Here is a 49,028-nt window from a genome sequence, read left to right on the forward strand (position 1 = left end):
ACGTGTGCCATCTCTATCTGGCGCGGATTGTGTCTTTTCTAACTGGCAGGAACACCGTTGGGATGCTCTCATCCCGGTTGCTGCCAGCGGCGGCGCGCCCAGCCGATCGCCGCATCGCGCAGAACCGCCGGATGGACGTTGCCAAGGCTCGACCGGGTGAAGATGCGGCGGGCGCGCTTCAGGTCGGTGATGCCATAACGTCCGTGGCGCAGGCCGGAGCGTGCGATCTGCCACCACAATCTGTCCGCTTCCGACGGGGCCACCGACGGTGCCAGCGGCCCGAACACTTGCACGATGACCGCAAGCATGCCGCTGACTTCCCCCAGCGTCTCTGCGTCTGGCACCGGCAGCCGTGCGGCGGCATGGCGGCTCATCAACGCGCCGGCACGGGGCGCCGTATCGCCCATGGCGTCGGCATAGCGTATCGCCAGCACCTCGCCCGCGGCGGCGATCATGCGATCGCGGGTGTGTTTCGACACGCCGCCGGCGTGATGGCGGTAGCGGATCAGAGGCGCGTCGATCCGCGCGATCCGGCCGAAGGATCTGATGCGGTGATACAGGTCGAAATCTTCCGCGAACCGCACGGCGTCGCGCTCGAACGGGTCGAGCGCACGGGCGGCGTCGCCGCGGATCATCACGCTCGACCACACCAGCGGGTTGCACCAGCTCAGTCGCCAGTCGATCGTGTCGGGGTCGGTAAGTCCGGCGTGCGAGGCGACCGCGGGCAGCCCCCCTTCCCCGAACGGTTCCGCGGCCGACGCGACAAGGACGGTGTCGCGATGCGTGTCCAGAAAGGCAAGCTGTCGGGCAAGGCGGTCGGGGCGGCAGAGGTCGTCCTGGTCCAGCCCCGCGATGTAGCGCCCACGCGCGTGCCCCAACGCGATCGTGCGTGCGACCGCAGGGCCGCCGTTCGCGGGCGCAGCGACGATCCGCAGCCGCGGTTCGGGGATCGAGCGCAGGACGGCGAGCGTGTCGTCCGTAGAGGCATCGTCGACGACGACGATCTCGAAATCGCGGAGCGTCTGCGCGGTCAGGCTCGCAATCGTCTCGGTGATCAGGCGTGCGCCGTTATAGGCCGCGATAATGACGCTGACCTGCGGATCGTTCATTGCGCGACGCCCGCGGCCCTCGCCCCGCCCAGCCCCGCCTCATCAGTCGCCCGCGCGAGCAGTTGATCGACGATGATGCGGCCGACATCGTTCTGCCACAGCCACAGGCCGTTGGCCTGGCCGCGAAAGCTGCGTTCGCCGCCCAGTTGGCCCGAAGGGACATAGCCGGCCGCCAGCCCGATCCCGAACGCGCCCGGCACCGGCGCCCCGGCTGTATCGACCAGCCGGCAGCGATCGTCCACCATCGCGCCATGGGTCGGCCCGTCGCTACGCAGGCGGATCGCGCGCCCGCCTTCGTCGAGCAGCGGCAGGGCGTTGGGACGATAGCCGAAGGCGGCGACCACGCAGTCGGCGTCGTCCAGGATGCGCAACGCCGCGTCGTCGTCGGCCATGCGGTGCAGACGCAGGCGGGGATCGCCGCGGCGGCCGTTGATGCCCAGCGAATGGATCACCAGCTCCCGCGCCTCCAGCCGAAAGCCGGCGAGCCGATAGACGAATCCGGACACCGGGCAGATATCGTCGGCGGTGAAATCGTCATAGCCGTCGGCGCGCGCCGCCTCTGCCGAGGGGTAGAACGGTCGGAGCGGACGACGGTGCAGAACGGTGATCGAGCCGGCGTCGAGCGCCAGCGAGGGCTGCGCCTTCAACAGGCGCGCGGCACAGGAAATGGCGCTGGTCGATCCGCCGACGATCGCGATCCGGAGGGGACGTCCGCGATCGCCGAGCAGGTGCCGCAGTGCCTCCACGCCCTCCTCGCGCAGCAAGGTGTCGGACTGGATCAGCCGGCTGCCGCAGCGTTCGACCAGCGTGTGGCCGGCGACCTTTTCCTCCACCAGGCGGATCGCGGGCTGGTACCCGCCCGTGGCGACGACGATCGAACGGGCGGACAGCTCGACCGAGCTGCCGTCCGCGCGTTCGCGCGCCCGCACATGCCACAGGCCGTCCGCTCCATGGCGGGCGGAGACGACCTCGTGCCCGGTCAGCACCGCGCCGCCCAGCGCGCACAGTCGCTCGGACAGGACCGAGCCGAGCCGGTCGAGGTACGCACCCACCTTGGGCAGCGGTACGCCCAGCCCCCCGATATGCGCGCGGATCGCCTGCTCCTCCGGCTCGCCGGCGAGCGACAGGCCGGGGGGCAGCGCGGCGTCGGCGGTGAGGAAGGTTTCGGCGCTGCTGTCCGAGGTGATGCCATAGCGGCCGAGCAACCCCGCGCCGACGCGATCGCCGCGATCGACGATCGTCGTGCCGAGCGCTCCCATCTGCTCCAAGCGTCCCGCCTTTGCCGCTGCACACAGCAGCGCGGTGCCAGCCGGCCCTCCGCCGATAATGACCGCGGCCAGTTCGCGATCCGCGGGTACCGCGGCGGCCGCCCGGATGGGCCGCGGCATGGCGTCGCACACCTGGCCGAATGTCTGCGCGACGCGGTCGACGTCGGCGATCGTCATCGCGTCCGTGACCGGCAGGACAACCGCACGCGCGGCGATATAGTGCGTCACCGGCAGATCGTCGATCAGGCAGGTCTCGCGGAAGTGTGGCTGCTCGGCCAGATGCGGGCTGAAATAGGCGCCGGCACCGATTCCGCGCTCGGCGAGGCGCGCGACGATCGCGTCGCGATGCGGCGCCAGCGTGGGCGGCAGCAGCACCGGAAAGAACTGCATCGCCTGGCGATGCCCCGCGGGGCGTTGCAATGTGAAGCGGCCGAGCCGCTCGCGATAGCGCGCCGCCAGCGTTTCGCGATGCGCGGAAACGGCATCGATCTCGTCAAGCTTGGCGAGCGCCAGCAGCGCGGGAACCTCGGCCAGCTTGGCGTTCAGGCCCGGCAGCGTCGCGGAACGCGCGCCGTCGAATCCGAAGTTGGCCATCGAGCGCAACGCCGCGATCGTCGCCGCATCGCGGCAATAGACGACACCGCCTTCCGATGTCGCGAACGTCTTGGTCGCGTGCATCGAGAAGACCACCGGAAACGGCGCGTCGGTGCCGAAGGCCCGCCCCTCGGCATCCTGCGAGCCGAGCGACGCGGCGGCGTCCACCACCACCGCCAGATCGTGGCGACGCGCCAGCCAGGCGTAATGATCGAGATCGATGCTGTTCCCGAACGTGGCGTAGGGCACGATCGCACCGATGCGCCGTCCGTAGCGTTCGATCAGGCGGCCGATCGCGGCAGTATCCAGCGCCCAGTCGTCGGGATCGCAGTCCGCCAGCAACGGCGTGGCGCCGCACCACAGCGCCGCCTGCGCCGTCGCGGCAAAGGTAAAGGACGGCATGATCACCAGCGACCGCGCCGGGTCGCGGCCGTGGAGCGCGTGCCGCAGCGCCAGCATCAGCCCCAGGGTCGCATTCGCCACCGCCAGACATGCGCCGCGCCCGCCGAACAATCGCTCGGTCATCTCCTGCTCGAATTGCTGCACCACTGGCCCGTTGTTGCTGAACGTGCCCGACGCCTCGACCGCTTCCAGTTGCGCGATCATCCGGCTGAGCCGTGCGGGACGCGGGGCGATAAGGGGCAGGTCCATCGAAAGTCCATTTGGTGGCGCGATGACGCGCGTTATGAGGCGTGGGACTTAAGACTTCGTGCCCGTATCGGCCGGGTTTTACTCATGGCGGGGATTGGGATGATCGAGCGATTGGTGACGATCATGGCGCGGTTGCGCGGACCGGGCGGATGCGAATGGGACCGTGCGCAGTCGTTCGCGACGATTGCGCCCTATACGATCGAGGAAGCCTATGAGGTGGCCGACGCGATCGAGCGTGGCGATCTGGCGGACCTGAAGGACGAGTTGGGCGATCTGCTGCTGCAGGTGGTGTTCCACAGCCGGATCGCCGAGGAAGCCGGCGCCTTCGCCCTGCCCAATGTGGTCGACGCCATCAGCGACAAGATGGAGCGACGCCATCCGCATATCTTCGGCGACGAGGTCGAGGGCGGCCACCACCGATGGGAAGAGGTGAAGGCCGCCGAGCGATCGGCGCGCGGGGCACGGAGCGCGCTGGACGGGGTCGCGCTGGGCCTGCCTGCGCTGGCGCGCGCCGAGAAGCTGCAGAAGCGGGCGGGACGTGTCGGTTTCGACTGGCCCGACGCCGACGGGCCGCGCGCCAAGATCGACGAGGAACTGGCGGAGGTCGCCGGCGCCGCGAACGATGCCGCGCGCAAGGAGGAAATCGGCGACCTGCTGTTCGCGGTGGTCAACTGGGCGCGGCATCTGGGCGTCGACCCCGAAGCGGCATTGCGCGCGGCCAATGGCAAGTTCGAACGCCGCTTCGGCCAGATGGAGGAGATGGGCGGCGCGGCGTTCGCGGGCATGGACCTTGACGCCAAGGAACAGTTGTGGCGCGCCGCCAAGGCCGCCGAGCACGGCTGACGGCGGGCGATCTCAGCGCGTGGCGAACCGTTCGTAATCGCTGGGCGCCATCCGCACCTCATAGGTGACGCTGGCGCCTTCCACGTCCTGTGCCAGCACCTCGCCATGCGCGTGGAGCCATGCGGCCCCCGCCCCGTCCCCGGCGTCGAGCGTCACAGAATAGCGTTGATGACCGGCGGTCAGCCGTTCGGCGACGTGGCGGATCAACGCATCGACGCCCTCCCCCGTCAGCGCGGACAGCGGGATGACGTCGTCGCGGCGCGCTGCCTCGACCAGCAGTTCCTCGCGCGCGTCGCCGCTCAGCAGGTCGAGCTTGTTCCACGCCTCGATCCGCGGAGTGGTTTCCGCGACGCCGACGTCGGTCAGCACCCCCTCCACATCCGCCTTCTGCGCGGCGGTGTCGGGATGCGCGACGTCACGGACGTGGATCAGCAGATCCGCGGACACCACCTCCTCCAGCGTCGCCTTAAAGGCGGCGACCAGCTGCGTCGGCAGTTCGGAAACGAACCCCACCGTGTCGGACAGGATCGCCTTGTCGATGCCGGGCAGCGCGATCTGGCGCAACGTCGGGTCGAGCGTCGCGAACAGCAGGTCTTCCGCCATCACATGGCTGCCGGTCAGGCGGTTGAACAGTGTCGACTTGCCGGCATTGGTGTAGCCGACCAGCGCGATCACCGGCCAGGGCGCGCGCTGCCGCCGCTCGCGATGCAGACCGCGCGTGCGGGTCACCTGCTCCAGCTCGCGCCGCAGCCGCGCCATCCGGTCGCGGATCAGCCGGCGGTCGGCCTCGATTTGCGTTTCGCCCGGTCCGCCCAGGAAGCCGAAGCCGCCGCGCTGGCGTTCCAGGTGCGTCCAGCTGCGCACCAACCGCCCCGATTGATAGTCGAGATGCGCCAGTTCGACCTGCAACCGCCCCTCCGCGGTCGCGGCCCGCTCCCCGAAGATTTCAAGGATCAGGCCGGTGCGGTCGATCACCTTGGCCTCCAGCGCGGTTTCGAGGTTGCGCTGCTGGATCGGCGACAGGCTGCCGTCGACGACGATCAGGCCGGCGTCCTCCATTCGCGCGCGCGTTGCCAGCTCTTCGATCTGGCCGGAGCCGATCAGCGTGGCGGCACGCGGGGTACGGACGCGGAACGATAGGCGGTCGACGACGACGACCCCGATCGCCTCGGCAAGGCCCGCGGTCTCCTCCAGCCTGGCGTCGGCGTCGCGCGACGAACCGCCCAGATCCGGGTAGACCACGATCGCGCGCGCGCCGCGGCTGAACTCGTCGCGGTCGCGCTCGAAACCGGTGCTCAAGACGTCATCCCCGCCGCTCAATCCTCATCCGCGACGCCGGCTTCCTCGGCCAGGTTCAACGGACGCGACGGCTGGATGGTGGAAACGGCGTGCTTGTAGACCAGCTGCGCCATGCCGTCGCGTTGGAGGAGCATGCAGAACAGATCAAAGCCGGCGATCGCGCCCTGCAACATCACGCCGTTGACCAGGAACATCGTCACCGGATCTTCCGACTTGCGCACCGCCGACAGGAAAATGTCCTGCAACTGCGGCTGCTTCTTCGGCTGTTCGGTCAGCTGGCCGACGATGCCGGCGACGTCGACCGGACCGGCCGGCATGATGGTGGAGATCGCATGCTTGTAGATCAGCTGCGACTGGCCGTCGCGCCGCAGCAGGACCGAGAAATTGTCGAACCAGGTGACGATCCCCTGGAGCTTCACGCCCTTGACCAGGAACATGGTCACCGGGGTCTTGGACTTGCGCAGCGCATTCAGGAACAGGTCCTGGAGCGAGGTCTGCTTGTCGGCCATGGAATGATATCCTTGTTTTTGGCGGGAGGTTCCCCGCGTGGCGCGCCGTTGCCGGCGTCGGGTACGTCGTCGTTGCGACCGGCCGAAAATAGGGACCGCCGTGTCCTGCGTCCAGACGTGGCGCGTGCGTTATTCCTCGCGCGTGTCGGTGATGCCCAACAGCTTCAGCTTGCGGTGCAAGGCCGAGCGTTCCATCCCGATGAAGCTGGCCGTCCGGCTGATGTTGCCGGAAAAGCGGCGGATCTGGACGCGCAGATATTCCCGCTCGAACGTCTCGCGGGCCTCGCGCAGCGGGGCGCCCATGATCGCGCTGGTCCCGGCGCCGCCATCCTGCCCGCCCAGCACCTCACCGGGAAGCAGGTCCAGGTCGATCCGCCCGATACGGTCGCCGGGGGCCAGGATGATCGTCCGTTCGACCACGTTGCGCAGTTCCCGCACATTGCCCGGCCAGTCGTAGGACTGGAGCGCGACCAGCGCATCCGTGGCGATCTCCGGCACAGGCACGCGGCGTTCGGCCGCGTAATGCGCCACGAAATGCTCGACCAGCGGGGGGATGTCCTCACGCCGTTCGGCCAGCGGGGGGATCGAGACGGGAACGACGTTAAGGCGGTAATAAAGGTCTTCGCGAAAGCGCCCCTCCGCAATCTCGATCGACAGGTCGCGCGCGGTGGCCGATACGACGCGCACGTCGACCTTCACCACGCGCGTGCCGCCGACGCGGGTAAAGCTCTGGTCGGTCAGCACGCGGAGGATGCGCGCCTGCGTCGCGGCGGGCATGTCGGCGATCTCGTCCAGGAACAGCGTGCCGCCATGCGCCTGTTCCAGCAGGCCGGTGCGTACCAGGTCGCCGCCCTCCTCCATCCCGAACAGGTCTTCCTCGACGCGCTCGGGGCTCATCCCCGCGGTGCTGGCGATAACGAAATTGGCGTGCGCGCGCTGGCTCCAGCCGTGCAGAAGCCGCGCCGCAACCTCCTTGCCGACGCCCGCCGGCCCCATGATGAGCACGCGGCTGCCGGTGCCGGCAACGCGCTTCAGCGTGGCGCGGACGGCGTTGATCGCGGTGGAACTTCCGGTCAGGTCGGTGCCCCGCCCGGCTGCCGCGCGCAACGACGCCACTTCGGCGCGCAGACGCTCGGTCTCGGTCGCGCGCTCGACCATCAACAGCAGGCGTTCGGCCTGGAACGGCTTTTCGATGAAGTCGGCCGCGCCCTTGCGGATCGCGGCGACGGCGGTGTCCAGCGTCCCGTGACCGGAAATGACCAGCACCGGGATCGACGGATCGCGCCGCTTGATCTCCTCCAGGAGGTCCAGTCCGTCGAGCCGCGACCCCTGCAACCAGACGTCCAGCAGTACCAGGCTGGGGCGTCGCGCGGCGATCGCCTCCAGCGCGGAATCGCTGTCGCCCGCAGTGCGCGTGCCATAGCCCTCGTCCTCCAGCACGCCGGCGACCAGTTCGCGAATGTCGAGTTCGTCGTCGACGACCAGGATGTCGATCGGCATGGCGTCAGATCCGGTTTCTGGTGAGGGCGGCGATCGTGCGATCGTCGTCCTGGGAAGGCGATGCGTCGTTCGTCGCCAGCGCGTGAAGCTGCGCCGTATCGAACGACAGCGTGACAATGGTGCCGCCCTCGGGGCGGTCGGTGAAGGTCATCGTGCCGAAATGCTCCTCGACGATTTTCTTGACGATCGCCAGCCCCAGCCCGGTGCCGCGCGCGCGCGTGGTCATATAGGGTTCGACGATCCGGTCGCGCTCGACCGGCAGGCCGACGCCGCTGTCGGCGACGGTGATGACGGTGCGTTCGCCGGTCTCGGCCAGCGTCATCGTCACGATGCTTTCGCCGCGATCCGCCGCCTCGACCGCCTCCACCGCATTCTTGACGATATTGGTCAGCGCCTGGCCGATCTGGCGGCGATCGCACACCAGCGTCGGGCCCGGATCGCGATGGTCCAGCGTGAAGCGGATGCCGGGGTGCGCCACTTCATGCAGGAACATCGTCTGGCGCGCGATGTCGACCAGCGATTCCTCGCGGAACACCGGCTTGGGCATCCGCGCGAACGACGAAAATTCGTCGACCATCCGCCTGAGGTCGCCGACCTGCCGGACGATCGTGTCGGTCAGCCGTGCGAAGGTGGTGTCGCCCGCCTCGATCTTGCTGCCATACCGGCGTTGCAGCCGCTCGGCGGCCAGCTGGATCGGGGTCAGCGGGTTCTTGATCTCATGCGCGATGCGGCGCGCAACGTCCGCCCAGGCGGCGCGGCGCTGGTCGGTCAGCTGCTGCGTGATATCGTCGAAGGTGATGATCGGCCCGCCGCCGTCTCGCGCGATGCGCAGCGCGAAGGTGCGCGGTTCGCCCTGCACATTGAGCTGCACGGTAGCCTCGCGCGCACCCTTGTCGAGCAGCGGGGCGAGGTCCGGCGCGACCTCGGCCAGCGGGCGTCCCACGGGCGACGCCTCCAGCCCCAGCAGCAGCTGTGCCGAGCTGTTGATGAGACGGATTGTCCGGTCGTTGCCGTCGACCGAGATGACCCCCGCCGAAATCCCCGACATCACCGCCTCGATCAGCGCGCGGCGGTTGTCGAGCTGGGCATAGGCGGTGACGAGCGCGTTGTTCTGCGTTTCCAGCCGCGCGGTCATGCTGTTGAACGCGGTGGTGAGCGTCCCCAGCTCGTCGCGATCGAGCGTATCGGGCGCGCGGGCCGACAGGTCGCCGTCCTCCACCCGTCGCGCGGCGTCGACCAGTTCGCCGACCGGGCGCACCAGCCGGTCCGCAACCGCCAGCGCGATCCACACCGCGAAGGCAACGATCAGCAGCGAGACGATCAACAGCGCGGCGTTGAACTGCAACTGGAGCGAGCGCGCCTTGGCCAACAGCTGGCGATAGTTTCGCAGCGCCGCCTCCGCGCGGGTCGTCTGCGTCGTCATCTCCTTGGGATCGGTGACGCGCGCGGCGTACAGGTAGACGTCGGCCGTGCCGGGAAGGCGCGTGAATACCTGGATCCGGTCGCCGGTGATGACGACGTCGCTGCGTCGTTGATCCTTTTGCAGCCGTGCGATCGCCTGCGGCGTGATCTGGCGCGCGATGTCGATCTCGTAAGGATTGACGACCGCCAGCGTCTGCAGCCCGCCGCGCGGATTGAGCGCGAACAGCGCCCCTTCGGACAGGCTGCGGTAATAGACCTGTCGCCCGAAGAAATTGGGGAAGGCCGCGCCGTCGATCGGCTCCTCGCGAAGGAACGCGGACAGATCGTCCGCCATGGTGATCGTCGCTTCCTCCCACCGCTGGAGGATCTGGTCATAGGAGGCGCGCGTCAGCGAGGCGGCATTCTCGAACATCCCGCGCGAGCGGTCGGAATACCAGAATTGCACGCCATATTGGAACAGCAGCGACGCGAAGATCGTCACCAGCAGCGCCGGCACCGCCGCCACGATCGAGAACAGCAGGACGAGGCGGACATGGAGCACCCCCTCCCCGCCGACCGGCGATCGTGCCGCGCGGCTGCGCGCGATCCGGCGACCGAGCAGCATCAGCAGCGCGATCCCCGCCACCAGGTTCGCAACCAGCAGCAGCGCCACGATCGGGGGGGCGAGAAGGCCATCGGCCCCGCCCTCTCCCTTGACCACGAAATAGCTGCCGATCGCCACAGCGATGGCGGCACCCAGTACCGTCAGTTCCACGACAGGCGTGACGACCGGCCAGCCGCCGGGGCGCAGCGTCGGACGCAACGAGGAAGGGGGCGCGGCTCCCGCGGTCATCATGTCATCGTTACAACATCCCTGTTGCATCGAGAACACATATTTGTGCGCTTCATCCGTCGGAAGCGGCACATGATCCCGTTGCGACCTCGATGCCGAGCATGTCCAGTCGCTTGCGCAGCGTGTTGCGGTTCAGCCCCATCGCGCGGGCCGCGCGCAGCTGATTGCCGCCGTGCCGTGCCAGCATCGCCTCGATCAACGGGCGCTCCACTTCGGCAATGACACGGGCGTACAGCGAGCCGTCATCGAGCGCGCGGGGCTCCTGGCGAGCCAGCCGCTCGATCATCGCATGGACGGCAGCGTCGATCCCCGCGTCGGGCACCGCATCCGCGTTAGGCGTGGCGGAACCGATCGTCGCGCGTACCTCGGCGGCGCCGATATGGTCGTCGCGCGACAGCGCGGCGAGCCGCCGCATCAGGTTTTCCAGCTCCCGCACGTTGCCGGGCCAGTCATAGGCCTCCAGCGCCGCGACCGCGGCGGCGTCGAGCGTCTTGCGCGGCAGCCCCGCTTCGGCGGCGCGATCCAGGAAGTGCCGCGCCAGTTCGGCGATGTCGCCGCGCCGTTCGCGCAACGCGGGCAGCGCGATGGGCACGACGTTGAGCCGGTAGTACAGGTCCTCGCGGAACTGGCCGGTGACGACTGCCTGTTGCAGATCGCGGTTGGTCGCCGCGACGATGCGCACGTCGGCGCGGATCGTCCGCGCGCCGCCGACCGTGGTGAACTCGCCCGATTGCAACACGCGCAGCAGCCGGGTCTGCGCCTCGAGCGGCATGTCGCCGATCTCGTCCAGGAACAACGTGCCGCCTGCCGCCTGTTCGAAGCGGCCGGCGCTGCGCTGCGCTGCGCCGGTGAAGGCGCCGCGTTCGTGCCCGAACAGCTCGGCTTCGATCAGCTCGCGCGGAATCGCGGCCATGTTGATCGGCACGAACGGCGCGGCCCGGCGCGCGCCCAGATCGTGGATCGCGCGTGCGACCAGTTCCTTGCCCGTCCCCGATTCGCCCGACACCAGCACGGTCAGGTCGTTCGACACCACGCGCGCGATGACGCGATAGACGTCCTGCATCGCCGGCGAACGGCCGATCAGCGGCAGCGACGCATCCTCCGACGGCGTCGCCTCGCCCGCATTGGCCGCCCGGCGGGCCAGCGCCGCGGCGACGGTGCGGGTCAGCGTGTCGAGGTCGAACGGCTTTGGCAGATAGTCATAGGCGCCCGCCTCGTTCGCGCGCACCGCGGTGGTCAGCGTGTTGCGCGCCGACAGGACGATGACCGGCATGTCGGGATGGTCGGCGACGATCCGCGTGGCATGATCGATGCCGTCCCCATCTGGCAGCACGACGTCGGTCAGCAGCACGTCGGGCGGGTGCGAGCGCATCTCGCGCGCCAGCTCCCCCAGGGTGGCGACCGCGCGCACCTGATGCCCGGCGCGTTTCAGGGCATGGGCCACGACGGTACGGATGGCATCGTCGTCATCGACCAGCAGGATGCGGCCAGCGGTCACGCGCTGGCCCGGCGCAGGAGCAGGCGGAACACCGTCTGGTGGGGTTGCCCCTCGCGGGAATATTGAACGATTCCACCCATATCGCGGATCAACTTGTCGACCAGTGCCAAGCCGAGCCCCTTCCCTTCGGGTCGGCTCGACACGAACGGATCGAACAGATGCTCGGCGATATCATCTGGGGCGCCGGGGCCGGTATCGATCACGCAGATCTCGATCGGCAGCGCGACTCGCGCGCCGCCCTTGCCGGTCGGCACGGTGATGCCATGGCGATAGGCGGTCGCCAGCGTGATCCGCCGCTCGCCGCGATCGCCGAGCGCCGCTGCCGCATTCTTGAGCAGGTTGAGGATGATCTGAAGCAGCGCGTCGCGGTTGCCCAGCGCCTGCGGCAGCGAGGGGTCGAAGCGTTCCTCGATCGTGATCCCCCGGGCGAAGCCGGCCAGCGCGACGTCGCGGGCATGCGCCAGCAGCGGATAGATGTTGAGCGGCGCGGTCTCGCGCGGGCGGGTGTCGGTGAAATCCTCCATATGGTCGATCAGCGCGGCGATGCGATCGACCTCCGAGATTATCAGCCGCGTCAGGTCGTCCGCCGCCGCCCCGTCCGCGATCAACTGCGCCGCGCCGCGGATGCTGGACAGCGGGTTCTTGATCTCATGCGCGAGCATCGCGGCGGCCCCCACCGCGGAGCGCGCCGCAGCGGCGCGTTCGGAGGAGATGCCAAGACGGCGCGACGCCGCGGCGTTGTGGAGCGTGATCGTTCGCCAGCCGGGATGCTCCACGATCGCCGTCTCGATCACGTCGACGCGAATGCGTACCCCGCGGAACGTCTCCAGATCAGCGTCGAACGCGGCGAAGGCGTGGCCTTCGCGACGGGTCGCGGCCTCCGGCAACTTCAGGATGGCATCGACCGGCTGGCCGAGCATCGCGCGCTCGGACAGGTTCAGCAGCGTCTCGCATTCGGCATTGGCGCGCGCGATGCGATCGTCCGGATCGACGACCAGCACGGCGACGGGCAGCGCGGCGAGCAACTCCGCCTCGTCCGGGCCGCGCTGTGCCAGCATCATGCGGCGTCCCGCATCCGGTGCGGCGCGTAGAATTCCGCGAGCATCGCCTTGACGCGATCGGCATCGGGTTCCTGGTTCACCCTGTTGCGGAACTCGGCGGAGCCGGGAATCCCCTTGGTGTACCAGCCGATATGCTTGCGCGCCATGTTGACACCCGTGAACGTGCCATAATGGCTGAGCATCATGTCGTAATGCTCGATGATGACGCGATATTGTTCCTCGATCGATGGATCGGCCATCCGCTGCCCGGTGGCCAGCCAGTGCATCACCTGCGCCAGCAGCCACGGGCGGCCATAGGCGCCGCGCCCGATCATGATGCCGTCCGCGCCCGACTGCGCCAGCGCTGCCTCGGCATCCTCGATCCCGCAAATGTCGCCATTGGCGATCACCGGGATCGACACCGCATCCTTGACCCGTCGGATGAAGCCCCAATCGGCCGACCCCTTGTACATCTGGTTCCGGGTACGGCCGTGGACGGTGACCATCTGCACACCAAGATCTTCAGCGATTCTCGCCAGTTCCGGGGCGTTGAGGCTGTCATGGCACCATCCCATGCGCATCTTGAGCGTCACGGGGGCGTCGACGGCGGCGATGACGGCGCGGATGATCGCGGTGGCGAGCGTGAGGTCGCGCATCAAGGCGGAGCCGGCATCGCCGTTGGTCACCTTGCGCACCGGGCAGCCCATGTTGATGTCGATGATCGCGGCGCCCTTGTCGCGGGCGAGCTTCGCCGCTTCCCCCATCTCGTGCGGGGTGCAGCCGACCAGCTGCATCGATACCGGCTCCTCCGAGAGATGCCACGCAGCCTTTTGAAGAGACTGGCGAGTTTCGCGGATCGCGGCCTGGCTCGCGATCATCTCGGTGACGTTCAGGCCCGAGCCGTAGCGGCGGACGAGCGTGCGGAACGGCTGGTCGGTGACGCCGGTCATCGGCGCCAGCACGACCGGCTGGTCGATCGTCACGGGGCCGATCTGGATGGGAGAGAGCGCGGTCATCGAGGGGGAGCTGCCTTAAAAACAGGCAGGTAGGGGAAGCGAGCGGGTCTGGCAAGGCGCGTGCGGAACCGCTAGGCGGCGCAGGGATGACCCAAGTCGCCCTTATCGTCGCCGCCGGATCGGGCACGCGCAGCGGCAGTGCCGTGCCCAAACAGTTCGCCGATGTGGCGGGCCGCGCGATGATCGCGTGGAGTTACGACGCGCTGTCGACGCATCCGGCGATCGAAAAGGTGCTGGTGGTGATCGCCCCCGAGCACGAAACGCTGCTGAAAAACGCCGTTCCGGACGCCGAATGGGTGGCAGGCGGTGCGGTGCGTCGCGAGTCGGTCGCCGCCGGGCTGGCGAAATTGCACGGTACGGAGCGAGTCGTGATCCACGATGCGGCCCGCCCGTTCCTGTCGCATGCGGTCATCGACCGCGTTCTGGGCGCGCTGAATAGCGCGGAAGCGGCTATTCCGGTGCTGCCCGTCGCGGATACGTTGGTCGATGCGCACGGCGGCGTCGTGCCGCGCGACGGATTGCACCGTGTCCAGACCCCGCAGGGGTTCCGGGTCGAGACGCTGGCACGTGCCCATGCGCAATGGACCGGCGGCGAGGCGACCGACGATGCGCAGATGGTCCGCGCACTGGGGCATGACGTGACGCTGGTGGAGGGCGATGCGATGCTGGAGAAGATCACCTACCCCGCCGATTTCGCCACCGCGGCGGCGCGCATCGGCACCGAGACGCGCAGCGCGAGCGGCTTCGACGTCCACCGGCTGGAGGATGGCGAGCCATTGTGGCTGGGCGGCGTGCGCATCCCGCACCACCAGGGATTGTCGGGGCACAGCGACGCCGACGTCGCGCTGCATGCGATCACCGATGCGGTGCTGGGCACGATCGCGGCCGGCGACATCGGCACGCATTTCCCGCCCAGCGACCCGCAATGGCGCGGCGCCGAATCCGGCCAGTTCCTGCGCCACGCGCGCGCACTGGTGGAGGCGAAGGGCGGACGGATTACCTTCGTCGACCTGACCTTGATGTGCGAGGCGCCCAAGATCGGCCCGCACCGCGCCGCGATGCAGGCGCGGATCGCGGAACTTCTGGGCCTGACAACCGATCGGGTCAGCGTGAAGGCGACGACGACCGAGCGACTGGGCTTCACCGGCCGCGGCGAGGGGATCGCCGCGCAGGCGGTGGCGACCGTGACGCTGCCAGCGGGACAGGCGGCATGAAGATGCTGTCCGCCATCGCCGCGGCGCTGTCGCTGGTGGCCAGCCCGGCGGTCGCGCAGACCCGTTGCCTGAGCGCCGCGGATGCGGAATCGATCGCGCTGGTCGCGCTGCCCGAGATCATCCGCGACGCCGGTCGCGTCTGTTCCGCCCTGCCGGCGTCCAGCCTGCTGCGGCGGACTGGCGGCGCGTTTCTGGCGAAATACGATGCCGAGGCGGATCGCGCCTGGCCCGCGGCGCGCACCGCCATCGCCAAGCTGAGCGATCCGGCGGTGGAGATGCTGCTGATGAGCGATTATGCCCGAACGATGCTGACGTCCGTCTTCGCACCGCAGATCACGGGCCGTATCCAGCCGTCCGATTGCGGGACGCTGGACCGGCTGGTAACCTTGCTGGAGCCGTTGCCGGCGCGCAATACCGCCGGGATCGTCGTGGCGACATTGCAGTATCTGAAGGCCGAGAAGGCCAAGGGGCGGCAGAAGAGCATCCCCGACCTGCCGGTATGCCCGGCCCCGGAGGCGAAGTGACCGACACCACCCTTCCCGTCGCGCTGGTTGATGCCGCGCGCCGCGTCATCGACGCGAACCGTGCCGCAGGGCGCCGCATCGCGGTGGCGGAAAGTTGCACCGGTGGGCTGGTCGCGGCCGCGCTGACCGAAATCCCCGGCTCCTCCGAGGTGCTGGAAGCCGGCTTCGTCACCTATTCCAACGATGCCAAGCAACATCTGTTGGGGGTCAGCGGCGACGTGCTGGACACGTTCGGCGCGGTATCGATCGCGGTGGCGTGGAGCATGGCGCAAGGCGCGCTGGCGAAAAGCGACGCGGACGTCGCGGTCGCGATCACCGGCGTCGCCGGGCCGGGCGGCGGAAGCGAGAAAAAGCCGGTCGGAACGGTCGTGTTCGCACGGGCGGAGCGCGACGCCGATCCGTCCGACGTGGTCGCCGACAAGCGGATGTTCGGCGATCTGGGGCGCGGCGGCGTGCGGTTGCAGGCCGCGCTATGTGCGCTTGACCTGTTGATGCCCGACACGCCCCCGACCGACGCGGAGAAATAGCCGGCGGGGACGGAGCGCGCCCCCGACCGGTCGCGACCATTTCCATGGGCAAGGGTCGCGAACGCTACCGCCGGTCGTTGCCGTAGAGGGCGGCGGCGCGCTCCTCGAACGCGCCGATCATGCGGCGCAGCGCGGCGCCGAACACCTGACCGGCGAGCATTTCGAACATGCGGTTCTTGAACGCGAAATCGACCGAGAAATCGACCAGGCAGCCCCCTTCCCCATCGGGACAGAAGCGCCAGTCGTTGCGCAAGTACTTGAGCGGCCCGTCGACATATTCGACATGGATCGTCTCCGGCCGCTGCTTGCCGACCTTCGACGTGAAGGTTTCGCGCAAGCCCTTGAACCCGACGATCATGTCGGCGACCGTGGCGCTTTCGTCATCCTGCCGCACGCGCATCGCGGTGACCCACGGCAGGAATTCGGGGTAGCGGCGCACGTCCGCGACCAGATCGAACATCTGTTCGGGGGTGTACGGCAGGCGGCGTGTCTCAGCGTGCTTGGGCAAGCTTCGCCTCGCGCGCGGCCTTCATCTTCGCGAAATCGTCCCCGGCGTGATAGCTCGACCGTGTCAGCGGCGAGGAGGCGACCAGCAGGAACCCCTTCGCCCGCGCAATCGCGGCATAGGCATCGAACGCGGCCGGGGTGACGAAATCGGCAACCTTCGCATGACGCGGCGTGGGTTGCAGATACTGGCCCATCGTCAGGAAATCGATGTCGGCGGAGCGCATGTCGTCCATCACCTGGTGCACCTCCAGCCGCTCCTCGCCCAGCCCCAGCATGATGCCGGACTTGGTGAAGATCGACGGATCGAGCTTCTTCACGCTCTCCAGCAGGCGGATCGAGGCGTAATAGCGCGCGCCGGGGCGGATCGTGGGGTACAGCCGCGGCACCGTTTCCAGATTGTGATTATATACGTCCGGGCGGGCGGCGACGATGGCCTCCACCGCGGCTTCGTGCTTATTGCGGAAATCGGGCGTGAGGATTTCGATCGTGGTCGTCGGATTGGTCCGGCGGATCGCCTCGATCACCTTCACGAACTGCTTTGCCCCGCCGTCGGGCAGGTCATCGCGGTCAACGGAGGTCACGACGATATGCTCAAGCCCCATCTGCGCCGCCGCATCGGCGACGTTCTGCGGCTCCATGGGATCGACCGCGCGGGGCATCCCGGTCTTCACGTTGCAGAACGCGCAGGCGCGCGTGCACGTGTCGCCCAGGATCATCACCGTCGCGTGCTTCTTGGTCCAGCATTCGCCGATATTCGGGCAGGCCGCTTCCTCGCACACGGTTGTCAGGCTTTTGGCGCGCATCAGCGCGCGGGTCGCGGCGAACCCTTCGCTGGTCGGCGCCTTCACGCGGATCCAGTCGGGCTTGCGGGTGCGCTGGGGAGCCTTGATCGGTGTCAGGTCGTTCATGCGGCGCAGATAGCGATTCCGACGCCAACAGACAACGAAAGGGTTTTTGACGGATGAGCAAGTTCCACGATCTGATCGACGGCTATTACAAGTTCCGCGGCACCGAATGGCTGGAGGAACGCGACCGGTGGAAGGAACTGGCCGAGGGCCAGTCGCCGCGCGTGATGGTGATCGCCTGTTCCGACAGCCGGGTGGAGCCGGCGACGATCTTCGGCAGCCGTCCGGGCGAGATCTTCGTGGTGCGCAACGTCGCCAACCTGGTCCCGCCGTTCGAGACCGGCGGCGGGCTGCACGGCGTGTCGGCGGCGCTGGAATTCGCGGTCACCGTGCTGAAGGTCGACGAGATCCTGGTGCTGGGCCATGGCGCGTGCGGCGGCGTCAAGGCAGCGCTGTCGGGTGACCTGAAGGATGCGGCGCCGGGCGAAGGCGGGTTCGTCGCCTCGTGGATCAAGCTGCTGGACGATGCGCGCGCCAAGGTGATCGCCGAGCACGGCAAGACCCCGGAGGGCCAGACCGCGCTGGAGCAGGAGGGCGTGCGCACCTCGCTCAGGAACCTGATGACCTTCCCGTTCGTGAAGGAGCGGGTCGAGGCCGGGACGCTGGAGCTGCACGGCGCGGTCTTTGCGATCGCCGACGGCAAGCTGCGCGTGCTGCAGGACAGCGGCGCGTTCGAGCCGGCGTAACGCGCATCACCCTCACCCCTCCCTCTCCCGCCGGGAGAGGGAGGGAGGCGCGAAGCGCCGGAAGGGTGAGGGATCTACTCGCCCTTCGGCACTTCCGCGGTGGAGCGCAGGTTCAGTTCGCGCAGCTGCTTGGCGCTGACGAAGCTGGGCGCGCCCATCATCAGGTCTTCGGCCTTCTGCGTCATCGGGAAGACGATGACCTCGCGGATGTTCGGCTGATCGGCGAGCAGCATGACGATGCGGTCGACGCCCGGTGCCGAGCCGCCGTGCGGGGGCGCGCCGAACTTGAAGGCGTTGATCATGCCGGCGAAGTTCGTGTCGACGTCGGCCTGCGAATAGCCGGCGATCTCGAACGCCTTGTACATGATGTCAGGGCGGTGGTTGCGGATCGCGCCCGACGACAGTTCTACGCCGTTGCAGACGATATCGTACTGATAGGCGAGGATATCGAGCGGATCCTTGGTCTCCAGCGCCTCCAGTTCGCCCTGCGGCATCGAGAAGGGGTTGTGGCTGAAATCGACCTTCTTCGCGTCCTCGTCATATTCGAACATCGGGAAGTCGACGATCCAGCAGAATTCGAACCGCGACTGGTCGATCAGCCCGAGCTGTTCGGCGACGCGGGTGCGCGCCAGCCCGGCCAGTTTCGTCGCTTGCGCGACGGGGCCGGCGGCGAAGAACAGCCCGTCGTCGGGGCCGAGGCCGAGCGCGTCGGCCATCGCGGACATCTTGTCCTCGCCATGGTTCTTGGCGATCGGGCCGCCCCATTCGCCGCCCTTGCGCGTGGCATAGCCGAGGCCCGCGAACCCTTCCGACTGCGCCCAGGCGTTCATGTCGTCGAAGAACTTGCGGCTCTTGTCGGCGGTGCCCGGCGCGGGGATGGCGCGCACGACGTCGCCCGCCTCCACGATCGAGGCGAAGCGGCCGAAGCCGGAACCGGCGAACTGCGCGCTGACGTCGCTGATGAGGATCGGGTTGCGCAGGTCGGGCTTGTCGTTGCCGTATTTCAGCATCGATTCGCGGTACGGGATGCGCTTGAACGGCAGCGGGCTGACGGTGCGGCCCTTCCCCTGCCAGTCGGCGAATTCCTCGAACACGCCGTGCAGCACCGGCTCGATCGCGGCGAAGACGTCGTCCTGCGTGACGAAGCTCATCTCGAAATCGAGCTGGTAGAATTCGCCGGGCGAGCGGTCGGCGCGCGCATCCTCGTCGCGGAAACAGGGTGCGATCTGAAAATAGCGGTCGAAGCCGGCGACCATCAGCAGCTGCTTGAACATCTGCGGCGCCTGCGGCAGCGCGTAGAACTTCCCCGGATGGACGCGGCTGGGCACCAGATAGTCGCGCGCGCCCTCCGGCGAGGACGCGGTCAGGATCGGGGTCTGAAATTCGGTGAAGCCCTGGTCGATCATCCGGCGGCGCAGCGAGGCGATGACCGCCGAGCGCAGCATGATGTTGGCGTGCAGCTTTTCCCGGCGCAGGTCGAGGAAGCGGTTCCTGAGGCGGATCTCCTCGGGATATTCGGCATCGCCGAACACCGGCATCGGCAGTTCCGCCGCGGCGCTCTGCACCGTCGCGGCGCGGGCATAGACCTCGATCGCGCCGGTCGGCAGGTTGGGGTTCACGGTCGCTTCCGAGCGCAGCTTCACCGTGCCGTCGATCGTCACGACCGATTCGACGCGCAAGCCATCGAGCAGCGCCAGCGCGGGCGAATCGCTGTCCGCGACGATCTGGGTAATCCCGTAATGGTCGCGCAGGTCGACGAACAGCACGCCGCCGTGATCGCGCTTGCGATGGACCCAGCCCGACAGGCGGACGCTGGCGCCCGCATCGGAGGCGGTGAGCGCGGCGCAATGATGGGTGCGATAGGCGTGCATGGGTTTTCTCTGAGTGTACGTCACCCCAGCGAAAGCTGGGGTCTCCGGCGGCAAGCGCCCGCTCGCGGCATGAGACCCCAGCCTGCGCTGGGGTGACGGAATTGGGATACAGCGCGCCCCTCCCCCGTCCGAACCCTCTTTGTCAACCCGCGCGCACGGGTATATGGGCGTCGTCCTTATGCATGTTCATCCCCTCATCACCGACAGCGCGACGCTCGCCAACCTTTGCGCCCGCCTTTCCGACGCCCCGTTCGTGACGGTCGACACCGAGTTCATGCGCGAGAGCACCTATTATCCCGAGCTGTGCCTGATCCAGATCGCGGATACCGAGGAGGCGGCGGCGATCGACCCGATGGCGCCAGGGCTGGACCTGTCGCCGCTGCTGGCGCTGCTGACCGGCAATGAGGACGTGCTGAAGGTGTTCCACGCCGGCGGGCAGGACATCGAGATCATCTACAACCTGACCGGCAAGACCCCGCACCCGCTGTTCGATACGCAGGTGGCGGCGATGGCGCTGGGTCAGGGCGAGCAGATCGGCTATTCCAACCTGGTCGACAGCTGGCTGGGCATCCAGGTCGACAAGGGCGCGCGCTTCACCGACTGGGCGCGCCGCCCGCTGGACGCGCGGCAGATCGAGTATGCCATCGGCGACGTCACGCATCTGTCGGCGATCTTCCCCAAGATGCTGGAGCGGCTGAAGAAGACCGGGCGCGGCGCGTGGCTGGACCAGGAGATGGAGCGGCTGGCCGATCCGGCCAATTACGCCAACGACCCCGACCTGGCGTGGAAGCGCGTGCGCGTCGCCAGCCGCAAGCCCGACGTGCTGGGCCGGCTGAAGGCGATCGCGCGCTGGCGCGAACTGGAGGCGCAGGCCAAGGATCTGCCGCGCGGCCGCATCGTCAAGGACGAGACGATCGCCGACCTGGCCGGCCATCCGCCGCGCAAGCAGGCCGATCTGGCGAAGGTGCGCGGGCTGTCGCAGACCTGGGCGTCGAACGATATCGGTGCGCGGCTGATCGCGGCGATCGAGGGCGCGCGCCCGCTGTCCGACGACGAACTGCCGCCGCGCGACGACCGCAAGCCGGGCCTCGGGCGCGAGGGGGCGCTGGTCGCCGACCTGCTGAAGCTGCTGCTGAAGATCCGCGCGCGCGACATCGACGTCGCGCCGCGGCTGCTGGCGCGTGGCGAGGAGCTGGAGGCGCTGGCCGCCGGGCAGCGCAAGGGCCTGCAGATCCTGGAGGGCTGGCGCTACGACCAGTTCGGGCATGACGCGCTGGAACTGGTCGAGGGCCGGCTGGGCTTCGCGGTGCAGGGCGGCAAGCTGAAGATGACGCGGACCGAGGGGGTGGCGGCATGATGCGCGCGGTTATCGCGGTGGCGGCGCTGCCGGCGCTGGCCGCCTGTGCGCAGCAGCAGGGCGGCGGCCCCGCCTCGACCTCACCCGCGCCCGGCAGCGCGGTGGCCGAGGTGCCGGGTGCGAAATGCGACGCCAACCCGGCACAGGCGCTGATCGGGCAGCGGGCGGACGCGGTGGCCGATAAGGCGAAGCGCCTGTCCGGTGCGCGATCGGTGCGGCGCTATGTTACCGGCGCGATCCTGACGATGGATTTTCGAGCCGACCGGCTGAACGTCGAAACCGATGCCGGTGGGGTGATCGTCAAGCTGACCTGCGGGTAAGCGGGGCGGGAATACGCCCCGGCACCATGCCGGGGCGGTTCCTGTATTCGCCGCGCCGCTATGGCCGCTATGCCAGGCTGGGTTCGTGCCCCATCAGCGCCGACAGCGCACGGTGGCGTTTCTGGACGGCCTCTCCGTACAGCGCGGCATCGTCATCGGCGAGGCGCAGTCGCAGCCGTGATCCGTCGAGCGCCAGCGACGAGCGTTCCAGCGGGCCGGCGATACCGCCGCTGAGCCGCTGGCCGAGCCGCATCGCCAGCCCCCAGCGCATCGCACGGCGCAGGTCGGCCTCCCCCGCCAGTCCGGGAAGCGGCGCCGGGCTGGTGAGGTCGCCGCCCAGGCTGGTCCACAGCGCCTGCCCCAGCATCCCGCGTCCGCGCCCGTCGATCCCCACCCAATTGCCGTGGATCGCGATTTCCAGCCCGCGTTCGGCGCGGAATTCGGGGTTGGCGCGCCAGCCCACGTCGGCCAGCTGGCACGCGGCGATGCGGATGCGCGCGTCGGCGGCGCTGTCGTCACCGAACAGCGGGGCGATCCACTGCGCGAGCAGGTCGCCGTGTTCGGGAAAGCGCCCGCTGCGGCGGCCTTCGTCCCGCGCGGCGACGATCAGCGGATCCTGCGCCCGCACGTCGTCGGGCAGCGCGGCGTAGAGCAACCCCTCGCGCAGGCCGTAGGCGGACACCACCGTCCCGCTGCTGCGCAACTGGTCGAGCAAGGCCGACAGCAGTCCGGCGGCATCGAGCAGGGTCGGGATGCGGCCCGACGACAGGCCCGGGATCGCCTTCAGCCGCGCCTTGCCGACATGCGCCAGCGTGCGCCGCAGCCGTGCGATGGTGGCGGGGGGCATAGCATATTGGTGGATGACGGGCAGCGGGTAGCGGGTCGCCTCCATGTCGAGCCGCGCGAGCGCGCGCCACGACCCGCCGACCAGATAGAGCGGCAGGCCCTTCCCTGCGCCGATCCAGCCATGCTGCGCCAGCAGTTTCTGGACATGGCCGGCGAGCTTGCCCTTTTCGCGCAGCGGCCCGATCCGCAGGACGCCGAGCGGGAAGGACGTGCGCTGCAACAGCTCGCCGTTTTTCACCCGCACCAGTTCCAGGCTGCCGCCGCCCAGGTCGCCGACGATCCCGTCGGCGTCGGGAATGCCCGACAGCACGCCCATACCCGCGGCGCGGGCCTCCTCCTCGCCCGGCAGGATCTCGACGGTGAGGCCGGCGGCTTCGGCGATCGCGATCAGTGCCGCGCCGTTGCTGGCGTCGCGCACCGCCGCGGTGGCGACGGTGCGGATGCTGCCGACCGCCATTTCGCGGGCGAGCGCGGCGAAGCGGTGCAGCGCGGTGGCGGCCATCGCCATCGCCTGTTCGTCGATCTTACCCGATGCCGCCAGGCTGCGGCCAAGGCCAGCCAGCACCTTTTCGTTGAACAGCGTCGCGGGCAGCCGCGGCGGCCCTTGATAGACGACGAGGCGGATCGAATTCGATCCGATATCGATGATCGCGGTACGCGGCTCCTCGTCCGCGCCGGTGATGGCGGACATGATGCGGCGCGGCGACAGCGGCAGCGACATTCCCGGCAGCCTACGACCGGCGGCGCAGCGAAAGCGTCGGCACCTCGACCCCCGCCTCCAGCGCGGCGCCGCGGCCGGACAGCGACGGGTTGACCATGAAATAGCGGTGCAGGTTGAACCCCTTGGCATCGGCGGGCGGCTGGATCCGCACATAGCTGCCGTCGGATTGCAGATCCCAGCTCTGTTCGTTGTCGATGAGATTGGCGACCATCACCTGATCGAGGATCTGGTCGTGCACCGTCTCATTCTCGATCGGCAGCATATATTCGACGCGGCGGTCGAAGTTGCGCGGCATCCAGTCGGCCGAGGAGATGTAGACCAGCGCACCGTCGTTGGGCAGCGCCGCGCCGTTGCCGAACACCGCGATGCGGCTGTGCTCCAGGAAGCGGCCGACGACCGAGGTGACGCGGATATTGTCCGACATGCCCGGCACGCGCGGTTTCAGGCAGCAGATGCCGCGCACGATCAGCTCGATCTCCACCCCCGCGCCACTCGCCTCGTACAGTTTCTCGATGATCGTGGGATCGACCAGCGAGTTCATCTTGGCCCAGATGGCGGCGGGGCGACCGGCGCGGGCATTGGCGATCTCGGCGTCGATACAGGCCATCAGCTTCTTGCGCAGCGAGCGCGGGCTGAGGACGACCGTCTCCATGTCCTCCGGCTCGACATAGCCGGTGATGTAGTTGAACATCCGCGCCGCATCGCGCCCGATCGCGGGATCGGCGGTGAAGAAGCTGAGGTCGGTGTAGATGCGCGCGGTGACCGGGTGGTAGTTGCCGGTGCCGAAGTGGCAGTAGCTGCGGAACACCCCGCCCTCGCGCCGGACGACCATCGCGACCTTCGCATGGGTTTTCCAGTCGATGAAGCCGTACACCACCTGTACACCGGCACGCTCCAGCGCGCTGGCCCATTGCAGGTTCTGTTCCTCGTCGAAACGCGCCTTCAGTTCCACGACGGCGGTCACCGCCTTGCCGTTTTCCGCCGCGGCGATCAGCGCGTTGATGACCGCCGACTGCTTGCCCGCGCGATACAGGGTCTGCTTGATCGCGACGACGTCGGGATCGTTCGCAGCCTGTTTCAGGAAGGCCAGCACGACGTCGAACGTCTCATACGGATGGTGGACGACGATGTCCTTGGCGCGGATCGCGGCGAAACAGTCGCCGCCGAATTCGCGGATACGCTCCGGGAAACGCGGGGTGAAGGGCACGAACTTCAGGTCCGGGCGATCCTCATCCGCGAGCAGCGCCAGATCGCCGATGCCGAGCAGCGAGCCGGTTTCGGTGACGATCGCGTCGGAACCGCCCAGTTCGTCGCGCAGCACCGCGGCCAGCGGCTCGGGCATCCCGGTTTCCAGCTCCATCCGGATCACCCGCCCGCGCCGGCGCCGCTTGATGGCGTTGGCGAAATAACGGACCAGGTCCTCCGCTTCCTCCTCGATTTCGATATCGCTGTCGCGCAGGACGCGGAACTCGGCGGCGCCCAGCACGTCGTACCCGGGGAACAGCGTGCCGGAGAACCGCTTGAGCACCGATTCCACCGCAATGTAGCACGCCCCCTCCCCCGGCAGCCGGACGAAGCGCGGCATCGCGGCGGGGAGCATCACCAGTTCGCGGATCGGTTCCTTGTCCGAGCGGCGGACCAGATCGAACATCACCGCCATCCCCTTGTTCGGGAGGAACGGGAACGGATGCGCCGGGTCGAGCGCCTGGGGCGTGATGACGGGAAACAGCTGTTCGCGGAAATGCGTTTCGAGCCATGCCAGCTGCTCGGCATCCAGCGCGCTGTCGAGCGAGCGGTGGCCGGGGACGCGGATCCCGGCCTCCGCCATCTCGGCGCGGATGTCGCGCCACACCGATTGCTGGCTGGCCATCAGCGCATCCGCTTCGGCGACGATCGCGGACAGCTGCTGCGCCGGGGTGAGGCCGTCGGCGGAACGTGCGTCGACGTCCTGGATCTGCTGCCCCTTCAACCCTGCGACGCGCACCATGAAGAATTCGTCGAGGTTCCCGCCGGAGATCGCCAGGAAGCGCAGCCGTTCCAGCAGCGGGTGCGCGCGGTTGCACGCTTCGTCCAGGACGCGGCGGTTGAACGCCAGCCACGACAGTTCGCGGTTGAAATAGCGACCGCCGTCGCGATCGCGGAACGGATCGTCCAGCGCGTCGTCGGCATCGAGGCGCGCCATCTTGGGCGTTCGGGTCATGTCGTCTCGTCGCTCCGGTCGGTGAAGGCGGGCACCGCGTGCAGGGTTTCACGCGCCAGCGGGATGGACAAGCGCCGGCGGCCCGCCAGCGCCGCGCTGTCCAGCCTATCCATCGCGTCGATGACAGAAGCGTGACGACGCTCCACCCGGGCGACCAGCCAGGCGATCAGATCGGCCCGCGCGTCCAGCCGCCGCTGCGCGAAGCCGTGTTCGAACAGGGCGGTCATCAGCGCGTCGTCGGGCGGCGCGATCGTGGCGGTGGGGCTGGCATGAAGCCGCGAGCGCAGGTCGGGCAGCGCCACCTGCCATGCCGGCGGCGCGTCGTCGGCGATCAGCAGCAGCGGCCGGCCCGCCTCCTGCGCGCGGTTCCAGGCGTGGAACAACGCCTCCTCCGGCTCGCGATGGGCATCGTCGATCACCTGCGCGCCCGCGCGCGCGGCGAAGATCCGGCCCAGCAGCGAGCGTCCCGACCGCGGCGGCCCGGCGAGCACCGCGGTGCGCACCGGCCAGGTCGCCCAGCGTTCGAGCATCGCGACGGCGACCGCATTGGAAGGGCTGACGAGAAACTCGGCATCGCGCGCGTCGGGTTGCCATGCCAGCGGCAGCGCGATCTGGCTCATCCGGTGGGCGATCCCAGCGCGCGCACGTCGGGGGGCAGCAATTGCGGTGCGCGGCGGATGCGGATCGTGGTGCCGTTGCCGAACACCTGCCAGCCGCGCGCCTCCAGCGCGGCGCGGAAGGCATCGGGCGTGCCGGCATAGCCGACCGTCATCAGCGACACGCCGCCCAGCGCCAGGCTGGTGGTGGAGGCGCTGGCGACGCCCGGCACGCCGCGCATCGCCGCCTCCCCGCCGGTCACCGCGCCGGCATCGGGGGTATCGAACTGGACGGTGATATTGGTGGACGGCGTCGCCGGGGCGAGCGTGTCGAGCAGGTCGTCGACCGTCTGCCCGGGCGTCGGCGTCGCCACCGGCATGATCGGATTGAGGCCGCTGTCGGCGCGCAGATAGCCGCCGCGCAGCCCCTCCTGATAGGCCGCGTCCATCCGCCGCACGCCTTCGTCGAGCAGCGCGGGCAGCCCCGCGGCCTTGCCGACGCGCAGCGTGAAGGTGCGCAGCAGGCGGTTGTCGGGGCCGTAGCGCGCCTCGAACACGCCCACCACCGGGCCGCCGGGCCATTGGCGGTACAGGCGGACCGTGGGGATCAGCACGTCGCTGCCGCCATATTGGTCGATCACCGCGCGCCACCACGCGCGGTCGGGCCGCTGCGTTTGCCCGACGTCGAGCAGCAACGGGTCCGGGCCGGTGCCGGCCGGGCGGATATAGTCGATGGTGCTGCCGCCGGTGCGGAACCGTGCCCATGCCTCCTGCCAGACGGTGCGCTGTTCGAACGTGGTGCCCACGCCGGTCGACCATTGCACCGGGACGACGACGAACGGTGGCGAGCGGCTGACGAAGGCGGAAACGCCCAGCAGCGCCGAGGTGCGCGCGCGATCGAACAGCACGCCGAGTCGCGCGATGTAGCGATTCGGCCCGATCTGTTCGCGATCGACGACGATCGCCGAGACGATCGAATCGAGCGTGCCGTCGGTCGCGCCGCCGCCGCCCGCGCCCAGCCGCTGCGACAGCTGGACGAACGCCTTGCGTTGCGCCTCGCGCCAGCCGGCGAGCCGCGCGGCCTCCGCATTGGGGCCGCTGGTATCGACGGTGATGCCGGCGACTTCGAAATCGTTGGAGCTGTCGACCGCCGCGACGCCGCGATCGGCACCGTCGATCTGCGCCACGACGGCAACGGCGCCCAGCGCGGCGACCGCAACGGCCGAGGCCAGGGCGACAGGAAGACGGACACGCATGTTGCGCGTCTTTTGGCGAAGCAGGCGTGGAAATCCAAGCGCGATATGTCTAGGCGCATCCGCCATGAGCACCGAAGGACGCAACGAGCCCTACACCTATGAGAGCGCGGGCGTGTCGATCGCCACCAGCAACGCGCTGGTCCGCGCGATCGCGCCGTTGGCGCGCGCGACGCGGCGGCCGGGCGCCGACGCCGATCTGGGCGGGTTCGGCGGCTTCTTCGATCTGAAGGCGGCGGGGTTCACCGATCCGCTGCTGGTCGCGGCCAACGACGGCGTGGGCACCAAGCTGAAACTCGCGATCGAATGGGATCGCCATGCCGGGGTGGGCATCGACCTGGTCGCGATGTGCGCCAACGACCTGATCGTTCAGGGCGCCGAGCCGCTGTTCTTCCTGGATTATTACGCGACGGGGAAACTCGACAATGCCGTTGCGGAGAGCGTCGTCGCATCGATCGCCGAAGGGTGCCGGATCGCGGGTTGCGCGCTGATCGGCGGGGAAACCGCGGAGATGCCGGGCATGTATGCCGCCGGTGACTACGATCTGGCCGGCTTCTGCGTCGGCGCGGTGGAGCGCAGCGACGTGCTGACCGGCGCGGCGATCGGCGCGGGCGACGTGATCCTGGGGCTGGCGTCGTCGGGGGTGCATTCCAACGGCTTCTCGCTGGTCCGGCGGCTGGCCGCGGACAAGGGATGGAAGCTCGATCGCCCCGCGCTGTTCGATCAGGACAGGCTGCTGATCGATCACCTGATGGCGCCGACGCGTATCTACGTCAAAAGCCTGCTGCCGCTGCTGAAGGCGCATCGGATCAAGGGGCTGGCGCATATCACCGGCGGCGGCCTGCTGGAGAACATCCCGCGCGTGCTGCCGCGCGAGGCGCATGCGGTGGTCGATGCCGATGCGTGGGAACAGCCGCGGCTGATGGCGTTCCTGCAGGCGCAGGGCGGGATCGAGCCGGAGGAGATGGCGCGCACGTTCAACTGCGGCATCGGAATGGTCGCGATCGTCGCCGCCGATGCCGCGGATGCGGTGGCGGAGGAACTGATCGCCGCCGGCGAGACCGTCTTCACGATCGGCCGGATCGAGGCGGGCGCGCGCGGCTGCACCGTGACCGGCAGCACCGAGACATGGAGCGCGCGGGCCGACTGGACCGCGACGCACGGCGCATGACCGGCGCCCCGGCCCTGGCGAAGGTCGCGGTGCTGATCTCCGGCCGGGGATCGAACATGCAGGCGCTCGCCGCCCATGCCGGCGATGCCTATGAGATCGTCGTCGTCGCTTCGGACAAACCGGAGGCGGCGGGGCTCGCCTGGGCGTTGCAGGCGGGGCTGCCGACCTTCGCGCTGTCGCCAAGGGGAATCGGCAAACAGGCCTATGAAGCGGCGCTGGACGCGGCGTTGCGTGAGGCCGGGGCGGAATGGATCGCGCTGGCCGGTTACATGCGGCTGCTGTCGGACGATTTCGTCGCGCGCTGGCGCGGGCGGATCGTCAACATCCACCCCTCGCTATTGCCGAAGTACAAGGGGCTGGACACGCATGCGCGCGCGATCGCGGCCGGCGATGCCGAGGCGGGCTGTTCGGTCCATCTGGTGACCGAGGAGCTGGACGGGGGCGAGGTGCTGCGCCAGGCGCGCGTGCCGATCCTGCCCGGCGACACGCCCGACACGCTGGCAGAGCGCGTGCTGGCGGCGGAACACCGGTTGTATCCCGCCGTTCTGGCGGACATGGTACGCCGATGACCGACGCCCTCGACCGGATCCGCGCCGCCGCGCTGCTGCTCCCGGAGGTCGAGGAGCGGGTGAGCCACGGGCAGCCGACGTTCTTCGTTGCGGGCAAGCAGTTCGCGCAGTTTCGCGACAATCACCACGGCGACGGACGGACGGTGGTGTGCGTGCGCACCAGCGGCGCGGACGAACAGGCGATGCTGATCGACGCGGCGCCGGAAACCTATTCGCGCCCGGCTTATCTGGGGCCCGCGGGCTGGGTCTCGGTGAACGTGGCCACGGCGGACGTCGACTGGACGCTGGTAGAGGACCGGATCGCGCGCAGTTGGGAACTGGCCGCGCCGGGGCGACTGCTGGAGGCCGGCGGGCGGTGAGCGACGGCGCCGAGCCCTCACCCGACACGCCGCCGGAAACGCGCGAGGAACGGCGGGAAGCCGCCGCGACGCGGCGGCGCTGGGTGACGCTGGCGGAAGTGGTGGCGGTCGCCGGGCTGCTGATCGGCGCCCTGACATTGTGGCTGAGCTGGAGCGACAAGCGCGCGGAGCAGGCAGAGAAGATCGCCGAACAACGCGCGGCCGCGCGCGAGCGTGGCCGCGTCGACCTGTCGGCGAGCGTCGAGGACGGCGGCCGGGTGCTGGCGCTGAAGGACGAGCGGCACGAATTGAGCGAGGCGCGCATCGTCTTCCCGCGGACGCTGGGCATCCCGGCGCAGCGACCGGCGGGCGATCCGCAGATCGACGCGGACTGGTTCGCCGGCGCGCTGCTGGCGGCGACCGACAAGGGTGACGACCGCCGGTCGGGGCGGCTGCCGGTGCTGGTGACCGTCCGCTACTTCGACGGGGACACCCCGCGCGTCGCCACCGACACCTATGATGTGGTGTGGCGGACGGAAGGACGGCTCCTGCGCGGCCGGGTGCTCAAGCTGGACGGTCTGCGACTTCGCCAGCGCGGCGGCGACCAGGCGACGCTGGATGCGGCCTGGGCGCGGCTTGCACCGTAGGGCTTACAGGTCGCGGGCGTAGATGCGATCGTCGCACCACGTCACGCCGACCTTGAAACGGCGTTCGGCGGCGACGGCGAAGCCCTGTCGTTCGTAGAAGGCGCGGGCGCGGGCATTGCCGGCGAACACCCCCAGCCACATCCGGCGCGCACCCAGCGCGCGTCCATCGGCGATCGCCTGCGCCATCAGCGCAGCGCCCAGCCCGGTGCCGCGCGCGGCCGACAGCGTGTAGATGCGACGCAGCTCGATATCGCCGGGGCCGGTTTCGCCCACTTCGTCCGGCGGGGTGAGCAGCGAATAGCCGACCGGGGCGGCGCCGACGGCATGTTCGGCGAGCGTCAGCACCGCGGCGGGATCGGTACTCCACGCCGCGAACTGTTCGGGCCGGCTCTTGCCGTCGAGATGCGCCAGGATGTCCGCGCCCGACAGCACGCCGGCGAAGGTATCCAGAAAGCTGGCGCGTGCGACCAGCGCGACGGCGGCGGCATCGTCCACCGACGCACGCCGCAGCCGCCAGGCGGTCATCAGCCGACGATCTCTTCGGGCTTGAAGAAGTACGCGATCTCGATCGCGGCATTCTCGTCCGAATCCGAACCGTGGACGGTGTTCGCCTCGATCGATTCGGCCAGTTCCTTGCGGATCGTGCCCGGCGCGGCGTTTTCCGGATTGGTGGCACCCATGATGTCGCGGTTGCGCTGCATCGCGTTCTCGCCTTCCAGCACCTGCACGACGACCGGGCCGGAGGTCATGAACGCGACCAGATCGTTGAAGAACGGGCGCTCCTTGTGGACCGCGTAGAAGCCCTCGGCCTGCTCCTTCGTCATCTGGATCCGCTTGGAGGCGACGACGCGCAGGCCGGCTTCCTCCAGCATCTTGGTGACCGCGCCGGTCAGGTTGCGGCGCGTGGCGTCGGGCTTGATGATCGAAAAGGTACGGTTCGCGGCCATGACGGTCACGGGCTCCTGAAAATGAGGATTGCGGAAAAGTGGCGCCGCCCTAGGCCCGACGTCGCGGCGATGCAAGCCGTGGGTGGCGTCAGGCGGCCTGTTCCCAGCGGCCGGCGTCATTCTGTTTCCAGTAGCGCCGCTCCACCCCGTCGCGCGCCGCCAGCGATTTCCATGCGATCCGCGCCGCGGCGATATGATCGTCATCGAAGAAGTGGAACGCGCGGTCGAAATCGAGCGCGGCGTCGCGCCATTCGCCGTCGACCAGCGCGACATGGCGCGCGCCGTTGGCGGGCGTGATGTCGCCCGCGATCAGCACCGGCTGGCGCGCGTCGTCGGCGGTGCCCGCGACCGCATGGGGCAGGAAGCTGTCGGGCGTGTGGCTCCACAACAGCCGGTCGAGCGCGGCCTGCCGATCGGGCGCGGCGGCGACGATCAGCAGGCGCGCGCCGCTCGCCACCACCTTCTCGGCGATCTGCGGCAGCGCGCGTTCCAGCGGCGTGTGCACCAGATGATAGAAATCGACCTGCACCACGCGCCGCCCGCCCGCCTTATGCCTCGCGGTCGGCGATGAAGCGGTCGAGGACGCGCACGCCGAAGCCGGTCGCACCCTTCGCCCAGGTCGGGCCGTCCTTGTCCGCCCACACCATGCCGGCGATGTCGAGATGCGCCCAGGTCACGCCCTTGTCGATATAGCGTTGCAGGAACTGCGCGGCGGTGATCGATCCCGCGCCGCGCGGGCCGACGTTCTTCATGTCGGCGATCGGCGAATCGATCAGCTTGTCGTAGGCCTCCGACAGCGGGAAGCGCCACAGCTGGTCGCCCGAGCTGCGCCCCGCCGCCAGCAGCGCGTCGGCCAGCGGATCGTCATTGGCGAACAGCCCGCCATATTCGTTGCCCAGGCTGACGATCATCGCGCCGGTCAGCGTGGCGAGATCGACGATCGTCGCCGGCTTGTGGACGCTCTGCACCCAGGTCAGGCAGTCGCACAGCACCAGCCGCCCCTCGGCATCGGTGTTGATGACCTCGACCGTCTGGCCCGACATGCTGGTGACGACGTCGCCGGGGCGCTGCGCATTGCCGTCGGGCATGTTTTCGACCAGCCCCATCACGCCGACGACATTGGCCTTCGCGCCGCGCCGTGCGAGCGACAGCATCGCCCCCGCGACCGCGCCGGCGCCGCCCATGTCCCACTTCATGTCCTCCATGCCGGCCGCCGGCTTGATCGAGATGCCGCCGGTGTCGAACGTCACGCCCTTGCCGACCAGCGCGGTGACCGGCGCCCCCTCGCCCGCGCCGTTCCACTTGAGCGCCAGGATGCGCGGCGCACGCGCCGACCCCTGCGCCACGCCCAGCAGCGCGCCCATGCCCAGCTCACGCATCTGCGCCTCGTCCAGCACCGTTGCCTCCAGCCCGAGGCCGTCGATCGCCGCCAGCACGCGCTCCACGAACGTTTCCGGGTAGAGCACGTTAGGCGGCAGCGCGGCGAGCGTGCGGGCAAGGTCGAGCCCGGCGGTCACCGCCTCGCGCGCCGGCCAGGCGGCATCGTCGCCGACCACCGTCAGCGCGGCCAGCGTCGGCTTCTGCTTTTCGGGGAGCCTGGTGCGATATTCGTCGAACCGCCACGCGCGCTGCGCGGCGCCGGCCGCGAACCGCGCGGTCGCGGCGGCATCGACCCCCGACAGATCGGCGACCGCCGACGTAGCGCCGGAGGTGAGCAGCCGCGCGGTCAGCGCGCCGCCGGCGCGTTCGTAGGCCGCGTCGTCACCGGTGCCGACGCCCAGCAGCACGATGCGCTGCGCAATGCCGTCAGCGGCGACGAACAGTTCGGCGCTGCTGCCGGCCTCCCCCTCGAACCGCGCACCGCGCGCCGCCGCCTCGATCAGCGCATCGGCGCCGGCGACCAGCCCGGTCAGCGCGTCGCCCTTCCGTACGGGCAATGCCAGGACGGCGGCATCGGCGGGGCGGCTGGGGGCGAACGCGATCTTCATCTACACATACCTTTCGTTCCGTCCCGGCTCCCTAGCCGCTGGCGGGGCGCGGCGCAAAGCGTTGCAGCACGCGCCGCGCGATGCGATAGGGCGGCGACGATGCGCCCTTGCCATTCCGGCGGCGCACCATGCGGTCGACGGGAGCAACGTGAGGCGTCTGGATCTTCTCGCCGGTGGTGCGATCTGGTTGTCGATGGCGGGACCGGCCGCCGCCCAGACGTTGCAGGATCGCCCCGTCGCGCCCCCCGCGCCGGCCATCGAAAGCACCGCCGCGCCCGTGGCGGCGGATCAGGTGCAGTTCAGCGCCGGCACGCTGGAATATGACTATAACGCCGATATCGTGACCGCCGCGGGCGCGGTGCGGATGACGCGCGAGGGCGACCGGCTGCGCGCCGACAAGGTGGAGTGGAACCGCAAGATCGGGCGCGTCGTGGCGACCGGCAACGTCGCGGTGACGAACCCGCAGGGTGACGTCGCCTATGGCGATTCGATCGAGCTGACCGATTCGCTGAAGGACGGCGTGGTCGACAACATCCTGGTCGTGCTGGAACGCGGCGGGCGGATCGCGGCGGTCCGCGGCACGCGCCAGCAGGACGGCACGGTGCTGCTGGATCGCGCGGCCTTCTCGCAATGCCCGGTGACCGACAGCGACGGCTGCCCCAAGGAACCGTCGTGGAAGATCACCGCGGTCAAGGTGACGTACCGCCCCGACCGCGAGCGCGTCTATTTCGACCAGGCGCGCTTCCACCTTCTGGGCCTCACCAGCCCGGCGCTGCCGCGGTTCAGCGTGCCGGTGGGCGAGGCGAACGATACCGGGCTGCTGACGCCGGGGATCGGGATCACGCGGCTGAACGGTGTCGAACTGGTGCTGCCGATCAATATCGCGCTGGGGCAGGATCGCTCGCTGATCGTCGCGCCGCACCTGTTCTCCTCCGAACTGCCGATGCTGGAGATGCGCTATGCGCAGGTGACGCAGCTCGGCGCCTTCTCGCTGACCGGCTACGCCACCAGCAGCCGGCGCAGCGGCGACCTGTCGGGCGGGTTCACCACCGAGACGGAACGGGCGCTGCGGGGCTATCTGGACGGCAAGGCGCGGTTCCAGCTCGACCCGAACTGGTCGCTGTCGGGATCGCTGCGGATGGTCACCGACCGCACGTTCCTGCGCCGCTACGACATCTCGCGCGAGGATCGGCTGCGCACGCATGTCGCGCTGGAGCGGATCGACGCCGACAGCTATTTGTCGATCGCCGGCTGGGCGGTGCAGACGCTGCGCGTCGGCGAACGGCAGGGCATGCAGCCAGTCGCTTTGCCGGAAATCGACTATCGCCGGCGCTTCACCGACGCGCTGCTGGGCGGTACGATCCAGGTGCAGGCCAATACGCTGGCGATCGGGCGACGCGCCGGGCAGGACACGCAGCGCGCGTTCGTCAGCGCGCGCTGGGACTGGCGCGGGATCACCACGTTGGGGCAGGAAGTGTTGCTGACCGCCTTCGGCCGCGGCGACGCCTATAACACCAGCGGCAGTGCGGCGACGACGATCGCCAGCTATCGCGGGCTGGACGGGTTCCAGACGCGCGCGATCGGCGCATTGGCCGCCGAGGTGCGCTGGCCGTTCGTCGGGCAGTTGCTGGGCGGCTTCCAGCGGTTTGCGCCGCGCCTGCAGATCGTCGCGACCCCGCCGACCCGCAACCTGGCCGTCCCCAACGAGGATGCGCGCGCGGTGGATCTGGAGGATTCGAACCTGTTCGCGCTGAACCGCTTCCCCGGATACGACCGGTGGGAGGATTCGAGCCGCGTCACCTATGGCGCCGACTGGTCGCTGGACCTGACCGGGGTCGCGGTTTCCGCGACGGTGGGGCAGAGCTATCGCCTCAACGACCGGCCGACGATCCTGCCCAGCGGGACGGGCCTGTCCGATCGCTTCTCCGACATCGTCGGGCGCACCAACGTGCGGATCGGCGAGTTCGTGACGTTCACCCATCGCTATCGCCTGGACAAGGACAATCTGGCGGTACGCCGGAACGAGATCGACGCGACGGTCGGTTCGCGCCGCACCTATGCGACGGTCGGTTATCTGCGGCTCAACCGCAACATCCAGGGGCTGGAGGATCTGCAGGACCGCGAGGAGGTGCGCGCGGGCGGGCGGCTGGCGTTCGCGCGTTACTGGTCGGTGTGGGGATCGGCGATGATCGACCTGACCGACCGTGCGGAAGACCCGCTGTCGCAGTCGGACGGCTTCACCCCGATCCGCCACCGCGTGGGTGTCGCCTATGAAGACGATTGTATCGATCTGGGGCTGACGTGGCGGCGCGACTATCAGTCGACCGGCGACGCGCGCGCCGGCAACAGCTATCTGTTGACGCTTTCCTTGAAGAACCTCGGCCGCTAAGCCACGGTTCAGCTGACATCGGGCAACTCCGCCACACGGGACAGTCGCGCGCGCGCCAGTCCGCGACACCAACGGGATTTCGAGAAACGGTGATGACGACGAAGAAGGGCGCGGCGCTGCTGATCCGCCGGATGCTGGGGACCGTGCTGGCGCTGGGCGCGGCCGCGGCTGCCATCGCGCAGACGGTCGAGGATCAGGCGCTGCCCGACAACACCGGGCTGAACATCCCGTCGAACCTGCAGATTTTCGGCAAGACGGATTCGAACATCCGCAAGGCGACCGCGATCGTCAACGAGACCGTCATCACGGGCACCGACGTCGACCAGCGCGTCGCGCTGGTGGCGACGGCGAACAACGCCAAGCTGTCGGATCAGGATCGCGAGCGGCTGCGCGTGCAGGTGCTGCGCCAGCTGATCGACGAGACGTTGCAGATCCAGCAGGCCAAGACCGCCGACATCACAATTACCAAGGCCGAGCTGGATCAGGCGTACGCCGGCGTCGCCAAGAACTTCAACCGCACGCCCGCGCAGTTCACGCAGTGGCTGACGCAGAACGGGTCGTCCGAACGCTCGATCCGGCGCCAGATCGAAGGCGAGCTGGCGTGGAACCGCTATCTGCGCCGCCGCGTCGAGCCGTTCGTCAACGTGGGCGACGAAGAGGTGAAGGCGATCCTCGACCGGCTGGAAGCGGCCAAGGGGACCGAGGAATATCACCTCAACGAGATCTACCTCGCCGCGACCCCGGACCGCGAGCAGGAAGTGTTCAACAACGCGCGCCAGATCATCGCCGAGATCGGCAAGGGGCAGGCGCCGTTCGCCTATTTCGCGCGCAATTTCTCCGCCGCGACGACGCGCAGCGTCGGCGGCGACCTGGGCTGGGTCCGCGCCGCGCAGCTGCCCGACGCGCTGGCGCAGGCGACGCAGACGATGCAGGTCGGCCAGGTCGCCGGCCCGGTGCCGACGCCGGGCGGCTTCTCGATCCTGTATCTGGCGGACAAGCGCCAAGTGCTGATGGCCGACCCGCGCGACGCGCGCCTGAGCCTGAAGCAGCTGACGATCAAATTCCCCACCGGCACCACGCAGGCGCAGGCGACGCAGCGCACCGCCGCCTTCGCCACCGCGATCGAGAAGCTGAAGGGCTGCGGCTCGGTGCCGCAGATCGCCGCGACGCTGAACGCCGAGGTGGTCGACAACGATTCAGTGCGGGTGCGCGATCTGCCGCCGCAGCTGCAGGCGATCATGCTGAAGCTGCAGGTCGGCCAGGCGACGCCGCCGTTCGGCAACCCCGAGGAAGGCGTGCGCACGCTGGTGCTGTGCGGCCGCGACGAAGTGGCCAGCGGCCAGCTGCCGGGCGCGGCGCAGATCCAAAACCAGCTGGAGCAGCAGCGCGTCAACCTGCGCGCGCAGCAGGCGCTGCGCGACCTGCGCCGCGACGCCGTGATCGAGTATCGCTGAGGCGCCGCGGATGCATCAGCCGGACCGCACCGCCCCGATCATGGTATCGATGGGCGATCCCGCGGGGATCGGGCCGGAGATCATCGCCAAGGCGTGGGCGGCGCGGCACGAGCGCGGACTGCCGCCGTTCGTCGCGGTGGGCGATTGCCGCGCAATCCGGCAGGTATGGGACGGGCCGGTGCAAATTGTCACCGACCTGACCGCCGGCACGCGGCTGTTCGACGAGGCGCTGCCGGTAATGACGGTCGAGGACGGCGGCGATATCGTCCCCGGCACGCCCGATCCCGACGGCGCGCGCAGTGCGCTGCACGCGCTGGAGCTGGCCGCGGGGCTGGTCCGTTCGGGCGCGGCGCGCGCGCTGGTGACCGGGCCGGTATCCAAGGCGCAGCTGTACGGCATTGGCTTCACCCATCCGGGGCAGACCGAGTTCGTTGCCGAACGCTGCGGCATCTCGCGCGACAACGCCGTCATGATGCTGGCCGGGCCCGGGCTGCGCGTGGTCCCGATCACGACGCACGTGGCGCTGGCCGAAGTGCCCGCGCTGCTGACGGTCGAGCTGCTGGTGGGCAAGGCGCGGGTCACCGCGCGCGGCCTGTGGCGCAATTTCGGGATCGAGCGGCCCCGGCTGGCCTTTGCCGGCGTCAACCCCCATGCCGGAGAGGGCGGCGCGATCGGGCGCGAGGAGATCGACGTGATGATCCCCGCGATCGAGCAGCTGGTTGCCGAGGGGATCGACGCACGCGGGCCGTTCGCGGCGGACACGATGTTCCACGCCCGCGCGCGTGCCGACTATGACGCGGCGCTGTGCTGCTACCACGACCAAGCGCTGATCCCACTCAAGACGTTGTTCTTCGATGACGGCGTCAACATCACCTTGGGGCTGCCGATCGTGCGCACCTCGCCCGACCATGGCACCGCCTTCGGGATCGCGGGTCAGGACCGCGCGCATCCCGGCGCGATGATCGCCGCGATCCTGATGGCGGACGAGGCCGCGGCCAACCGCGCGCGCTGCACCGCCGCCGCATGACCGGCATGGTCGAGTTGCCGCCGCTGCGCGAGGTGATCGCGCGGCACGGCCTGTCGGCGTCCAAGGCGCTGGGACAGAACTTCCTGTTCGATGCGCAATTGCTGGCGCGGATCGCCCGCATCCCCGGCGACCTCACCGATGCCGAGGTGCTGGAGGTCGGCCCAGGCCCTGGCGGGCTGACGCGGGCGTTGCTGGCGCAGGGGGCGCGGGTGACCGCGATCGAGCGCGACCGGCGCTGCATCCCGGCGCTGGCCGAACTGGAGGCGGCCTACCCGGGCAAGCTGCGGGTCATCGAGGGGGATGCGACCGAGATCGATGCGCGCGCGCTGTTCGACGGCGCGCCGCATATCGTGTCGAACCTGCCATACAATGTCGGTACCGCGCTCTTGATCGGGTGGCTCTCCGCCGATTGGCTGCCGTGGTGGCGATCGCTGACGCTGATGTTCCAGCGCGAGGTGGCGGACCGGATCGTCGCGGGCGCCGGAGACGATGCCTATGGGCGGCTGGCGGTGCTGTCGCAGTGGCGCAGCGCGGCGCGGATCGCGATGCCGGTGCACCGTTCCGCCTTCACCCCGCCGCCCAAGGTGATGTCGGCGGTGGTGCACATCACCCCCACCGAGGCGCCGGCTGGGGTCGACCTCGCCATTCTGGAGCGGCTGACCGCGGCGGCGTTCGGGCAGCGGCGCAAGATGCTGCGGCAGAGCGTGCGCGGCGTGCCGGGCGCGATCGATGCGCTGGAGGCCGAGGGGATCGACCCCACCCGGCGGGCCGAGACGGTAGACGTCGCCGCCTTCGTCGCGGTGGCGCGGCGGTTGAGCGCCGCTTCCTAGGCGTCAGTCCTTCGCCGAGGCCTTGGGCGGCACCTTCGTCACTTCCGCCTGGGCGGTGGTGATCGCGGGCGGCCCCTTGGCGATGGCGGCGGCGAGCGTCGTCGCCTGCGGGCAGGTGCCCTTGCACAGGGTCCGCACGCGCGAGAGATTCTGGCGCGCGCGTTCCACGGCGCCCTTTTCCACCAGCGCCGCGCCCTGCCCCGACAGCGCGTCGACGTCGTTCGGCTCGAGGAGCAGCGCCTCGCGATAGAGGCGGATCGCCTTGCCCGGCAGGCCGCGCGCATCGGCGACCTGCGCCAGCGCGATGAACCCCTGGCGGTTGCGCGGATCGACGGTGACCGCGCTTTCGATCAGGTCGGTGGCGCCATCGAGATTGCCCGCCGCCTGCGCCGCGCGCCCCTGTTGCAGCAACGCCATGCTGCGCGGGTCGATCTGGTCATCGGGGCGCTGGCCGTGCAGCGATGTGGAGATCGACACCAGCGCCAGCGAAAGGGCGACGGCGACGGACGTGAAACGCATGAACGGCTCCAGCTTCGGCACGATCACTGGCGGTTAGCACGGCGCCCGGAGGCGTGCGACAAAAAAGCCATCGGTGCCGTCATGCGCCGGCGTCAGCCGCAGCCCCGAACCCCGCGCGCGGCCGAACGGCAGCGACAGCGGCTCGGCGACCCAGCCGGGAAAGGCGGACAGGAAGGCATCGACCTGCGCCGCGCCCTCCGCATCGAGCAGCGAGCAGACGACATAGACCAGCGCGCCGCCGGGCCGAACGCAGCCCGCGCCGATCCCCATCACGTTGCGCTGTGCCGCGACGAAGCGGTCGAGCCGCGCCGGGGTCAGCCGCCAGCGCGCCTCCGGGTTGCGGCGCCATGTGCCGGTGCCCGAACAGGGGGCATCGACGAACACCACGTCGGCGGCGACATCGGCGAGCGCGCCGCGTTCGTGCCCCGGATCGAGCAGCCGCGTCTCGATGATCGACACGCCCGCGCGTTCGGCGCGGGGCGCGAGCCGCGACAGGCGCGCCCGGTCGATATCGGCGGCGATGATGCGCCCCTCCCCCGCCATCTGCTGCCCCGCCATCTGGGCGGCGAGCGCGAGGCTCTTGCCCCCCGCGCCGGCGCACAGATCGAGGACGGTCATCCCCGGCGCGGCGGCGGCGGCGAGCGTCACCGCCTGGCTGCCGGCGTCCTGCACCTCCGCCACGCCGCCGAGCGCGGCGACGTCCGCGCCGGCCGGCAGGCGGCGGGCGTGCAGCAGGCCGGGGATCGGCGCGGCATCGGGGATTTCGGCATCGGGATCGAGCAGCCGGACGTCGAGCGGCGCGCGGTCGATCAGTGCGGCCTGTTCGGCGGCGTCTAGCCCGGAGGCGGCGAGTTCGTCGACCAGCCAGCGCGGATGCAGCCCGGCCGGAGCCGGCGCCTCCCCCGCGGCGATCGGCGCCGGGCCGTGGGTGGAGCCGTCGAAGGTCGCGGCCAGCGCCGCGTCCCCGCCCGCCAGCGTTAGCATCGCGGCACGGCCGCTGGCGGGCACCTCCCCCAGCGCACGGATCGCGGCATAGACGAGTTCGCGGACCGCGCGGCGATCCTTCGAGCCGGCATAGCGGCGCTGCGCGAAATAGCGCGCGATCAGCGTATCGGCCGCCGCACCGCCTTCGCGCGCAGCAAGGATGATCGCGTCGAGCAGCTCGATCGCGGCCTGGGTACGGGCGGCGGGGGTCATGCGCGGGCGTCCGTGGCGGCGGCGAATGTTGCGAATGTTGAGGCGGTGGCGCGGTTTTCGGGGGCTGCGCGACGGGGACGCGCCCGCGACGCGACATCGGTGCGACAGGTGTGCGCCGCTTGAGAGGGGGGGAGAACAATCGTCATCGTCGCGGCTGTGCCAGAAAGCGCGATCGTAGGACAGCGGGGCCGCGGCCTTCGTTCGTCACAGGCGGCGGTCCTGCATCAGCGCCACCCCCGCCGTCGGCGGTATATGGACGTCGGCACGGGTCAGGTGACGCGGATCGGCACAAGCGGATGCGTTAACCGGTCTGCGGTGCGCCTGCGAAACGCTGTTTCCCGTTTCACCATCCTCACCAGCATTCGCGAAAGCCGGATGCAGCGGCCGGATCGACGGCGATGGCACGTACCATGTGGAGAAACCCGGTGCTGCTGCAGCCCAGATCCGGCGGGTTCACATCCATGCCCCATCGCTTCACGAAGGCGGCATCAGCGTCGCTCGCTTCGTTCACGAGGAAGCGGTCGATCTCCACGATCACCCGCGCCCGCTCCCCCGGCTCCGCCCGACTGGACCATTCGGCGATCGCGTCCGACATGGTCGAATGGAGCAGGTCCATGTCCTGATGCAGATAACCCTCGATGATCTGCTCCAGCAGCGGATAGTCCCGGTCCGGCGGGATCGCGCGTGGCCGGCCGCGCGACAGATCGCTCAATCGCATCGATACATACCGGAGGTCGCGCCGCCTCGACCCGGGGCCACGGCCGTGCGGTCGATCGGATGACGTACATGACGAACCCGGATCGGCATCCGTTCTCGATACTCGATATCAGCCGCGCGGTGCACCCCTGCCGGGCGCCGCCGCGCCGCTGTTCGCGGGGTCCGCGTTCGGAGCACTCTGGGTGAAGACGGCGATCAACACAGTCGGAGCAGACCGGGCGGAAAAGAAAATCCTCAACCACTCGTCTGGTCTCGACTGCGCCCCTCGGCGTGTCGCCGGGCTATCCACATCGAGTTCGGTACGTCTCCGCCGCCCCATTCGACGACTTGCGTGCCATGAAACATCAGGCCGTAACCGTGCTCGGTGTCCCAGGTGCAGGCGAATTCCACGCCGAAATAGGGCGGCTCTCCCACCACATCCTGCAGGACGATGTGGAGGAGGCGGCACCTCTGGCGCACTTGCGCTTCGTCCCATGTTCGGTCGACCCGTTCGTCGGTCAACCCATGGATGCCATCCTGAAGGGCGGCCAGCTTTCCCAGCGACGAAAGCAGGGCCGTGACGATCGCCCGCTCCACCACCGCATCGTTGCCGATCAGCCACGCGGCCGCCGCGATCATAGGCGAACCAGGCAGATCGCCCGCACCATCGTCATTCTCGAAGCTGACCGGCACCTCCCCCGGCTCCGCGAAATCGCGATAGCCGCGACCCGGGTGAGCCAGCGCGCCGGGCGAATGTTGAAGCGTTGACGTCAGCGGCATCGGCAGGGCGGTCAGCCAGTAGCCCTCGCCACCGTACAGCGTTGGCAAACCGCGGAGTTCCATAGGTTTGTCGCGGTAAGGAAGCTTGTCCAGGCGCATGGTCCAATCCTCCGGTCAGCACATTTATCGCAAGGTTCCGGCGCGTGGCCAACTCGCCGCGCCTTTCGGAGCGCCGAGCGTTGCGTATCGTTTGCCGGGCCTGGGCGCTCTCGCGCCCCGCGCCGGTACGAACGGAAGTTGCCTAACCCCCGTCCTAGCGCGTGGGGTAGTTCGGTGCCTCGCGGGTGATGGTCACGTCGTGGACGTGGCTTTCCTTCAGGCCCGCGCCCGTGATGCGGACGAATTGCGCGCGGCGTTGCAGGTCGGGGATGGCGGCGGAGCCGGTATAGCCCATCGCCGCCTTGATCCCGCCGACCAGCTGGTGGATCACCTCGCGCGCCGGGCCCTTGAACGGCACCTGCCCCTCGATCCCCTCGGGCACCAGCTTGAGCTGGTCGCGGACCTCGCCCTGGAAATAGCGGTCGGCGGAGCCGCGCCCCATCGCGCCGACCGATCCCATGCCGCGGTAGGATTTGTACGCACGCCCTTGATAAAGGAAGGTTTCGCCCGGCGCTTCCTCGGTCCCCGCCAGCAGCGATCCGACCATGCAGGTCGACGCGCCGGCGGCCAGCGCCTTGGCCAGATCGCCCGAGGTGCGGAGGCCGCCGTCGGCGATCACGGGGACGCCCGACTTGGCGGCTTCCTCCGCGCAGTCCATCACCGCTGTCAGCTGCGGCACGCCGACGCCCGCGACGACGCGGGTGGTGCAGATGGAGCCGGGGCCGATGCCGACCTTGATCCCGTCGGCGCCCGCGTCGATCAGCGCGCGCGTAGCAGCGGCGGTGGCGACGTTGCCGGCGACGACCTGGACCGCGTTCGACAGCTTCTTCACGCGTTCGACCGCGCGGGCGACGTCGCTGTTGTGGCCGTGCGCGGTGTCGATGACGATCAGGTCGCATTCGGCATCGACCAGCGCCTCGGTCCGGTCGAAGCCCTTGTCCCCCACGGTGGTGGCGGCGGCGACGCGCAGGCGGCCGGCGGCGTCCTTGGTCGCCTCCGGGTACATCACCGCCTTTTCGATGTCCTTGACGGTGATGAGGCCGACGCAGCGATACGCCTCGTCCACCACCAGCAGCTTTTCGATGCGGCGCTGGTGGAGCAGGCGGCGCGCCTCCTCCTGCCCCACGCCCGTCGAAACGGTGGCGAGGTTGTCGCGCGTCATCAGCTCGGCGACCGGCTGGTGCGGGTTTTCGGCGAAGCGCACGTCGCGGTTGGTGAGGATGCCGACGAGCCGCCCGTCCTTCTCCGTCACCGGAATGCCGCTGATCCGGTGCGCGGCCATCAGCGCCTGCGCCTGCGCCAGCGTCGCTTCGGGGGCGATGGTGATCGGGTTGACGACCATGCCGCTTTCGAAGCGCTTCACCTGCCGCACCGCCGCGACCTGTTCGTCGACGGTCAGGTTGCGGTGAAGGACGCCGATCCCGCCCAGCTGCGCCATGACGATCGCCATGTCCGCCTCCGTCACGGTATCCATCGCGGAGGAAACGACCGGGATGTTGAGCGCGATGCCGCGCGTCAGCCGGGTGCGGGTGTCCGCCTCCCCCGGCAGGACGCTCGACTCGGCCGGAACGAGCAGGACGTCGTCGAAGGTGAGGCCGAGGCGGATATCCATGTAATGCCGAATCCCAGGGAGGTGCAGGAGTGGCGCGCCATGTAACCGCAAGCGCGGCGGATCGCTAGGGGCCGGATCGTCGGGGATCGCGCGGCGCTAGGCGGCGCGTCGCGCGCGCGCTATCATCGGCGCCCTGTACCGGGGGAGTTGCCACGACCATGCTGATCGCCGCCATCCTGTTCCTTGTCCTGGTGCTCGCGTACCTGATGACCAGCATCAAGATCGTTCGCCAAGGCTATCAATATACGATCGAACATTTCGGCCGCTACACCGCCACCGCGGTGCCGGGGTTCAATTTCTATCCCGCTTTCTTCTACCGCGTCGGACGGCGGGTGAACATGATGGAGCAGGTGATCGACATCCCAGGGCAGGAAATCATCACCAAGGACAATGCGATGATCTCCACCGACGGGGTGGTGTTCTTCCAGGTGCTGGACGCGCCTAAGGCAGCCTATGAGGTCAGCGACCTGTACAATGCGCTGCTGAACCTGGTGACGACCAACCTGCGCACCGTGATGGGATCGATGGACCTCGATGAGACGCTGTCGAAGCGCGACGAGATCAACGCGCGCCTGCTCAATGTCGTCGATCACGCGACGACGCCCTGGGGGGTGAAGATCACCCGTGTCGAGATCAAGGACATCCGCCCTCCGCAGGATATCGTCAACGCGATGGCGCGGCAGATGAAGGCGGAGCGCGAGAAGCGCGCCAACATCCTCGACGCCGAGGGCAGCCGCGCGTCCGAGATCCTGCGTGCCGAAGGGCAGAAGCAGGCGCGCATCCTGGAAGCCGAGGGGCGGCGCGAATCCGCCTATCGCGACGCGGAGGCGCGCGAGCGCGCGGCCGAGGCGGAGGCGAAGGCGACGCAGGTGGTGAGCGAGGCGATCGAGCGTGGCGGCACGCAGGCGATCAACTATTTCATCGCGCAGAAATATGTCGAGGCGGTCGGCAAGTTCGCGACCAGCCCCAATGCCAAGACGATCCTGTTCCCGGTCGAGGCGACGCAGCTGATCGGGACGTTGGGCGGGATCGGCGAACTGGCCAAGGAGGCGCTCAAGCCGGATGCGGCGCCGGCCGCGCCGGCCCGGCCGGAGAAGCCGCGCGGGCCGTTCGAGCTGCCGCAATCGTGATGCTGGACGATATCGGGGGCATGGCGACCGGCTGGCTGATCGCCGCGCTGGCGCTGGGGATCGCCGAGCTGGTGGTGCCGGGCGTGTTCCTGATCTTCCTGGCGGTGGCGGCGGCGATCACCGCCGCGCTGCTGGTGGCGGTGCCGGGCGTCGCGCTGCCGGTGCAATTGCTGTCCTTCGCGGTGTGGAGCGCGGTGGCGGTCGCGGTGGGGCGGCGGTGGTATCGCGACTTTCCGGTGACCGGCGGCGATGCGCGGCTCAACGACCGCACCGCGCGGATGATCGGCAGCGTCGCGCGGCTGGAAACCGCGATCGAGCATGGCCGGGGGCGCGTGACGATCGACGACGGCAGCTGGCCTGCGCGCGGCCCCGAACTGCCCGCGGGCAGCGCGGTGCGGATCGTCGCGGTGGACGGCGGCGTGGTGGTGGTCGAGGTGGCGGAGGATTGAGCTGTACCGGCCCGGCCGCGGGGAGACGCGACCGGGCCGGCGCGCGGTCAGGCCGCGGTCGCGGGCGCCCTGGGCGCGGCTTCCCGGACGCCCTGGTCGACATGGTCGGCGAATTGCGCGAAATTTTCGTTGAACAGGTCGACGAGCTTCGCGGCGGTCGCGTCATAGGCGGCCTTGTCCGCCCAGGTTTCGCGCGGGTCGAGGATCGCGGTGTCGACACCCGGCACCGACACCGGCACCTTGAACCCGAAATTGGGATCGGTACGGAATTCGGCATTGTTGAGGCTGCCGTCGAGCGCGGCGTCGAGCAGCGCGCGCGTCGCCTTGATCGGCATGCGGTGGCCGGTGCCGTACTTGCCGCCGGTCCAGCCGGTGTTGACCAGCCAGCAATCCACCCCGCCCCGCGCGATCCGCTCCTTCAGCAGATTGCCGTAGACCGACGGATGGCGCGGCATGAACGGCGCGCCGAAGCAGGTGGAGAAGGTCGCGTCCGGTTCGGTCACGCCGATTTCCGTCCCCGCGACACGCGCGGTATAGCCCGACAGGAAATGGTACATCGCCTGATCCGGCGTCAGCTTCGCGATCGGCGGCAGGATGCCATAGGCGTCGGCGGTGAGCATGACGATGTTCTTCGGCGTGCCCCCCATGTTCTTTTCTGACGTATTGGGGATAAAATCGATCGGATAGGCGCCGCGGCTGTTTTCCGCGAGGCTGTTGTCGTCGAGGTCGAGCTGGCGGGTGACCTCGTCCATCACGACGTTTTCCAGCACCGTGCCGAAGCGCTTTGTCGTCGCGAAGATCTCCGGCTCGGCATCGGCCGACAGGCGAATCATCTTGGCATAGCAGCCGCCCTCGAAATTGAAGACCGCATCGTCCGACCAGCCATGTTCGTCGTCGCCGATCAGCGTGCGCTTGGGATCGGCGGACAGCGTCGTCTTGCCGGTGCCCGACAGGCCGAAGAACACCGCGGTGCGCCCGTCGTCGCCCATGTTCGCCGAACAGTGCATCGGCATCACGCCCGCGGTCGGCAGCAGATAGTTGAGGATGCCGAACACCGACTTCTTCATCTCGCCGGCATATTTCGTGCCGCCGATCAGGATTAGCTTCTCGGTCAGGTTGACCGCGATCACGGTTTCGCCGCGGCAGCCGTGGCGCGCGGGATCGGCGCGGAAGCTGGGCAGGTCGATGATCGTATAGTCGGGCACGAAGCCCTTCAGTTCGACCTCCTCCGGCCGGACCAGCATCGTGCGGATGAACAGATTGTGCCACGCCAGCTCGTTGACGACGCGCACGCGAACGCGGTGCCCCGGCTGCGACCCGCCGAACAGGTCCTGGACGAACAGGTCGCCCTTTTCACGCAGCGCGGCGAGGAAATCGGCCTTCAGCGCCGCGAAATGCGCGGGGTCCATCGGCTTGTTCGACTTGCCCCACCACACGCTATCTTCGGTCTCGGCATCGCGGACGGTGAACTTGTCCTGCGCCGAGCGGCCGGTGTGCTGACCGGTTTCGACGACCAGCGGGCCGTCGGCCGACAGCTTGCCCTCGCCGCGCGCGACGGCCAGCTCGACCAGCCGCGCGGTGACGAGGTTCCAGTGGACGGTCGCGCGGGTTTCGATGCCCATCGTGTCCAGTCCGGCGGTAGGAATGCGATCGCTCAATGGTCCGTCCTCTTCCTGCATCGGCGCGCAGCCGGACGGCCGCGCCCCGTAACCCTGACGATCGGATATCGATACCCGCCGACCGCGTCAAACATGTTAAACACGCTGCCGGCGCGTCATGCCGGGACAGCTGCGATCGCGGGCGGGCATTGAGGCGCGCGCCGCTTTGATCTACGCCGCAACGCATGACCCGGACCCTGCCCCGGCCCGCACCCCTGTTCCGGTCCGCACGATGACCGCGACGATCGCGCTGGTCGACGACGACCGCAACATCCTGACCTCCGTATCGATCCAGCTGCAGGCCGAAGGGTTCCTGACGCGCGTCTACTCGGACGGCGAGACCGCGCTAAAGGCGCTGACCGAGAACCCCGCCGACCTGGCGATCTTCGACATCAAGATGCCGAAGATGGACGGTCTCGAGCTGCTGCGCCGGCTGCGGGAGAAGAGCCAGATCCCGGTGATCTTCCTGACCAGCAAGGACGACGAACTGGACGAGGCGCTGGGGCTGGCGATGGGCGCCGACGATTATATCGCCAAGCCGTTCAGCCCACGGCTGCTGATCGCGCGCATCCGCGCCATCCTGCGCCGCACCGAGGCCGCCCCCGCCAGCGACGGCGCGGAGGGCGAGGCGCAGGGGCCGATCGAGCGCGGGCGGCTGATGATGGACCCGGCGCGCCACCGCGTCACCTGGGCGGGCGACGCCGTGACGCTGACCGTCACCGAATTCCTGATCCTGGAGACGCTGGCGCAGCGCCCCGGCATCGTGAAGACGCGCAACCAGTTGATGGATGCCGCGTACCAGGACGACATCTACGTCGACGACCGGACGATCGATTCGCATATCAAGCGCGTCCGGCGGAAGTTCCGCGAGGTCGATCCGCAGTTCGATTCGATCGAGACGCTGTATGGCGCCGGCTATCGCTTCTCCGAGGAGTGAGGCCGCCGAGCAGGCGGTAGCGCTGACGGGGCGGGTGTCGCTGACGCCGCGTATCCTGGCGGTGAACATCTTCGCGCTGTTGCTGCTGGCCGGGGGGTTCTTCTACCTCGACTCCTTCCGCACGCGCATCCTCGACGGGCGCGTCGTGCAGGCAGCGCGCGAGGCGCGGCTGATGGCCGAGGCGCTGTCCGCGGTCGGCCCGGCGGAACGCGACACGCTACTGGCGCGACTGGCACGCGACACCGGTGCGCGGCTGCGGCTGTACGGTGCGGACGGCGCGACGATCGCCGACAGTCGCCAGCTGGGGATCGCCAACTTCCGGCTGGAAGACCCCGACCATGACGGGCTGGCGAAACGCAGCGCGCGCTGGCTGGATGCCGCGATCGACCGGATCGTGCGCGCGCCGCTGGCCCCCGGCTATCGCGAGCGGCGCAACGGGCGCGAATGGAACGACGTGGCGCAGGTGCAGGCCGGCAAGCCCTATTCCGTCACGATCTGGCGCGCGCCGGATCGCACCCCCGTCATCACCGCCGCCGCGCCGCTGCCGGGCGGCCGCGCGCTGATGAGCAGCGTCAATGCACGCGACGTCACCGAGCGCGTGCGGCTGGAGCGGTTCCGGCTGAGCGTGGTGCTGATGGTGGCGGCGGTCATCTCGATCGCATTGTCGCTGTTCCTGGCGCGCACGATCGTCAACCCGCTGCGCCGCCTTGCCCGCGCGGCGGTGCGCGTGCGGCTGGGCCGGGCGCGCGAGGTGGTGGTGCCGCGACTGCCCGATCGCCGTGACGAGATCGGGATGCTGGCGCGCGCGCTGTCGGACATGAGCCTGGCGCTGCGCGCGCGGATCGACGCGACCGAGGCGTTCGCCGCGGACGTGACGCATGAGTTGAAGAACCCGCTCGCCTCGCTGCGCTCCGCCGTCGACGGGCTGGAACGGGTCCACGACCCGGCGTTGCAGGCCAAGCTGCTCGCGATCGTCAAGGACGACGTCCACCGGCTCGACCGCCTCATCAGCGACATTTCCGATGCCTCGCGGCTCGATGCGCAATTGAGCCGGGCGACGTTCGAGCCGGTGGATATCGCCGCGATGATCGGCGCGATGGTCGCCGACCGGCTGCACCGCGGGGTCGCGCGCGACGTGCGGCTGCGGTTCGACCGGCCCGATCCGGCACCGCTGATCGTGCAAGGCGAGGGCGCGCGGCTGGAACGCGTGTTCGCCAACCTGCTGGACAATGCCATTTCCTTTTCCCCCGACGGCGGGCTGGTGAGCATCGCCGCGCGGCGCGACCAGGCGATGCTGGAGATCCGCGTCGAGGACGAGGGGCCGGGCGTGCCCGAGGAAGCGCGCGAGGCGATCTTCCGCCGGTTCCACTCGGTCCGCCCGTCGAGCGAGGGGTTCGGCGAACATTCCGGACTGGGGCTGGCGATCGCGCGGACGATCGTCGACGGGCACCAGGGCGAGATCACCGTGGAACAGCGCGAGGAC

The 49,028-nt window shown here is 69.3% G+C and carries 45 protein-coding genes; 19 read left to right on the forward strand and 26 right to left on the reverse strand.

Annotated features, from left to right (window positions below):
• Window positions 1-68 precede the first annotated feature (68 nt).
• Both AX685_RS13970 and AX685_RS13975 read right to left on the reverse strand, forming a co-directional pair.
• Window positions 69-1,109, reverse strand: coding sequence for a glycosyltransferase family 2 protein (locus AX685_RS13970; RefSeq protein WP_066489719.1), 1,041 nt, complete (start codon window positions 1,107-1,109; stop codon window positions 69-71).
• A complete protein-coding gene (locus tag AX685_RS13975; RefSeq protein ID WP_066489721.1) occupies window positions 1,106-3,622 on the reverse strand; it encodes a DegT/DnrJ/EryC1/StrS family aminotransferase in 2,517 nt (838 codons plus the stop codon). Before AX685_RS13975 ends, AX685_RS13970 begins: the two co-directional genes overlap by 4 nt.
• Before the next feature lie 99 nt (window positions 3,623-3,721).
• Here AX685_RS13975 and mazG point away from each other — a divergent pair, with 99 nt between their 5' ends.
• Complete coding sequence (gene mazG, locus AX685_RS13980; RefSeq protein WP_156445820.1) at window positions 3,722-4,465, forward strand: nucleoside triphosphate pyrophosphohydrolase; 744 nt, start codon at window positions 3,722-3,724, stop codon at window positions 4,463-4,465.
• 12 nt (window positions 4,466-4,477) lie between these two features.
• Here the strand turns inward: mazG and hflX are convergent, their stop codons facing one another.
• The 7 genes from hflX to dusB are packed head-to-tail and all read right to left on the reverse strand — an operon-like array spanning window position 4,478 to window position 13,581.
• A complete protein-coding gene (gene hflX / locus AX685_RS13985) occupies window positions 4,478-5,764 on the reverse strand; it encodes a GTPase HflX (RefSeq protein WP_066489726.1) in 1,287 nt (428 codons plus the stop codon).
• A 17-nt stretch (window positions 5,765-5,781) separates the two neighbouring features.
• Window positions 5,782-6,363 (reverse strand): RNA chaperone Hfq, encoded by a 582-nt coding sequence (gene hfq / locus AX685_RS13990; RefSeq protein ID WP_269450495.1) that lies wholly within the window; start codon window positions 6,361-6,363, stop codon window positions 5,782-5,784.
• Window positions 6,364-6,402: 39 nt separating this feature from the next.
• On the reverse strand, window positions 6,403-7,773 hold the full coding sequence (gene ntrX / locus AX685_RS13995) for a nitrogen assimilation response regulator NtrX (protein WP_066489730.1): 1,371 nt from the start codon (window positions 7,771-7,773) through the stop codon (window positions 6,403-6,405).
• Between the two features lie 4 nt (window positions 7,774-7,777).
• Window positions 7,778-10,027 carry a sensor histidine kinase gene (locus AX685_RS14000; protein WP_082740979.1) on the reverse strand — a complete coding sequence of 750 codons (2,250 nt, stop codon included), beginning with the start codon at window positions 10,025-10,027 and terminating at the stop codon, window positions 7,778-7,780.
• A 52-nt stretch (window positions 10,028-10,079) separates the two neighbouring features.
• Complete coding sequence (gene ntrC / locus AX685_RS14005) at window positions 10,080-11,525, reverse strand: nitrogen regulation protein NR(I) (protein WP_066489735.1); 1,446 nt, start codon at window positions 11,523-11,525, stop codon at window positions 10,080-10,082.
• Complete coding sequence (locus AX685_RS14010) at window positions 11,522-12,586, reverse strand: two-component system sensor histidine kinase NtrB (protein ID WP_066489738.1); 1,065 nt, start codon at window positions 12,584-12,586, stop codon at window positions 11,522-11,524. The genes ntrC and AX685_RS14010 overlap by 4 nt, the downstream gene beginning before the upstream one ends.
• A complete protein-coding gene (dusB, locus tag AX685_RS14015; RefSeq protein ID WP_066489741.1) occupies window positions 12,583-13,581 on the reverse strand; it encodes a tRNA dihydrouridine synthase DusB in 999 nt (332 codons plus the stop codon). Before dusB ends, AX685_RS14010 begins: the two co-directional genes overlap by 4 nt.
• Window positions 13,582-13,667: 86 nt before the next feature.
• Between dusB and AX685_RS14020 the strand changes: the two genes are divergently transcribed.
• From AX685_RS14020 to AX685_RS14030, 3 genes are read left to right on the forward strand one after another with little or no spacing between them, the layout of a single operon-like run.
• Entirely contained in the window at window positions 13,668-14,795 is a 1,128-nt protein-coding gene (locus AX685_RS14020) for a bifunctional 2-C-methyl-D-erythritol 4-phosphate cytidylyltransferase/2-C-methyl-D-erythritol 2,4-cyclodiphosphate synthase (RefSeq protein WP_066489744.1), read from the forward strand.
• Window positions 14,792-15,319: a hypothetical protein gene (locus tag AX685_RS14025; protein WP_176484881.1), complete on the forward strand. Its 528-nt coding sequence runs from the start codon at window positions 14,792-14,794 to the stop codon at window positions 15,317-15,319. Before AX685_RS14020 ends, AX685_RS14025 begins: the two co-directional genes overlap by 4 nt.
• Window positions 15,295-15,846, forward strand: a complete 552-nt coding sequence (locus tag AX685_RS14030; protein ID WP_066489748.1) for a CinA family protein — start codon at window positions 15,295-15,297, stop codon at window positions 15,844-15,846. The genes AX685_RS14025 and AX685_RS14030 overlap by 25 nt, the downstream gene beginning before the upstream one ends.
• Before the next feature lie 64 nt (window positions 15,847-15,910).
• Here AX685_RS14030 and AX685_RS14035 read toward each other — a convergent pair whose 3' ends face one another.
• Both AX685_RS14035 and lipA read right to left on the reverse strand, forming a co-directional pair.
• Window positions 15,911-16,354 (reverse strand): type II toxin-antitoxin system RatA family toxin, encoded by a 444-nt coding sequence (locus AX685_RS14035; protein ID WP_066489749.1) that lies wholly within the window; start codon window positions 16,352-16,354, stop codon window positions 15,911-15,913.
• On the reverse strand, window positions 16,338-17,261 hold the full coding sequence (gene lipA / locus AX685_RS14040) for a lipoyl synthase (protein WP_066489750.1): 924 nt from the start codon (window positions 17,259-17,261) through the stop codon (window positions 16,338-16,340). Before lipA ends, AX685_RS14035 begins: the two co-directional genes overlap by 17 nt.
• Before the next feature lie 53 nt (window positions 17,262-17,314).
• Between lipA and AX685_RS14045 the strand changes: the two genes are divergently transcribed.
• Entirely contained in the window at window positions 17,315-17,944 is a 630-nt protein-coding gene (locus AX685_RS14045) for a carbonic anhydrase (protein ID WP_066489751.1), read from the forward strand.
• Window positions 17,945-18,018: 74 nt separating this feature from the next.
• Here AX685_RS14045 and aspS read toward each other — a convergent pair whose 3' ends face one another.
• Complete coding sequence (aspS, locus tag AX685_RS14050; RefSeq protein WP_066489752.1) at window positions 18,019-19,815, reverse strand: aspartate--tRNA ligase; 1,797 nt, start codon at window positions 19,813-19,815, stop codon at window positions 18,019-18,021.
• A 178-nt stretch (window positions 19,816-19,993) separates the two neighbouring features.
• On the opposite strand from aspS, the gene rnd reads away from it, so the two are divergent.
• Window positions 19,994-21,172, forward strand: coding sequence for a ribonuclease D (gene rnd, locus AX685_RS14055; protein WP_082740980.1), 1,179 nt, complete (start codon window positions 19,994-19,996; stop codon window positions 21,170-21,172).
• On the forward strand, window positions 21,169-21,492 hold the full coding sequence (locus AX685_RS14060; RefSeq protein WP_066489755.1) for an I78 family peptidase inhibitor: 324 nt from the start codon (window positions 21,169-21,171) through the stop codon (window positions 21,490-21,492). Before rnd ends, AX685_RS14060 begins: the two co-directional genes overlap by 4 nt.
• A gap of 67 nt (window positions 21,493-21,559) precedes the next feature.
• On the opposite strand, the gene AX685_RS14065 is transcribed toward AX685_RS14060, so the two are convergent.
• From AX685_RS14065 to AX685_RS14080, 4 genes are read right to left on the reverse strand one after another with little or no spacing between them, the layout of a single operon-like run.
• The gene (locus AX685_RS14065; RefSeq protein ID WP_082740977.1) at window positions 21,560-23,059 is read right to left on the reverse strand and encodes a Ppx/GppA family phosphatase; all 1,500 of its coding nucleotides are present in this window, start codon (window positions 23,057-23,059) and stop codon (window positions 21,560-21,562) included.
• Window positions 23,060-23,069: 10 nt separating this feature from the next.
• Window positions 23,070-25,241, reverse strand: a complete 2,172-nt coding sequence (locus tag AX685_RS14070) for an RNA degradosome polyphosphate kinase (RefSeq protein WP_231738888.1) — start codon at window positions 25,239-25,241, stop codon at window positions 23,070-23,072.
• A 14-nt stretch (window positions 25,242-25,255) separates the two neighbouring features.
• Window positions 25,256-25,879, reverse strand: a complete 624-nt coding sequence (locus tag AX685_RS14075) for an HdaA/DnaA family protein (RefSeq protein WP_066489758.1) — start codon at window positions 25,877-25,879, stop codon at window positions 25,256-25,258.
• On the reverse strand, window positions 25,876-27,111 hold the full coding sequence (locus AX685_RS14080) for a hypothetical protein (RefSeq protein ID WP_066489759.1): 1,236 nt from the start codon (window positions 27,109-27,111) through the stop codon (window positions 25,876-25,878). The genes AX685_RS14075 and AX685_RS14080 overlap by 4 nt, the downstream gene beginning before the upstream one ends.
• 64 nt (window positions 27,112-27,175) lie before the next feature.
• Here AX685_RS14080 and purM point away from each other — a divergent pair, with 64 nt between their 5' ends.
• The 4 genes from purM to AX685_RS14100 are packed head-to-tail and all read left to right on the forward strand — an operon-like array spanning window position 27,176 to window position 29,833.
• Window positions 27,176-28,279 (forward strand): phosphoribosylformylglycinamidine cyclo-ligase, encoded by a 1,104-nt coding sequence (gene purM, locus AX685_RS14085; protein WP_066489760.1) that lies wholly within the window; start codon window positions 27,176-27,178, stop codon window positions 28,277-28,279.
• A complete protein-coding gene (purN, locus tag AX685_RS14090) occupies window positions 28,276-28,848 on the forward strand; it encodes a phosphoribosylglycinamide formyltransferase (protein ID WP_066489796.1) in 573 nt (190 codons plus the stop codon). Before purM ends, purN begins: the two co-directional genes overlap by 4 nt.
• Window positions 28,845-29,207, forward strand: a complete 363-nt coding sequence (locus AX685_RS14095) for an MmcQ/YjbR family DNA-binding protein (protein WP_066489761.1) — start codon at window positions 28,845-28,847, stop codon at window positions 29,205-29,207. The genes purN and AX685_RS14095 overlap by 4 nt, the downstream gene beginning before the upstream one ends.
• Entirely contained in the window at window positions 29,204-29,833 is a 630-nt protein-coding gene (locus AX685_RS14100; RefSeq protein WP_066489763.1) for a hypothetical protein, read from the forward strand. Before AX685_RS14095 ends, AX685_RS14100 begins: the two co-directional genes overlap by 4 nt.
• Before the next feature lie 3 nt (window positions 29,834-29,836).
• Here AX685_RS14100 and AX685_RS14105 read toward each other — a convergent pair whose 3' ends face one another.
• The 4 genes from AX685_RS14105 to AX685_RS14120 all read right to left on the reverse strand — a co-directional run bounded on the left by AX685_RS14105 (window position 29,837) and on the right by AX685_RS14120 (window position 32,768).
• Entirely contained in the window at window positions 29,837-30,358 is a 522-nt protein-coding gene (locus AX685_RS14105; protein ID WP_066489766.1) for a GNAT family N-acetyltransferase, read from the reverse strand.
• Window positions 30,358-30,780 (reverse strand): nucleoside-diphosphate kinase, encoded by a 423-nt coding sequence (gene ndk / locus AX685_RS14110; RefSeq protein WP_066489768.1) that lies wholly within the window; start codon window positions 30,778-30,780, stop codon window positions 30,358-30,360. Before ndk ends, AX685_RS14105 begins: the two co-directional genes overlap by 1 nt.
• 88 nt (window positions 30,781-30,868) lie before the next feature.
• Window positions 30,869-31,309: a DNA polymerase III subunit chi gene (locus AX685_RS14115; RefSeq protein WP_066489798.1), complete on the reverse strand. Its 441-nt coding sequence runs from the start codon at window positions 31,307-31,309 to the stop codon at window positions 30,869-30,871.
• 19 nt (window positions 31,310-31,328) lie between these two features.
• Window positions 31,329-32,768, reverse strand: coding sequence for a leucyl aminopeptidase (locus AX685_RS14120; RefSeq protein ID WP_066489770.1), 1,440 nt, complete (start codon window positions 32,766-32,768; stop codon window positions 31,329-31,331).
• A gap of 193 nt (window positions 32,769-32,961) precedes the next feature.
• On the opposite strand from AX685_RS14120, the gene AX685_RS14125 reads away from it, so the two are divergent.
• From AX685_RS14125 to rsmA, 4 genes are all read left to right on the forward strand, one after another.
• Window positions 32,962-35,157 carry an LPS-assembly protein LptD gene (locus tag AX685_RS14125; RefSeq protein WP_197418626.1) on the forward strand — a complete coding sequence of 732 codons (2,196 nt, stop codon included), beginning with the start codon at window positions 32,962-32,964 and terminating at the stop codon, window positions 35,155-35,157.
• 92 nt (window positions 35,158-35,249) lie between these two features.
• Window positions 35,250-36,611: a peptidylprolyl isomerase gene (locus AX685_RS14130; RefSeq protein WP_066489772.1), complete on the forward strand. Its 1,362-nt coding sequence runs from the start codon at window positions 35,250-35,252 to the stop codon at window positions 36,609-36,611.
• 10 nt (window positions 36,612-36,621) lie between these two features.
• Entirely contained in the window at window positions 36,622-37,638 is a 1,017-nt protein-coding gene (gene pdxA / locus AX685_RS14135) for a 4-hydroxythreonine-4-phosphate dehydrogenase PdxA (RefSeq protein WP_082740978.1), read from the forward strand.
• Between the two features lie 5 nt (window positions 37,639-37,643).
• A complete protein-coding gene (gene rsmA / locus AX685_RS14140; protein WP_156445822.1) occupies window positions 37,644-38,468 on the forward strand; it encodes a 16S rRNA (adenine(1518)-N(6)/adenine(1519)-N(6))-dimethyltransferase RsmA in 825 nt (274 codons plus the stop codon).
• 3 nt (window positions 38,469-38,471) lie between these two features.
• Here the strand turns inward: rsmA and AX685_RS14145 are convergent, their stop codons facing one another.
• The 5 genes from AX685_RS14145 to guaB form a co-directional block, all read right to left on the reverse strand.
• Window positions 38,472-38,987, reverse strand: a complete 516-nt coding sequence (locus AX685_RS14145) for a tetratricopeptide repeat protein (protein ID WP_066489805.1) — start codon at window positions 38,985-38,987, stop codon at window positions 38,472-38,474.
• A gap of 33 nt (window positions 38,988-39,020) precedes the next feature.
• Window positions 39,021-40,184: an RsmB/NOP family class I SAM-dependent RNA methyltransferase gene (locus AX685_RS14150; RefSeq protein ID WP_066489775.1), complete on the reverse strand. Its 1,164-nt coding sequence runs from the start codon at window positions 40,182-40,184 to the stop codon at window positions 39,021-39,023.
• Between the two features lie 352 nt (window positions 40,185-40,536).
• Entirely contained in the window at window positions 40,537-40,896 is a 360-nt protein-coding gene (locus AX685_RS14155; RefSeq protein WP_066489777.1) for a contact-dependent growth inhibition system immunity protein, read from the reverse strand.
• Between the two features lie 239 nt (window positions 40,897-41,135).
• On the reverse strand, window positions 41,136-41,759 hold the full coding sequence (locus AX685_RS14160) for a DUF6985 domain-containing protein (protein WP_066489779.1): 624 nt from the start codon (window positions 41,757-41,759) through the stop codon (window positions 41,136-41,138).
• A gap of 154 nt (window positions 41,760-41,913) precedes the next feature.
• A complete protein-coding gene (gene guaB / locus AX685_RS14165) occupies window positions 41,914-43,371 on the reverse strand; it encodes an IMP dehydrogenase (RefSeq protein ID WP_066489781.1) in 1,458 nt (485 codons plus the stop codon).
• Between the two features lie 158 nt (window positions 43,372-43,529).
• Between guaB and AX685_RS14170 the strand changes: the two genes are divergently transcribed.
• Window positions 43,530-44,501: an SPFH domain-containing protein gene (locus tag AX685_RS14170; RefSeq protein WP_066489785.1), complete on the forward strand. Its 972-nt coding sequence runs from the start codon at window positions 43,530-43,532 to the stop codon at window positions 44,499-44,501.
• Window positions 44,501-44,950, forward strand: a complete 450-nt coding sequence (locus tag AX685_RS14175; RefSeq protein ID WP_197418624.1) for an NfeD family protein — start codon at window positions 44,501-44,503, stop codon at window positions 44,948-44,950. The genes AX685_RS14170 and AX685_RS14175 overlap by 1 nt, the downstream gene beginning before the upstream one ends.
• Before the next feature lie 47 nt (window positions 44,951-44,997).
• On the opposite strand, the gene AX685_RS14180 is transcribed toward AX685_RS14175, so the two are convergent.
• A complete protein-coding gene (locus tag AX685_RS14180) occupies window positions 44,998-46,629 on the reverse strand; it encodes a phosphoenolpyruvate carboxykinase (RefSeq protein WP_197418625.1) in 1,632 nt (543 codons plus the stop codon).
• A 211-nt stretch (window positions 46,630-46,840) separates the two neighbouring features.
• Here AX685_RS14180 and AX685_RS14185 point away from each other — a divergent pair, with 211 nt between their 5' ends.
• Together AX685_RS14185 and AX685_RS14190 are read left to right on the forward strand one after the other, a co-directional pair.
• Window positions 46,841-47,545 carry a response regulator transcription factor gene (locus tag AX685_RS14185; protein ID WP_066489791.1) on the forward strand — a complete coding sequence of 235 codons (705 nt, stop codon included), beginning with the start codon at window positions 46,841-46,843 and terminating at the stop codon, window positions 47,543-47,545.
• On the forward strand, window positions 47,514-49,028 hold a 1,515-nt coding region (locus AX685_RS14190; protein WP_066489807.1), incomplete at its 3' end, for a sensor histidine kinase. The genes AX685_RS14185 and AX685_RS14190, both read left to right, overlap by 32 nt.

Source organism: Sphingomonas sp. CCH9-F2 (assembly GCF_001556735.1).
Taxonomy (GTDB): Bacteria; Pseudomonadota; Alphaproteobacteria; order Sphingomonadales; family Sphingomonadaceae; genus Sphingomonas; species Sphingomonas ginsenosidimutans.

Excerpts from the sequence above, each read along its gene's own strand:
- AX685_RS14025 (WP_176484881.1), top strand. The coding sequence starts at position 14,792 with ATGAAGATGCTGTCCGCCATCGCCGCGGCGCTGTCGCTGGTGGCCAGC.
- AX685_RS14060 (WP_066489755.1), top strand. The coding sequence starts at position 21,169 with ATGATGCGCGCGGTTATCGCGGTGGCGGCGCTGCCGGCGCTGGCCGCC.
- AX685_RS14145 (WP_066489805.1), bottom strand. The coding sequence starts at position 38,987 with ATGCGTTTCACGTCCGTCGCCGTCGCCCTTTCGCTGGCGCTGGTGTCG.
- ndk (WP_066489768.1), bottom strand. The coding sequence starts at position 30,780 with ATGGCCGCGAACCGTACCTTTTCGATCATCAAGCCCGACGCCACGCGC.
- AX685_RS14065 (WP_082740977.1), bottom strand. The coding sequence starts at position 23,059 with ATGTCGCTGCCGCTGTCGCCGCGCCGCATCATGTCCGCCATCACCGGC.
- AX685_RS14045 (WP_066489751.1), top strand. The coding sequence starts at position 17,315 with ATGAGCAAGTTCCACGATCTGATCGACGGCTATTACAAGTTCCGCGGC.
- AX685_RS14175 (WP_197418624.1), top strand. The coding sequence starts at position 44,501 with ATGCTGGACGATATCGGGGGCATGGCGACCGGCTGGCTGATCGCCGCG.
- lipA (WP_066489750.1), bottom strand. The coding sequence starts at position 17,261 with ATGAACGACCTGACACCGATCAAGGCTCCCCAGCGCACCCGCAAGCCC.
- aspS (WP_066489752.1), bottom strand. The coding sequence starts at position 19,815 with ATGCACGCCTATCGCACCCATCATTGCGCCGCGCTCACCGCCTCCGAT.
- AX685_RS14020 (WP_066489744.1), top strand. The coding sequence starts at position 13,668 with ATGACCCAAGTCGCCCTTATCGTCGCCGCCGGATCGGGCACGCGCAGC.
- rsmA (WP_156445822.1), top strand. The coding sequence starts at position 37,644 with ATGGTCGAGTTGCCGCCGCTGCGCGAGGTGATCGCGCGGCACGGCCTG.
- AX685_RS14150 (WP_066489775.1), bottom strand. The coding sequence starts at position 40,184 with ATGACCCCCGCCGCCCGTACCCAGGCCGCGATCGAGCTGCTCGACGCG.
- mazG (WP_156445820.1), top strand. The coding sequence starts at position 3,722 with ATGATCGAGCGATTGGTGACGATCATGGCGCGGTTGCGCGGACCGGGC.
- purM (WP_066489760.1), top strand. The coding sequence starts at position 27,176 with ATGAGCACCGAAGGACGCAACGAGCCCTACACCTATGAGAGCGCGGGC.
- AX685_RS14095 (WP_066489761.1), top strand. The coding sequence starts at position 28,845 with ATGACCGACGCCCTCGACCGGATCCGCGCCGCCGCGCTGCTGCTCCCG.
- AX685_RS14120 (WP_066489770.1), bottom strand. The coding sequence starts at position 32,768 with ATGAAGATCGCGTTCGCCCCCAGCCGCCCCGCCGATGCCGCCGTCCTG.
- rnd (WP_082740980.1), top strand. The coding sequence starts at position 19,994 with ATGCATGTTCATCCCCTCATCACCGACAGCGCGACGCTCGCCAACCTT.
- guaB (WP_066489781.1), bottom strand. The coding sequence starts at position 43,371 with ATGGATATCCGCCTCGGCCTCACCTTCGACGACGTCCTGCTCGTTCCG.
- AX685_RS14170 (WP_066489785.1), top strand. The coding sequence starts at position 43,530 with ATGCTGATCGCCGCCATCCTGTTCCTTGTCCTGGTGCTCGCGTACCTG.
- AX685_RS14070 (WP_231738888.1), bottom strand. The coding sequence starts at position 25,241 with ATGGCGCGCCTCGATGCCGACGACGCGCTGGACGATCCGTTCCGCGAT.
- AX685_RS14105 (WP_066489766.1), bottom strand. The coding sequence starts at position 30,358 with ATGACCGCCTGGCGGCTGCGGCGTGCGTCGGTGGACGATGCCGCCGCC.
- ntrX (WP_066489730.1), bottom strand. The coding sequence starts at position 7,773 with ATGCCGATCGACATCCTGGTCGTCGACGACGAACTCGACATTCGCGAA.
- AX685_RS14010 (WP_066489738.1), bottom strand. The coding sequence starts at position 12,586 with ATGATGCTGGCACAGCGCGGCCCGGACGAGGCGGAGTTGCTCGCCGCG.
- AX685_RS13975 (WP_066489721.1), bottom strand. The coding sequence starts at position 3,622 with ATGGACCTGCCCCTTATCGCCCCGCGTCCCGCACGGCTCAGCCGGATG.
- AX685_RS14180 (WP_197418625.1), bottom strand. The coding sequence starts at position 46,629 with ATGCAGGAAGAGGACGGACCATTGAGCGATCGCATTCCTACCGCCGGA.
- AX685_RS14125 (WP_197418626.1), top strand. The coding sequence starts at position 32,962 with ATGGCGGGACCGGCCGCCGCCCAGACGTTGCAGGATCGCCCCGTCGCG.
- AX685_RS14030 (WP_066489748.1), top strand. The coding sequence starts at position 15,295 with ATGCCCGGCCCCGGAGGCGAAGTGACCGACACCACCCTTCCCGTCGCG.
- AX685_RS14075 (WP_066489758.1), bottom strand. The coding sequence starts at position 25,879 with ATGAGCCAGATCGCGCTGCCGCTGGCATGGCAACCCGACGCGCGCGAT.
- AX685_RS14130 (WP_066489772.1), top strand. The coding sequence starts at position 35,250 with ATGACGACGAAGAAGGGCGCGGCGCTGCTGATCCGCCGGATGCTGGGG.
- purN (WP_066489796.1), top strand. The coding sequence starts at position 28,276 with ATGACCGGCGCCCCGGCCCTGGCGAAGGTCGCGGTGCTGATCTCCGGC.
- AX685_RS13970 (WP_066489719.1), bottom strand. The coding sequence starts at position 1,109 with ATGAACGATCCGCAGGTCAGCGTCATTATCGCGGCCTATAACGGCGCA.
- AX685_RS14185 (WP_066489791.1), top strand. The coding sequence starts at position 46,841 with ATGACCGCGACGATCGCGCTGGTCGACGACGACCGCAACATCCTGACC.
- pdxA (WP_082740978.1), top strand. The coding sequence starts at position 36,622 with ATGCATCAGCCGGACCGCACCGCCCCGATCATGGTATCGATGGGCGAT.
- AX685_RS14000 (WP_082740979.1), bottom strand. The coding sequence starts at position 10,027 with ATGACCGCGGGAGCCGCGCCCCCTTCCTCGTTGCGTCCGACGCTGCGC.
- AX685_RS14080 (WP_066489759.1), bottom strand. The coding sequence starts at position 27,111 with ATGCGTGTCCGTCTTCCTGTCGCCCTGGCCTCGGCCGTTGCGGTCGCC.
- dusB (WP_066489741.1), bottom strand. The coding sequence starts at position 13,581 with ATGACCGCGCTCTCTCCCATCCAGATCGGCCCCGTGACGATCGACCAG.
- AX685_RS14160 (WP_066489779.1), bottom strand. The coding sequence starts at position 41,759 with ATGCGCCTGGACAAGCTTCCTTACCGCGACAAACCTATGGAACTCCGC.